Source organism: Citrobacter sp. GW821-FHT07H02 (assembly GCF_059418505.1).
This window is the reverse complement of sequence record NZ_JBWKPZ010000004.1, coordinates 1-57,671: the sequence shown is the minus strand read 5'-3', so window position 1 is coordinate 57,671 and position 57,671 is coordinate 1. Positions and strand designations below refer to the sequence as shown.

53 protein-coding genes, 2 pseudogenes and 1 other annotated feature (1 of these 56 running past the window's edge) are annotated in these 57,671 nt (G+C 53.2%); of the genes and pseudogenes, 13 read left to right on the top strand and 42 right to left on the bottom strand.

Annotated features, from left to right (window positions below; translation table 11 throughout):
* From rihC to AC07NP_RS07240, 7 genes and pseudogenes are all read right to left on the bottom strand, one after another.
* Positions 1-332: the beginning of a ribonucleoside hydrolase RihC gene (rihC, locus tag AC07NP_RS07270; protein ID WP_494660014.1), read on the bottom strand. Its footprint begins 583 nt before the window's first position; 332 of the gene's 915 nt are visible here — the first part of the coding sequence; it begins with the start codon at positions 330-332; its stop codon lies off the left edge, out of view.
* Positions 333-398: 66 nt separating this feature from the next.
* Entirely contained in the window at positions 399-1,349 is a 951-nt protein-coding gene (gene ispH / locus AC07NP_RS07265) for a 4-hydroxy-3-methylbut-2-enyl diphosphate reductase (RefSeq protein WP_494660013.1), read from the bottom strand.
* Position 1,350: 1 nt separating this feature from the next.
* Positions 1,351-1,800, bottom strand: coding sequence for an FKBP-type peptidyl-prolyl cis-trans isomerase (gene fkpB, locus AC07NP_RS07260; RefSeq protein ID WP_203358975.1), 450 nt, complete (start codon positions 1,798-1,800; stop codon positions 1,351-1,353).
* 183 nt (positions 1,801-1,983) lie between these two features.
* Positions 1,984-2,481, bottom strand: a complete 498-nt coding sequence (gene lspA / locus AC07NP_RS07255) for a signal peptidase II (RefSeq protein WP_192611018.1) — start codon at positions 2,479-2,481, stop codon at positions 1,984-1,986.
* The gene (gene ileS / locus AC07NP_RS07250) at positions 2,481-5,297 is read right to left on the bottom strand and encodes an isoleucine--tRNA ligase (RefSeq protein WP_494660012.1); all 2,817 of its coding nucleotides are present in this window, start codon (positions 5,295-5,297) and stop codon (positions 2,481-2,483) included. Before ileS ends, lspA begins: the two co-directional genes overlap by 1 nt.
* Before the next feature lie 32 nt (positions 5,298-5,329).
* A complete protein-coding gene (ribF, locus tag AC07NP_RS07245) occupies positions 5,330-6,268 on the bottom strand; it encodes a bifunctional riboflavin kinase/FAD synthetase (protein ID WP_494660011.1) in 939 nt (312 codons plus the stop codon).
* A 7-nt stretch (positions 6,269-6,275) separates the two neighbouring features.
* Positions 6,276-6,490: pseudogene (locus tag AC07NP_RS07240) on the bottom strand (DUF2575 domain-containing protein).
* Positions 6,491-6,595: 105 nt separating this feature from the next.
* On the opposite strand from AC07NP_RS07240, the gene rpsT reads away from it, so the two are divergent.
* Complete coding sequence (gene rpsT, locus AC07NP_RS07235) at positions 6,596-6,859, top strand: 30S ribosomal protein S20 (RefSeq protein ID WP_003018940.1); 264 nt, start codon at positions 6,596-6,598, stop codon at positions 6,857-6,859.
* Positions 6,860-6,932: 73 nt separating this feature from the next.
* Here rpsT and nhaR read toward each other — a convergent pair whose 3' ends face one another.
* The 4 genes from nhaR to dnaK all read right to left on the bottom strand — a co-directional run bounded on the left by nhaR (position 6,933) and on the right by dnaK (position 12,409).
* Positions 6,933-7,832, bottom strand: coding sequence for a transcriptional activator NhaR (nhaR, locus tag AC07NP_RS07230; RefSeq protein ID WP_494660092.1), 900 nt, complete (start codon positions 7,830-7,832; stop codon positions 6,933-6,935).
* Between the two features lie 68 nt (positions 7,833-7,900).
* Positions 7,901-9,067, bottom strand: coding sequence for a Na+/H+ antiporter NhaA (gene nhaA, locus AC07NP_RS07225; protein WP_494660010.1), 1,167 nt, complete (start codon positions 9,065-9,067; stop codon positions 7,901-7,903).
* Positions 9,068-9,272: 205 nt separating this feature from the next.
* A complete protein-coding gene (dnaJ, locus tag AC07NP_RS07220; protein WP_203358980.1) occupies positions 9,273-10,406 on the bottom strand; it encodes a molecular chaperone DnaJ in 1,134 nt (377 codons plus the stop codon).
* An 86-nt stretch (positions 10,407-10,492) separates the two neighbouring features.
* Positions 10,493-12,409, bottom strand: a complete 1,917-nt coding sequence (dnaK, locus tag AC07NP_RS07215) for a molecular chaperone DnaK (RefSeq protein ID WP_494660009.1) — start codon at positions 12,407-12,409, stop codon at positions 10,493-10,495.
* Positions 12,410-12,941: 532 nt separating this feature from the next.
* Between dnaK and satP the strand changes: the two genes are divergently transcribed.
* Positions 12,942-13,508: an acetate uptake transporter gene (satP, locus tag AC07NP_RS07210; protein WP_203358981.1), complete on the top strand. Its 567-nt coding sequence runs from the start codon at positions 12,942-12,944 to the stop codon at positions 13,506-13,508.
* A gap of 35 nt (positions 13,509-13,543) precedes the next feature.
* Here satP and AC07NP_RS07205 read toward each other — a convergent pair whose 3' ends face one another.
* From AC07NP_RS07205 to tal, 3 genes are all read right to left on the bottom strand, one after another.
* The gene (locus AC07NP_RS07205; RefSeq protein ID WP_494660008.1) at positions 13,544-14,851 is read right to left on the bottom strand and encodes an MFS transporter; all 1,308 of its coding nucleotides are present in this window, start codon (positions 14,849-14,851) and stop codon (positions 13,544-13,546) included.
* 123 nt (positions 14,852-14,974) lie between these two features.
* On the bottom strand, positions 14,975-15,562 hold the full coding sequence (mog, locus tag AC07NP_RS07200) for a molybdopterin adenylyltransferase (protein ID WP_203358983.1): 588 nt from the start codon (positions 15,560-15,562) through the stop codon (positions 14,975-14,977).
* A 111-nt stretch (positions 15,563-15,673) separates the two neighbouring features.
* On the bottom strand, positions 15,674-16,627 hold the full coding sequence (gene tal / locus AC07NP_RS07195) for a transaldolase (protein ID WP_192611005.1): 954 nt from the start codon (positions 16,625-16,627) through the stop codon (positions 15,674-15,676).
* 272 nt (positions 16,628-16,899) lie between these two features.
* Here tal and AC07NP_RS07190 point away from each other — a divergent pair, with 272 nt between their 5' ends.
* Both AC07NP_RS07190 and yaaA read left to right on the top strand, forming a co-directional pair.
* Positions 16,900-18,345, top strand: a complete 1,446-nt coding sequence (locus tag AC07NP_RS07190; RefSeq protein ID WP_494660007.1) for an alanine/glycine:cation symporter family protein — start codon at positions 16,900-16,902, stop codon at positions 18,343-18,345.
* Between the two features lie 69 nt (positions 18,346-18,414).
* Entirely contained in the window at positions 18,415-19,188 is a 774-nt protein-coding gene (yaaA, locus tag AC07NP_RS07185) for a peroxide stress protein YaaA (protein WP_494660006.1), read from the top strand.
* Between the two features lie 109 nt (positions 19,189-19,297).
* On the opposite strand, the gene thrC is transcribed toward yaaA, so the two are convergent.
* The 6 genes and pseudogenes from thrC to yjjY form a co-directional block, all read right to left on the bottom strand.
* Positions 19,298-20,584, bottom strand: a complete 1,287-nt coding sequence (gene thrC / locus AC07NP_RS07180; RefSeq protein ID WP_192611002.1) for a threonine synthase — start codon at positions 20,582-20,584, stop codon at positions 19,298-19,300.
* Positions 20,585-20,587: 3 nt separating this feature from the next.
* Positions 20,588-21,517: a homoserine kinase gene (gene thrB / locus AC07NP_RS07175; RefSeq protein WP_494660005.1), complete on the bottom strand. Its 930-nt coding sequence runs from the start codon at positions 21,515-21,517 to the stop codon at positions 20,588-20,590.
* A 1-nt stretch (position 21,518) separates the two neighbouring features.
* Positions 21,519-23,981 carry a bifunctional aspartate kinase/homoserine dehydrogenase I gene (gene thrA / locus AC07NP_RS07170; protein WP_494660004.1) on the bottom strand — a complete coding sequence of 821 codons (2,463 nt, stop codon included), beginning with the start codon at positions 23,979-23,981 and terminating at the stop codon, positions 21,519-21,521.
* A gap of 25 nt (positions 23,982-24,006) precedes the next feature.
* Positions 24,007-24,127 (bottom strand) — a sequence feature (Thr leader region).
* Positions 24,063-24,128 (bottom strand): thr operon leader peptide, encoded by a 66-nt coding sequence (gene thrL, locus AC07NP_RS07165; protein WP_192614291.1) that lies wholly within the window; start codon positions 24,126-24,128, stop codon positions 24,063-24,065. (Overlaps the previous feature by 65 nt.)
* Positions 24,129-24,340: 212 nt before the next feature.
* Positions 24,341-25,027: a tRNA/rRNA methyltransferase gene (locus tag AC07NP_RS07160; RefSeq protein ID WP_494660003.1), complete on the bottom strand. Its 687-nt coding sequence runs from the start codon at positions 25,025-25,027 to the stop codon at positions 24,341-24,343.
* 400 nt (positions 25,028-25,427) lie between these two features.
* Positions 25,428-25,567, bottom strand: a pseudogene (gene yjjY, locus AC07NP_RS07155) (YjjY family protein).
* A gap of 95 nt (positions 25,568-25,662) precedes the next feature.
* Between yjjY and arcA the strand changes: the two are divergent.
* A complete protein-coding gene (gene arcA / locus AC07NP_RS07150) occupies positions 25,663-26,379 on the top strand; it encodes a two-component system response regulator ArcA (RefSeq protein ID WP_001194359.1) in 717 nt (238 codons plus the stop codon).
* 61 nt (positions 26,380-26,440) lie between these two features.
* Here the strand turns inward: arcA and creD are convergent, their stop codons facing one another.
* The 4 genes from creD to creA are packed head-to-tail and all read right to left on the bottom strand — an operon-like array spanning position 26,441 to position 30,456.
* On the bottom strand, positions 26,441-27,799 hold the full coding sequence (gene creD, locus AC07NP_RS07145; protein WP_494660002.1) for a cell envelope integrity protein CreD: 1,359 nt from the start codon (positions 27,797-27,799) through the stop codon (positions 26,441-26,443).
* 58 nt (positions 27,800-27,857) lie between these two features.
* Positions 27,858-29,282 carry a two-component system sensor histidine kinase CreC gene (gene creC / locus AC07NP_RS07140; RefSeq protein WP_494660001.1) on the bottom strand — a complete coding sequence of 475 codons (1,425 nt, stop codon included), beginning with the start codon at positions 29,280-29,282 and terminating at the stop codon, positions 27,858-27,860.
* Positions 29,282-29,971 carry a two-component system response regulator CreB gene (creB, locus tag AC07NP_RS07135; protein WP_203358992.1) on the bottom strand — a complete coding sequence of 230 codons (690 nt, stop codon included), beginning with the start codon at positions 29,969-29,971 and terminating at the stop codon, positions 29,282-29,284. The genes creC and creB overlap by 1 nt, the downstream gene beginning before the upstream one ends.
* Before the next feature lie 11 nt (positions 29,972-29,982).
* Positions 29,983-30,456: a protein CreA gene (gene creA, locus AC07NP_RS07130; RefSeq protein ID WP_203358993.1), complete on the bottom strand. Its 474-nt coding sequence runs from the start codon at positions 30,454-30,456 to the stop codon at positions 29,983-29,985.
* 211 nt (positions 30,457-30,667) lie between these two features.
* On the opposite strand from creA, the gene robA reads away from it, so the two are divergent.
* Complete coding sequence (robA, locus tag AC07NP_RS07125) at positions 30,668-31,537, top strand: MDR efflux pump AcrAB transcriptional activator RobA (RefSeq protein ID WP_192610994.1); 870 nt, start codon at positions 30,668-30,670, stop codon at positions 31,535-31,537.
* Here the strand turns inward: robA and gpmB are convergent.
* On the bottom strand, positions 31,534-32,181 hold the full coding sequence (gpmB, locus tag AC07NP_RS07120) for a 2,3-diphosphoglycerate-dependent phosphoglycerate mutase GpmB (RefSeq protein WP_203358994.1): 648 nt from the start codon (positions 32,179-32,181) through the stop codon (positions 31,534-31,536). The genes robA and gpmB overlap by 4 nt on opposite strands.
* A 51-nt stretch (positions 32,182-32,232) precedes the next feature.
* Here gpmB and yjjX point away from each other — a divergent pair, with 51 nt between their 5' ends.
* On the top strand, positions 32,233-32,748 hold the full coding sequence (yjjX, locus tag AC07NP_RS07115; RefSeq protein WP_494660000.1) for an inosine/xanthosine triphosphatase: 516 nt from the start codon (positions 32,233-32,235) through the stop codon (positions 32,746-32,748).
* Positions 32,749-32,828: 80 nt separating this feature from the next.
* Here the strand turns inward: yjjX and trpR are convergent, their stop codons facing one another.
* Both trpR and sltY read right to left on the bottom strand, forming a co-directional pair.
* Positions 32,829-33,155, bottom strand: a complete 327-nt coding sequence (gene trpR, locus AC07NP_RS07110) for a trp operon repressor (RefSeq protein WP_192610991.1) — start codon at positions 33,153-33,155, stop codon at positions 32,829-32,831.
* A gap of 89 nt (positions 33,156-33,244) precedes the next feature.
* Entirely contained in the window at positions 33,245-35,182 is a 1,938-nt protein-coding gene (gene sltY / locus AC07NP_RS07105; RefSeq protein ID WP_494659999.1) for a murein transglycosylase, read from the bottom strand.
* 212 nt (positions 35,183-35,394) lie between these two features.
* Here sltY and ettA point away from each other — a divergent pair, with 212 nt between their 5' ends.
* Entirely contained in the window at positions 35,395-37,062 is a 1,668-nt protein-coding gene (ettA, locus tag AC07NP_RS07100) for an energy-dependent translational throttle protein EttA (RefSeq protein WP_203358996.1), read from the top strand.
* Between the two features lie 31 nt (positions 37,063-37,093).
* Here ettA and nadR read toward each other — a convergent pair whose 3' ends face one another.
* The 3 genes from nadR to serB all read right to left on the bottom strand — a co-directional run bounded on the left by nadR (position 37,094) and on the right by serB (position 40,812).
* Positions 37,094-38,326 (bottom strand): multifunctional transcriptional regulator/nicotinamide-nucleotide adenylyltransferase/ribosylnicotinamide kinase NadR, encoded by a 1,233-nt coding sequence (gene nadR, locus AC07NP_RS07095; protein ID WP_494659998.1) that lies wholly within the window; start codon positions 38,324-38,326, stop codon positions 37,094-37,096.
* Positions 38,327-38,449: 123 nt separating this feature from the next.
* On the bottom strand, positions 38,450-39,832 hold the full coding sequence (gene radA / locus AC07NP_RS07090) for a DNA repair protein RadA (RefSeq protein ID WP_494659997.1): 1,383 nt from the start codon (positions 39,830-39,832) through the stop codon (positions 38,450-38,452).
* A gap of 11 nt (positions 39,833-39,843) precedes the next feature.
* Positions 39,844-40,812 (bottom strand): phosphoserine phosphatase, encoded by a 969-nt coding sequence (gene serB, locus AC07NP_RS07085; RefSeq protein WP_192610986.1) that lies wholly within the window; start codon positions 40,810-40,812, stop codon positions 39,844-39,846.
* Positions 40,813-40,929: 117 nt separating this feature from the next.
* Here serB and AC07NP_RS07080 point away from each other — a divergent pair, with 117 nt between their 5' ends.
* Together AC07NP_RS07080 and lplA are read left to right on the top strand one after the other, a co-directional pair.
* On the top strand, positions 40,930-41,577 hold the full coding sequence (locus AC07NP_RS07080) for a YtjB family periplasmic protein (RefSeq protein ID WP_276292901.1): 648 nt from the start codon (positions 40,930-40,932) through the stop codon (positions 41,575-41,577).
* 67 nt (positions 41,578-41,644) lie between these two features.
* On the top strand, positions 41,645-42,661 hold the full coding sequence (gene lplA / locus AC07NP_RS07075; RefSeq protein WP_494659996.1) for a lipoate--protein ligase: 1,017 nt from the start codon (positions 41,645-41,647) through the stop codon (positions 42,659-42,661).
* Between the two features lie 100 nt (positions 42,662-42,761).
* Here lplA and deoD read toward each other — a convergent pair whose 3' ends face one another.
* The 4 genes from deoD to deoC all read right to left on the bottom strand — a co-directional run bounded on the left by deoD (position 42,762) and on the right by deoC (position 47,079).
* Entirely contained in the window at positions 42,762-43,481 is a 720-nt protein-coding gene (gene deoD / locus AC07NP_RS07070; RefSeq protein ID WP_203359000.1) for a purine-nucleoside phosphorylase, read from the bottom strand.
* 97 nt (positions 43,482-43,578) lie between these two features.
* Positions 43,579-44,802 carry a phosphopentomutase gene (gene deoB, locus AC07NP_RS07065; protein WP_494659995.1) on the bottom strand — a complete coding sequence of 408 codons (1,224 nt, stop codon included), beginning with the start codon at positions 44,800-44,802 and terminating at the stop codon, positions 43,579-43,581.
* A 52-nt stretch (positions 44,803-44,854) separates the two neighbouring features.
* Entirely contained in the window at positions 44,855-46,177 is a 1,323-nt protein-coding gene (gene deoA, locus AC07NP_RS07060; protein ID WP_203359002.1) for a thymidine phosphorylase, read from the bottom strand.
* A gap of 122 nt (positions 46,178-46,299) precedes the next feature.
* Positions 46,300-47,079: a deoxyribose-phosphate aldolase gene (gene deoC, locus AC07NP_RS07055; RefSeq protein WP_494659994.1), complete on the bottom strand. Its 780-nt coding sequence runs from the start codon at positions 47,077-47,079 to the stop codon at positions 46,300-46,302.
* Between the two features lie 261 nt (positions 47,080-47,340).
* Here deoC and AC07NP_RS07050 point away from each other — a divergent pair, with 261 nt between their 5' ends.
* Together AC07NP_RS07050 and AC07NP_RS07045 are read left to right on the top strand one after the other, a co-directional pair.
* Positions 47,341-48,891, top strand: a complete 1,551-nt coding sequence (locus AC07NP_RS07050; protein ID WP_494659993.1) for a YjjI family glycine radical enzyme — start codon at positions 47,341-47,343, stop codon at positions 48,889-48,891.
* Positions 48,863-49,726 (top strand): YjjW family glycine radical enzyme activase, encoded by an 864-nt coding sequence (locus AC07NP_RS07045; RefSeq protein WP_494659992.1) that lies wholly within the window; start codon positions 48,863-48,865, stop codon positions 49,724-49,726. The genes AC07NP_RS07050 and AC07NP_RS07045 overlap by 29 nt, the downstream gene beginning before the upstream one ends.
* 73 nt (positions 49,727-49,799) lie before the next feature.
* Here AC07NP_RS07045 and AC07NP_RS07040 read toward each other — a convergent pair whose 3' ends face one another.
* From AC07NP_RS07040 to AC07NP_RS07005, 8 genes are all read right to left on the bottom strand, one after another.
* Positions 49,800-50,576, bottom strand: coding sequence for a metal-dependent hydrolase (locus AC07NP_RS07040; RefSeq protein WP_494659991.1), 777 nt, complete (start codon positions 50,574-50,576; stop codon positions 49,800-49,802).
* Entirely contained in the window at positions 50,573-51,646 is a 1,074-nt protein-coding gene (locus tag AC07NP_RS07035; protein WP_494659990.1) for a patatin-like phospholipase family protein, read from the bottom strand. Before AC07NP_RS07035 ends, AC07NP_RS07040 begins: the two co-directional genes overlap by 4 nt.
* Positions 51,647-51,769: 123 nt before the next feature.
* Positions 51,770-51,931 carry a DUF1328 domain-containing protein gene (locus AC07NP_RS07030; RefSeq protein WP_162380798.1) on the bottom strand — a complete coding sequence of 54 codons (162 nt, stop codon included), beginning with the start codon at positions 51,929-51,931 and terminating at the stop codon, positions 51,770-51,772.
* 127 nt (positions 51,932-52,058) lie between these two features.
* Positions 52,059-52,676, bottom strand: coding sequence for a molecular chaperone OsmY (gene osmY, locus AC07NP_RS07025; RefSeq protein ID WP_192610976.1), 618 nt, complete (start codon positions 52,674-52,676; stop codon positions 52,059-52,061).
* Positions 52,677-53,080: 404 nt separating this feature from the next.
* A complete protein-coding gene (gene prfC, locus AC07NP_RS07020; RefSeq protein ID WP_203359008.1) occupies positions 53,081-54,670 on the bottom strand; it encodes a peptide chain release factor 3 in 1,590 nt (529 codons plus the stop codon).
* A gap of 90 nt (positions 54,671-54,760) precedes the next feature.
* Complete coding sequence (yjjG, locus tag AC07NP_RS07015) at positions 54,761-55,438, bottom strand: pyrimidine 5'-nucleotidase (RefSeq protein WP_494660091.1); 678 nt, start codon at positions 55,436-55,438, stop codon at positions 54,761-54,763.
* A gap of 20 nt (positions 55,439-55,458) precedes the next feature.
* Complete coding sequence (gene rimI / locus AC07NP_RS07010; RefSeq protein WP_192610974.1) at positions 55,459-55,905, bottom strand: ribosomal protein S18-alanine N-acetyltransferase; 447 nt, start codon at positions 55,903-55,905, stop codon at positions 55,459-55,461.
* Positions 55,874-56,287 carry a DNA polymerase III subunit psi gene (locus tag AC07NP_RS07005; RefSeq protein WP_494659989.1) on the bottom strand — a complete coding sequence of 138 codons (414 nt, stop codon included), beginning with the start codon at positions 56,285-56,287 and terminating at the stop codon, positions 55,874-55,876. The genes rimI and AC07NP_RS07005 overlap by 32 nt, the downstream gene beginning before the upstream one ends.
* 103 nt (positions 56,288-56,390) lie before the next feature.
* Here AC07NP_RS07005 and rsmC point away from each other — a divergent pair, with 103 nt between their 5' ends.
* Positions 56,391-57,422: a 16S rRNA (guanine(1207)-N(2))-methyltransferase RsmC gene (gene rsmC / locus AC07NP_RS07000; protein WP_494659988.1), complete on the top strand. Its 1,032-nt coding sequence runs from the start codon at positions 56,391-56,393 to the stop codon at positions 57,420-57,422.
* Positions 57,423-57,671: the final 249 nt, after the last annotated feature.

The window sequence follows — 57,671 nt, the reverse complement described above, 5'->3', positions numbered from 1 at the left end:
AGCGCGTCACGAATGGCGATAAAGGCCGGTTTCGCCAGCGGCTGTCGGTCATGGCCGACAAAATCATAGCCTTCCATACCGGATTCGCCATGAACATCAGCGGCGTCGCGTAACGAACGCAGCAGCGGCTTGGCAGCCCCCTGCGCCAGAGGAACATCGGTATTCCAGAAATGCAGCAGTTGCAGGGCGTTACGGGTGGTTTTCTCCACCGAGACGTTACCGGCGACCGTGGTCATCAGCCGCAGATCAAGCTGAGGGGCAAACAGCGCAGCGGCAATCGCCGCGGCATCATCAATGCCGGGATCGGTGTCGAGAATAATGGGTAGGCGCATATTTTCTCCATAAAAAAATGCCAGACATCAAGTCTGGCATCTTCTCATAATCATCACGTGCAAGATTTACTCTACTTCACGAACATCCACTCGTAACTCTTTCGGCACTTCAAAAACGATGTTCTCTTCACGGCCTTCCAGCGGAATCGCTTCGCCGCCGCCAAGCTCTTGCAGACGCGAAATGACATTCTGTACCAGAATATCCGGTGCGGATGCCCCGGCAGTGACGCCAACGCAGGCCGCATTCTTGACCCACGTTTCCTGAATATCGGTCGCATCGTCGATAAGAAATGCCGTTTTCCCCATTCGCTGCGCCAGTTCAGCCAGACGGTTGGAGTTTGAGGAATTCTTTGAGCCGACCACTAACACCACATCGGCCTGTTCAGCCAGCGCCCGCACCGCTTCCTGACGGTTGGTCGTCGCATAACAGATATCGTCTTTACGCGGCCCGACGATTTTCGGGAATCGCTTACGCAGCGCATCAATAACGTCTGAGGTGTCATCCACGGAAAGCGTGGTTTGCGTCATAAAGGAGAGTTTGCCCTCATTTTTGACATTCAGCTTCCAGACATCCTCTGGGGACTCGACCAGGTACATCCCCCCTTCCGGGTTGCTGTACTGACCCATTGTACCTTCGACTTCCGGGTGCCCCGCATGACCAATCAGGATCGACTCTTCGCCGCGACGGCTGGCGCGCGCCACTTCCATATGCACTTTCGTTACCAGCGGACAGGTCGCGTCAAAAACCGTGAGATCGCGGCTTTTCGCTTCGTTGCGTACCGCCTGAGACACGCCATGGGCAGAGAAAATCAGGATCGCGCCGTCCGGTACTTCACTGATTTGCTCAATAAAAATCGCCCCACGCTCGCGCAGGGTGTCCACCACATAACGGTTATGTACCACTTCGTGACGAACATAAATTGGTGCGCCATAAATCGCCAGCGCGTTTTCCACAATGCTGATAGCGCGGTCTACACCTGCGCAAAATCCGCGCGGGTTGGCCAACAGGATCTGCATTTTACGCCTCCAGTGCCGGATCGACTTCCAGCACTTCAATATCAAAATGAACGATACGCCCTGCCAGCGGATGGTTGAAATCAACGGTGATGGAGTCGCCATTAATTTCGCGGATCACGCCAGGCATTTCACTGCCGTCCATTGCGGTAAAGAGCATAATTGCCCCGATTTCGGGTTCGCCTGCGTCCATAAATTCCCGGCGCGAGAAATACTGAATCAAATCCGGGCTCGGTACGCCAAAGGCGGCATCCGGCTCCAGAGAAAACGTGGTCTTTTCGCCATTTTTCAGGCCAAGAAGATGCTGCTCCAGTCCTTCAGACAGAGAACCATCACCCAGGCGGAATAGCGCAGGTTTACCATTATTGCGGGTCGACTCTGCGGTGGAGCCATCGTCTAGCTTTAAGGTGAAGTGCACCAGCACCGCACTGTTACTCTGTACTGATTTAGACATGCAGGTTGCTCTTTAAAATTGCTGCCGCCTGTTTGCCCGGTGGCGCTACGCTTACCGGGCCTACAAGGATTGCGATTATTGTAGGCCGGATAAGGCGTTTACGCCGCCATCCGGCACAGGTTTGCCTGATGGCGCTACGCTTATCAGGCCTACAGCACCTGATAAGCGCCATCCGGCCATTTTTTATGCGGCTTTTTTCTCTTTCGAAGGCAAAAAGCCTTCCAGCACAATCATTGCCGCGCCGACACAAATTGCCGTATCCGCGAGGTTAAACGTAGCGAAGTGCCAGTTGCCGACGTAGAAGTCGATCATATCGACCACGAAGCCATGCCACAAACGATCGAATAAATTGCCCAGCGCGCCACCGATAATCAACGCATAAGCAATGTTATTCAGCTTTTGCGAAGCTTTTCCACGATACATCATCACCATCAGGATCACGCAGATACCAATGGCAATACCGGCGAAGAACCAACGCTGCCAGCCACCACTATCGGCAAGGAAACTGAACGCCGCGCCGTAGTTACGCGCATAATGCAGATTAAGCGATGGGAACAGCGACACCGTATCCCCCAGAGCAAAATTCTGGAGGATCAGGTACTTGCTGCCCAAATCGATAATCAGCACGACTACCACCAGCCACAGCCAGCGCAGTCCTGTTGAACAGATAGGCTTACTCATCAGGCAAACTTACGTTGTTCGCCATCACCGGCGATATTGCTGACACAGCGTCCGCAGATGTCTGCGTGTTCCGCCACCTGGCCGACATCCGTCGTGTAATGCCAGCAACGCGGGCACTTATCACCCTCAGCTTTGCTCAGGGCAACTTTCAGCCCTTTCAGCAGTTCGCTCTGCTGTGCATCAGCAGGCGCACTTGCATACTCGGCAACAACAGCACCGGAGGTCAACAGGACGAATCGTAATTCGTTGCCCAGTGCGGTCAGTTTGGCAGCCAGTTCAGGTTCCGCATACAGCGTCACCGCCGCTTCCAGAGAACCACCCACTTTCTTGTCCGCACGTGCCTGTTCGATGACTTTGTTCACTTCGCCACGGACTTTCAGCAGCTCGTCCCAGAAGGCGTCGTTCATGGCTTCGGCATCGGCCAGGCCAAACAGGCCGGTGTACCACTCGCCGGTGAAAACGTATTTCTCGCGGGAGCCCGGCAGGTAGCCCCAGATTTCGTCCGCCGTGAAGGACATGATCGGCGCCATCCAGCGTACCAGCGCTTCTGCAATGTGATACAGGGCAGTCTGGCAGCTACGACGCGCCACGCTGTCTGATTTCGCGGTGTACTGACGATCTTTGATGATGTCGAGGTAGAACGAGCCCATTTCAACGGAGCAGAAACGCATCAGGCGTTGTACCACTTCGTGGAAGTCGTAGGCTTCATATGCTTTCAGGATGTCTTCCTGTGCGGCTTGCGCACAGCCAACCGCCCACCTGTCCAACACGACCATCTCTTCCGGTTTCACCATGTCTTTCACCGGATCGAACCCGTTCAGGTTCGCCAGCAGGAAGCGCGCGGTGTTACGGATACGACGATAGCTGTCGGCAGCACGCTTCAGGATTTCGTCAGAAACGGCCATCTCACCGGTATAATCGGTAGATGCCACCCACAAACGCAGGATATCCGCGCCCAGTTTGTTCATCACATCCTGAGGAGAAACGGTATTACCGATAGATTTGGACATCTTGCGACCCTGACCATCCACGGTAAATCCGTGGGTCAGTACCTGGCGGTATGGCGCTTTGCCTTTCATCGCGGTGGAGATCATCAGAGAAGACATGAACCAGCCGCGATGCTGGTCAGAACCTTCCAGATACATATCCGCAGCATGGCCGGAGAATTCAGGGCGCACATCTACCACGGAAGAGTGGGTGGAGCCAGAGTCAAACCAGACGTCCAGCGTATCCGGCACTTTCACATACTGGTCAGCGTCATCGCCCAGAATCTCTTTCGGGTCGAGATCCCACCATGCCTGAATGCCGTCAACTTCAACGCGCTTCGCCACTTCTTCCATCAGTTCAATGGCGCGAGGATGCAGCTCTTCGGTGTCTTTGTGAACAAACAGAGACATCGGCACACCCCAGGTACGCTGACGGGAGATACACCAGTCAGGACGGTTCGCGACCATAGATTCGATACGTGCCTGACCCCAGTCCGGGATCCACTGTACGCCTTTAATCTCTTTCAGCGACTGCGCGCGCAGGCCTTGCTGATCCATGCTGACAAACCACTGCGGCGTCGCGCGGAAGATGATCGGCGACTTGTGACGCCAGCAGCACGGATAGCTGTGCTGCATTTTTTCTACGTGCAGCAGTGCGCCTTTCTCACGCAGCATCTCAACGATTTTGTCGTTGGCTTTGAATACGTTAACGCCATCCAGACCGGGGTAAGTTCCGGCCAGGTAAGCGCCGTCCGGCCCTACCGGGTTGGCGATTTCCAGACCGTATTTCTGGCTGATGGTGTAGTCGTCAGGACCGTGGCCACCGGCGGTATGAACAGCCCCGGTACCGGCATCCAGCGTCACGTGATCGCCAAGGATAGCCGGGACGTCGAAGCCCATAAACGGATGGGTAAAGCGCAACAGTTCCAGTTCCGCACCTTTTACAGTGCCGAGGATGCTGTAGTTTGCGGCGCCAATACGCTGCATCACGCCTTCAACCAGATCTTTCGCCAGAATCAGCGCCTGATCGTCAATCTGTACCAGCGCATAGTCGAAATCAGCCGCCAGAGAAATCGCACGGTTAGCAGGCAGCGTCCACGGGGTGGTAGTCCAGATAACCAGAGAGATTGGGCCGTTCACGGAAGTGACGCCGAATTTAGCTTTCACGGCATCCTGAGAGGCGGCGTGGAAAGCCACATCGATGGATGGGGAGGTTTTGTCGTAATACTCAACTTCTGCTTCCGCCAGTGCGGAACGGCAGTCTACGCACCAGTGCACCGGCTTCGCGCCTTTGTGCAGGTGGCCGTTACCGATGATTTTACCCAGCGCACGAATGATGTTGGCTTCGGTTTTGAAGTCCATGGTCAGATACGGATGCGACCAGTCACCCAGCACGCCCAGGCGGATAAAGTCATTACGCTGACCGTCGACCTGCGTCGCCGCATATTCACGGCACTTCGCGCGGAACTCCGCCGCGGTGAATTTCTCGCCCGGTTTACCGTATTCCTGTTCAACTTTCAGTTCGATCGGCAGACCATGACAGTCCCAGCCAGGAACATAAGGTGAGTCAAATCCCGTAAGTCCTTTGGACTTCACGATAATGTCTTTCAGAATCTTGTTAACTGAGTGACCAATATGAATACTGCCATTCGCATAAGGAGGGCCATCATGCAAAATGAAGGTTTTTTTGCCTTTTTTGGCCGCACGAATGATGCCGTACAGGTCATCATCAGTCCAACGCGCCAGCATTCCCGGTTCGCGTTTGGCGAGATCGCCACGCATTGGGAACCCTGTTTCCGGCAAATTCAGGGTTGATTTATAGTCACTCATCAGATTCTCGTTTCCGTATTTTTCACGTAGGCTTACGCCGGGTTTGATAGCCCAAAAAATTCGCGGGCCGTTAACTCATCACGCGCGATCTGCGCTTTCAACTCATCAAGAGAAGCGAACCGCTGCTCATTGCGTATCTTTTTACGCAGTATTACATCTATATGGCGACCGTAGAGGTCCATTGCAACGTCCAGCAGATGCACTTCCAACTGTTGACGCACGCCCGCCACCGTTGGGCGAGTACCAATGTTAGCGACGCCGGGTAACGGCGTGTCGCCAAGGCCCATCACTTCAACCGCATAGACCCCTTTAACCGGGGAAACCTGACGACGTAGCGGTAAATTCGCCGTAGGAAAACCGATGGTGCGCCCTAACTCATCGCCATGGACAACACGCCCGGAGATGGTAAAGGGGCGTCCCAGTAAACTTTCAGCGAGCGACAGGTTGTCTTCTGCCAACGCCTGGCGCACCGCTGTACTGCTGATTCGCACACCACCTTCACAGAACGTCTGGGTGCTGGTGATGTCAAAACCATACTCAGCGCCCGCTTTCTGTAATAACAAGAAATCGCCTTCGCGACCAGCACCAAAGCGGAAATCATCGCCAATGGCAAGAAATTGTACGCCGAGACGCTTAACCAGCAGGTCACTGATAAACATTTGCGCCGTGAGCGCGGCAAACCGTCGGTCGAAACGCACGCACAGCACGTATTCGACGCCACACTCTGCCAGGTAGCGTAGTTTTTCCCGTAGACGGGTCAGACGCGCAGGCGCCTTTTCAGTCGCAAACAGCTCCAGCGGCTGCGGCTCGAATATCATGACCATTACCGGTAAACCACGCTTGCGCCCTTCTTCCTGCAAGCCCTGCAGCAATGCACGATGGCCACGGTGCACACCGTCGAAATTACCAATAGTCAGCACACACCCATGTGGGGCCTGACTGAGATTATGTATGCCGCGTATCAGCTTCATGTCTGGCTCAAAACAGTGAAAATCGCCAAAGTATACCTTGTACAGCGGTCAAGGTTAACCGGCGATTGATGCAGCGAAACATAAAGAGGTTTGTTTTCATTGTTATGGCCAAATCAATACAAAAAACTGGCCGCCCTGTTCAATTTTTATCGCGGAAAAGCTGTATTCACAGTCCGCAAGCTGGTAGAATCCTGCGCCATCACTACGCAACGAGTGCTGCAATATTAACGGCGCTTATTTGCACAAATCCATTGACAAAAGAAGGCTAAGAGGGCATATTCCTCGGCCTTTGAATTGTCCATATAGAACACATTTGGGAGTTGGACCTTGGCTAATATCAAATCAGCTAAGAAGCGCGCCGTTCAGTCTGAAAAGGCTCGTAAGCACAACGCAAGCCGTCGCTCTATGATGCGTACTTTCATCAAGAAAGTATACGCAGCTATCGAAGCTGGCGACAAAGCTACTGCACTGAAAGCATTTAACGAAATGCAACCAATCGTGGACCGTCAGGCTGCTAAAGGTCTGATCCACAAAAACAAAGCTGCACGTCATAAAGCTAACCTGACTGCACAAATCAACAAACTGGCTTAATCGCCTGATTGTTGAAGCTTTGTAAAAGAACCCGCGCAAGCGGGTTTTTTTATGTCTGTCCGGCACACTCGCCTTACTTGCTCGCAGGAGCAAAAAGCGTGCTGTAGTCCGCATGACAAATTCGTTGTACCGCAGGATGTTGAATCATCCTCTCCGCAAAAATGGCATGGTACTCTTCCATGACATTCTCTACGCGCCCGATTTCAACAATCGAATCGTCTGCATAAAAATCATTCGCATAGAGCGTTGGCGCCACAAAGATCGCATTGTGAGTCGCGCCAAATGCCTTCATCAACGCCGCATCATCAAACTCACCCAGAATCTCAACGTTTAGCCCCTGGGAGTTAATCCAGTTCAGCAATTTGCGTCCCAGCATTGAACGACGCCCTGGAATCAACACCCGGCGTTCCTCCAGACAGGCAGGAAACGGTTTTTCAGGGAGCGGATGAGTACACCAGAAGCTGACGCTGCATTCGCCAATCCTCACAGAGAAGAGTCCTTCCTGCTGCGTGGAGTCTATCGGGCAATCAGAGATGATCATATCCAGCTTATGCTGACTCAGTTGTTCAAGTAACATCTCGTGCGTAGATTCAAAGCACCGCAGGTGGATCTGTTCTCCCTCCGCCACAGCGGCATCCAGCACGCTGCTGACCAGACGTTTGGAAAGCGCATCCGCAACGCCAACATCAAACAGCAGGTTTGACTCTTTGCGGTAATTCACGATATCCAGCATTTCCTGGCTCAGCGTGAACATTTTATCCGCATAGCGAAAAACCAATTCCCCTAACTCGCTGGGCTCCAGACCACGCCCCTTCCGCTTGAACAATTTTCCCTGTAAACGCTCTTCAAGGGCTTTAATCTGGCCGGTAATAGTTTGTGGGGTCAGATACAGCGCCTCTGCTGCACCAACAACAGAACCTTCTTTATAGACATGCCAGAAGTAATAAAGATGGTTGTAATTAATATGGGGCATGCTCATTTCTCTCCCTGAACAATGTCGCAAAGGGAGCCACATTCGGCTCCCTTGTGATTCCACACCCGTTAAACAGGCGTATTTAAGCGGGCACGAAGCCAACTATAACCCACAATCGCCGACAACAACGATCCGATCAGAATTCCCAGTTTTGCCCAGTTAATCAGCTCAGGATCGACATTTCCAAATGCCAGACTGGCGATGAAAATCGACATGGTAAATCCGATACCGCACAAGATCCCGACGGCCATAATCTGCTGGAAGTTCGTCCCTTCCGGTAATTGCGCCAGTTTGAGACGCAGAGCCAGCCAGCAGAACACGCTGATACCCAGCGGTTTACCGATTAACAGACCTGCAATAATCCCCAGCGGAAGCATGGAGGTCAGTCCGTCCATCGTCACACCCTGTAACGAGACCCCAGCATTGGCAAAAGCGAACAGTGGCAGGATCAGATACGCCACCCACGGATGCAAAACGTGCTCCAGACGTTTGGCCGGAGAGCGACCGTGCTTCTCTTTGAGCGGAATGAAGAAGCCGACAATCACGCCAGCAAGCGTTGCGTGCACTCCAGACTTCAGCACTGCTGTCCATAACACCATGCCCACCAGAATATAAATACCGGTACGCCTTACCCCGCACATATTCAGGACGGCCAGCACCAGAATCGCAAACGCGGCAACGCCTAACGACATCACGGAAAGGTCACTGGTGTAGAACAGCGCGATAATCACAATAGCGCCCAGATCGTCGATAATCGCCAGCGCCATCAGGAATATTTTCAGCGCCAGAGGTACACGGCTCCCCAACAGCGCCAGCACACCCAGAGCAAACGCGATATCGGTTGCGGCTGGAATGGCCCACCCTTCACGCGTTATGGGATCCGCATAGTTAAACGCAAGATAGAGCAAGGCCGGGACAATCATCCCTCCAATGGCGGCAATGATCGGGAAAGCCGCCTGACGCAAACTGGCCAGCGACCCCTGCATAAGTTCACGTTTGACCTCAAGCCCTACCAACAGGAAAAACACCGCCATCAGTGCATCGTTGATCCACAACAGCATGTTTTTATTGATTTCTAACGCGCCGACCCGCAGTTGTACTGGTGTTTCCAGAAATGCGTGATACCAGCCACTGGTCCACCCCAGGTTCGCCATCAACATAGCCAGCGCAGCGGCGATGATAAGAATGATGCCCCCAGAGGCATCGCTGCTAAAGAAACGGTGCAGATGTTTCACTTTTTATTCTCTCAATCAGGTGAATACTTCGTAATTACTATATTAACCTGCATGATCGATCGTTAAAATTAGATTATTTATGATAAACAATTCGGTTTTTACGATGAAATGAAGTCTTACGCCTTGCCGAATTATATGAATACGCTTAATAAAAAAGGCCTGAGATTTCTCAACCTCAGGCCCTTGTCCGATCTCATGCAAGCAATTAGCGGGTCAAATCATCAAAGAATTTTTTCACGCCGTCGAAAAAGCTTTTTGAACGCGGGCTGTTTTTCTCGCCCGTTGGGCCACCAAAGCTGTCCTGAAGATCTTTCAACAGTTGCTTCTGCTTGTCATTCAGGCCAACCGGCGTTTCGACGACAACACGGCAGAGTAAATCGCCCTGTGCGCCACCGCGTACGGACTTCACGCCTTTACCGCGCATGCGGAACAATTTGCCGGTCTGTGTTTCGCCAGGCACCTTCAGCTTCACGCGGCCATCCAGCGTTGGGACTTCAATCTCACCGCCAAGCGCCGCCATTGCGAAGTTGATTGGCACTTCACAGTACAGGTTGTTACCTTCGCGTTCGAAAATAGGGTGCTGTTTTACCTGTACCTGAACGTACAGATCGCCTGCTGGCGCGCCATGTTCACCGGCTTCACCTTCACCAGAAAGACGAATGCGATCGCCCGTATCCACGCCTGCCGGGATTTTAACGGACAGCGTTTTGCTTTTCTCAACGCGACCGTGACCGTGGCATTTGTTGCACGGATCTTTGATCAGCGTACCGCGGCCCTGACAATGCGGACAGGTCTGCTGTACAGCGAAAAAGCCCTGACGCATCTGTACCTGGCCTGAACCGTGACAGGTTGGACAGGTCTGCGGCTTGGTACCTGATTTCGCGCCGCTGCCGTGGCAAATATCACACTCTTCCAGCGTCGGGATGCGGATCTCTTTGGTGACGCCACGCACGGCTTCTTCCAGAGTGAGATCCATGTTGTAACGTAAATCAGCACCACGTGAAGCGCGCTGACGGCCACGACCGCCGCCAAAGATATCGCCAAACACGTCACCAAAGATATCGCTGAAGTCAGCCCCGCCGCCAAAACCGCCGCCGCCGCCCATACCGCCTTGCTCAAACGCAGCATGGCCGTACTGATCGTAAGCCGCACGTTTTTGTGCATCGGTCAGGATCTCGTAGGCTTCTTTGATCTCTTTGAATTTGGCTTCGGCCTCTTTATCACCCTGGTTACGGTCCGGGTGAAATTTCATGGCCAGGCGCTTGTAGGCCTTTTTGATTTCACGCTCTTCCGCTGTTTTGGAAACGCCTAAAATCTCGTAATAGTCTTGCTTAGCCATCTCTTTTTATCTGCCCTTAACATGCATAAACGGGCGGAGAGGAAAACCTCTTCGCCCGTGTCAGTAATTACCCAATCAAAGGGCGATTATTTTTTGTCTTTCACTTCTTCAAACTCAGCGTCGACAACATCGTCATCTTTCGCGTTGTTTGCAGAAGCATCAGCTGAACCAGCCTGCTGCTGTGCATGCTGCTGCTGGGCGATTTCCATCAGTTTCTGGGAAACCTGAGCCAGTGCCTGCATTTTCGCTTCGATGTCTGCTTTGTCTTCACCTTTCAAAGATGCTTCCAGCGCAGTCAGAGCAGACTCGATGGCAGTTTTGTCGTCAGCCGGCAGTTTATCGCCTGCTTCTTCAACCTGCTTACGGGTGCTGTGCAGCAGATGGTCACCCTGGTTGCGGGTCTGAACCAGCTCTTCAAACTTACGGTCAGATTCTGCGTTCGCTTCTGCTTCGCGAACCATTTTCTGAATTTCTTCTTCGTTCAGACCAGAAGAAGCCTTGATGGTGATCTTCTGCTCTTTACCGCTGTTTTTGTCTTTCGCGGAAACGTGCAGGATACCATCGGCATCAATATCGAAGGTCACTTCGATCTGCGGCATACCGCGCGGTGCTGGGCTGATGCCATCCAGGTTAAACTGACCCAGATCTTTGTTATCAGCGGCACGTTTACGTTCACCCTGCAGCACATGGATGGTTACCGCAGACTGGTTGTCTTCAGCGGTAGAGAACACCTGGCTGTGCTTGGTCGGGATGGTGGTGTTTTTGCTGATCAGCGCCGTCATCACGCCGCCCATGGTTTCGATACCCAGAGACAGCGGGGTAACGTCCAGCAGCAGTACGTCTTTCACATCACCAGTCAGTACACCACCCTGAACAGCTGCACCGATTGCAACAGCTTCGTCCGGGTTAACATCTTTACGCGGTTCTTTACCGAAGAACTCAGCAACTTTCTTCTGCACCATCGGCATACGCGTCTGACCACCGACCAGGATAACATCCTGAACGTCAGAAACAGACAGACCAGCATCCTGCAGAGCAACTTTCAGCGGCTCGATGGAACGGTTCACCAGGTCTTCTACCAGGCTTTCCAGTTTCGCACGGGTCACTTTGATGTTCATGTGTTTCGGACCGGTCGCGTCTGCAGTGATGTACGGCAGGTTCACGTCGGTCTGCTGCGCAGAAGACAGTTCGATTTTCGCTTTTTCTGCGGCTTCTTTCAGGCGCTGCATTGCCAGCGGGTCATTACGCAGGTCAATGCCCTGATCTTTCTTAAATTCGTCAACCAGGTAGTTGATCATACGGCTGTCGAAGTCTTCACCACCCAGGTGGGTATCACCGTTGGTTGCCAGAACTTCGAAGGTTTTTTCGCCGTCAACTTCGTCGATTTCGATAATAGAGATATCGAAAGTACCGCCACCGAGGTCATAGACCGCGATAGTACGGTTACCAACTTCTTTATCCAGGCCGTAAGCCAGCGCTGCTGCAGTCGGTTCGTTGATGATACGTTTGACTTCCAGACCTGCGATACGACCGGCATCTTTGGTTGCCTGACGCTGAGCATCGTTGAAGTATGCAGGTACAGTGATAACCGCTTCAGTTACTGGCTCGCCCAGGTAATCTTCCGCCGTTTTCTTCATTTTTTTCAGCACTTCAGCAGAGATCTGCGGCGGTGCCATTTTCTGACCTTTTACATCAATCCATGCATCACCGTTGTCAGCACCGATGATTTTGTACGGCATGATGGCTTCATCACGCTGTACTTCTTCGTCCTGGAAGCGGCGGCCAATCAGGCGTTTAATCGCAAACAGGGTGTTTTGCGGGTTTGTCACTGCCTGACGTTTAGCCGGCTGACCAACCAGAGTTTCACCATCCTGGGTATAAGCAATGATAGAAGGCGTGGTGCGATCGCCCTCGGCATTCTCCAGCACACGTGCAGTAGTGCCATCCATAATCGCTACACAAGAGTTGGTAGTACCCAGGTCGATACCAATAATTTTACCCATCTAAACGTCTCCACTAAAAATTCGGTCATCATGTGGTTGTGAATCTGTAATAAGGGCGAAACGTGCGGTTTCAACTACCCTGAATCGTTTTTTTTCAGACTCACTCACTGCGGTTGACTACAAGATGGGGTCGTAACCCACGTCATCAAGGGGGGCACGAAAATTTTTTTTACCGCGAAGAGAAAATAAACACCAGAAAAGCATAATAGGACGACCGTTCTCCGACCTGAAAAGTGCTTTTATCTCTCTTCTGCCACCTTTATAAGACCGAAATCCAGACAGAACCTTTACGAAAAGCGCAGCGCCACTGTCTCTTGTTGGAGAACCAAAAAGCGCGGCATAAACGGTGTAGACGCTGTGTGATCGGCGTCACTCAAAAGTAAAACGCGCACTTGAGTAAAAAAACTTCATTTTACCCCTGGTAGATCATAGACAGCCCCCATCCCCATGATTATTATGCCGCGCCCCGAACTGATACTGCTTTATCGGGGGAACTATTTCACCATTCAATCAATGATGATTTTGAGGAATTATGGGCAACACTAAGTTGGCTAATCCGGCACCGCTGGGCCTGATGGGTTTCGGCATGACCACCATTCTGCTTAACCTGCATAACGTGGGTTTATTTGCTCTTGACGGTATTATTCTCGCGATGGGGATTTTCTACGGCGGTATCGCGCAGATCTTTGCCGGCCTGCTGGAATACAAGAAAGGCAACACCTTCGGCTTAACCGCATTCACTTCTTACGGCTCCTTCTGGCTGACGCTGGTCGCGATCCTGTTAATGCCGAAAATGGGTCTGACAGATGCACCCAATACGCAGTTCCTGGGCGTGTATTTGGGACTGTGGGGCGTGTTCACACTGTTCATGTTCATCGGTACGCTGAAGGCTAACCGTGCACTGCAGTTTGTCTTCCTGAGTCTGACAGTGCTGTTTGCCCTGCTGGCTGTCGGCAACATCGGCGGTAATGCAGCAGTGATCCACTTTGCAGGCTGGGTGGGCTTAGTTTGCGGCTCCAGCGCCATCTATCTGGCCATGGGCGAAGTGCTGAACGAGCAGTTTGGGCGCACCATTCTGCCTATCGGCGAAGCGCACTAATTTGTTGATATCCCCCCGACTGGGGGGATATTTTTTTACTCTTGCTGCAGTTTTGCCTCATCATGGATGTCACGGTAATAAATATCCTGACGCAGCCACATTCCTAATCCCAACCCTATCAGTGATAACGCCAGCACATACCAGGCAGGCGCCATCGGCGAAATGCCCATCAGCACGGTAACGAAAATCGGCGTCAGTCCCCCAAAAATCGCATACGAGACATTGTAAGAAAACGAAATGCCGGTGAAGCGAACCTCCGCCGGAAAAGCTCTGACCATGACATAGGGCACCGCCCCTACCACGCCGACACACAGTCCTACAACGCCGTAAAGAAAGAATAGCTGCTCCGGATGCGCGCCTGATAAGTGATAAAAGAACCAGCTTGAGCAGGCCAGCAGCAGGCTCCCCACAATGAAAGTCTTACTGGCACCATAACGATCGGCGGCCAGTCCCGCCAGTAAACATCCCACACACAGCATGATGGTTGCGATGCTGTTTGCCTGTAGGGTCAGCGCTGGCGCAAAACCGTATTGTTTTTGCAGCCAGACTGGCGACATCAAAATCACCACCACAATACCTGCCGACAAAAGCCAGGTCAGCAGCATCGAGACAACCACCGCTTTTCGGTGATTAACCACAACAGATTTTACCGGAAGTTCCTGCGCCAACGCTTTACGCTGCTGCATCTCGAGGAAGATGGGCGTTTCCTGCAACCAGCGGCGTAAATACATCGCCACAAAGCCGAAAACGCCCCCGAGCACGAAAGGGATACGCCAGCCATAATCGTGTACTGCCTGTTGAGTCATGCTGGTGTTAATCAGCGTAGCAACGACAGAGCCGAGCAGGATCCCCACCGTTAATCCCGCAGTCAGCGTACCGCAGGCGATCCCTATCCGACGTTCAGGAACATGTTCCGCCACAAACACCCACGCGCCGGGGACTTCACCACCAATGGCCGCACCCTGCAAAATGCGCATCAGTAACAGCAGCAACGGTGCCAGAATCCCCAGGGAGGAAAAGGTGGGTAACAGACCTATCGCCAGCGTCGGCACGGCCATCAACAAAATGCTCAGGGTGAACATTTTTTTTCGCCCCACCATGTCGCCAAAGTGCGCCATGATGATGCCTCCCAGTGGACGTGCCAGATAACCGGCAGCAAAGATGCCGAAGGTCTGCACCTGGCGGAGCCATTCTGGAATGTCTGAAGGGAAAAACAGTTCGCCAACGACAGCCGCGAAGAAGACAAAAATAATGAAGTCATAAAACTCAAGCGCGCCACCGAGAGCGGCCAGCGTAAGGGTTTTATAATCCTGACGATTCAGAGGTCGTGTGTGTTGTGACATAGCAAACCATGAGTAAAGTGGAGTTATTGATTGGGTTAAGCGATATGTAAATTAAAAATTACTATATCGTAAACAATTCAATACTCCACTCACTTCACCGCTTATGTCACGAAACGGTTAACTTCAGGCGTTTGTATCGCGGATGGCGCTTTTCGGGCGAAATGATGCTACCACGTCGGGTGCGGTTTCCACATACGGGCCATCCAGCAGCTGTATACAATACGGTACACTGGCAAAAATCCCCGCCACCAGCGCTTTGCCGTCCGCATCTTTCACCCCTTCCAACGTTTCTTTGATGGATTTAGGTTGTCCCGGCAAATTGAGGATCAGCGCCTGTTTGCGAATGACGCCCACCTGGCGAGAGAGAATTGCTGTTGGCACAAAGTGCAGGCTGATCTGGCGCATCTGTTCGCCAAAGCCGGGCATTTCCCGGTCAGCGACGGCCAGCGTCGCATCCGGCGTAACGTCGCGGCGCGCAGGCCCGGTTCCGCCGGTCGTCAGTACCAGGTGACAACTCATCTCATCGACCAGTTCACACAGCGTTTGTTCAATAATCGCCTGTTCATCCGGTATCAGTCGGGTTTCTACTTCAAAAGGGGTCGTCAGGGCGGCAGCCAGCCACTCTTCCAGAGCCGGGATACCTTTGTCCTGATAAACACCGCTGGAGGCGCGGTCTGAGATGGAAACTAAGCCAATACGTAAGGTGTTCATGATTATTCCGTTTAAACAGTCTCGTTAAACAGAATGATACACTGCGAAGGGACAGACAGACAGGTTTCAGAGGGGTTAGCGTGACCCGTATCAGGGCCACGCTAAAAATGATTACAGCAGATCGCCGATCATTTTTTCCAGTTTACCCTGGTCTACAGCAAACTTACGGATACCGTCCGCCAGTTTGTCTACAGCCATCGGATCCTGGTTGTGCTGCCACAGGAACTCAGACTCAGTGATGCGTTCCGGACGTGCTTTCACTTCGCCAGAGAAGGACAGTTTACGCTCAACAGCGCCTTCGCTTTCAGCCAGCTCTTTCAGCAATGCAGGCGCGATAGTCAGACGATCGCAACCCGCCAGCTCCAGAATCTCACCCATGTTGCGGAAGCTTGCGCCCATCACCACTGTTTCGTAGCCGTGCTGTTTGTAGTACTCGTAGATTTCCGTCACGGAAACCACGCCCGGATCTTCAGCCGGCGCATACTCTTTCTTGTCGGTATTGGTTTTATACCAGTCAAGAATACGACCTACGAACGGAGAAATCAGGTACACGCCTGCTTCTGCACATGCACGCGCCTGCGCGAAGGAGAACAGCAGCGTCAGGTTACAGTTGATGCCTTCTTTTTCCAGCTGCTCAGCAGCACGAATGCCCTGCCAGGTGGAAGCCAGTTTGATCAGAATACGATCGTTGCTGATACCCGCATCGTTGTAGAGTTTGATCAGACGTTTCGCTTTCGCGATAGACGCTTCGGTGTCGTAAGACAGACGCGCGTCAACTTCGGTAGAGATACGGCCAGGGACCAGTTTCAGGATCTCCAGACCAATGTTCACCGCCAGCTTGTCAGTTGCATCAACCACTTGCTGTGCGCGATCGTTACTCTGCTGTTTAGCCCAGGCAACAGCGTCGTCAATCAGTTTACGGTATTCCGGGATCTGCGCTGCATTCAGAATGAGAGAAGGGTTAGTTGTGGCATCCTGCGGCTGGTACAGCTTCATTGCCGCGATGTCTCCGGTGTCAGCCACCACGGTAGTGAACTGACGAAGGGAGGTCAATTTGTCCGTCATGATAGTGTTTCTCTTTAAACAGCTTGTTAGGGGGATGTAACCGGTCTGCCCTGATGATAACACGACGTACTGACATCGCAACCGAAGACAATGCGGTTATCCGCCCGATGCGGTTTTTAACGCGACATTGACCCTGCACGGCATTACTGACCACGCTCTTGTGTATTATACGATTCTGTTATGAATCATCTTGCAGGGTATATACTGCATATGAATTGGTAACGCTTACACAGGAAAACAGAAGCGTACCGGCATCAACAAGAGGGATGTTAATGCCTGATTTTTTATCATTTATTAATGACGTACTTTGGGGATCGGTAATGATCTACCTGCTCTTTGGCGCAGGGTGTTGGTTCACTTACCGTACCGGATTCGTTCAATTTCGCTATATTCGCCAGTTTGGCAAAAGTCTGAAAAATAGCCTTACCCCACAACCCGGCGGCTTAACGTCATTTCAGGCACTCTGCACCAGCCTTGCCGCCCGTGTTGGCAGCGGCAATTTAGCGGGCGTCGCCGTCGCGATCACCGCAGGCGGCCCCGGTGCGGTATTCTGGATGTGGATGTCAGCGCTGATAGGTATGGCAACATCCTTTGCTGAGTGCTCGCTCGCCCAACTCTATAAAGAACGCGACAGCAAAGGCCAGTTTCGCGGCGGTCCGGCCTGGTATATGGCGCGAGGGCTCGGCATGCGTTGGATGGGCGTTATCTTTGCCGTCTTCTTACTCATTGCTTACGGTATTATTTTTAACAGCGTCCAGGCGAACTCTGTCGCGCGGGCACTGAATTTTGCCTTTGATATACCTCCCCTCTATTCCGGTCTGGCGCTGGCGTCTCTGGCATTGCTGGTGATCGTTCGCGGGATCAAAGGTGTCGCACGGATCATGCAGTGGTTTGTCCCCGTGATGGCCTTGCTGTGGCTGACCGCCAGTGTGGCGATCTGTGTCTGGCATATCGACCAACTCCCCGGCATCATTATCGCCATCGTGAAAAGTGCCTTCGGCTGGCAGGAAGCGACGGCAGGCGTCGCTGGCTATACGCTCAGTCAGGCCATCACCAGTGGATTTCAACGGGGCATGTTCTCGAATGAAGCCGGTATGGGGTCCACGCCTAACGCCGCAGCGGCGGCAGCATCATGGCCTCCCCATCCTGCCGCGCAGGGCATTGTGCAAATGATCGGTGTGTTTACCGACACGGTGATTATTTGTACGGCCAGCGCCATGATCATTTTACTGGCCGACCACGGCACCGCCTATATGCCGACCGAAGGTATTCAGCTTGTTCAGCGGGCGATGACCTCATTGACCGGAGAATGGGGAGCAGGATTCGTCGCGTTGATTGTGGTGCTGTTTGCCTTCAGCTCGATCGTCGCCAACTATATTTACGCCGAAAACAACCTGATTTTTCTTCAGTTGGACAACGGCCGAAATGTCTGGATATTGCGTATAACCACCGTCTGTATGGTTGTCCTGGGAACGCTACTGAGTCTGCCGGTTGTCTGGCAACTGGCAGACATTATTATGGCCTGCATGGCGATCACCAACCTGACGGCAATACTGTTACTTTCTCCGGTGGTGTATACCCTGGCGGGAGATTACCTGCGCCAGCGTAAACTCGGCGTACGGCCCGTCTTTGATCCGCTTCGTTATCCTGATATCGGCCAACAGCTGGCGCCAGGAACCTGGGAGGACGCGCCGGGCGAGCGGGATGACACAAGGTAATCGCAGCCATCGATCAATTCTGTCGTTTTTTTTGCTAAAGTCGCAGTAAATTTCCCGCAAGGACTGGATATGCTGATTCTCATTTCACCTGCAAAAACGCTCGATTATCAGAGCCCGCTGGCGACTACGCGTCATACCCTGCCCGAGCTGCTGGATCACTCCCAGCAGCTTATCCACGAGGCGCGTAAACTCTCTGCACCGCAGATTGGTAAACTGATGGGAGTAAGCGACAAGCTGGCCGACCTCAATGCCACCCGCTTTCACGACTGGCAACCCAACTTTTCCCCCGAGAATGCACGTCAGGCTATTCTTGCGTTCAAGGGCGATGTCTACACCGGACTGCGCGCAGAAACCTTCAGCGATGCGGATTTTGACTTCGCCCAACAACATTTACGCATGCTGTCTGGTTTGTATGGCGTCTTACGCCCGCTGGATTTAATGCAACCTTATCGTCTGGAGATGGGGATTCGCCTTGAAAACGCGAAAGGGAAAGACCTCTACCAATTCTGGGGCGATACGATAACTGAAAAGCTCAATGAAGCCCTGAAAGCACAGGGAGATCAGGTTGTCATCAACCTGGCGTCAGACGAATACTTTAAATCCGTGAAGCCGAAGAAACTGAATGCCGAGCTTATCAAACCGGTTTTCCTTGATGAGAAAAACGGCAAGTTCAAGGTCATCAGCTTCTACGCCAAAAAAGCGCGCGGTCTGATGAGTCGCTACATTATTGAAAATCGCCTGACGACGCCGGAGCAACTCACCGGCTTTAACAGCGAAGGCTATTTCTTTGATGAAGAAGCATCAGGAAAGGGTGAACTGGTGTTTAAGCGTCATGAGCAGTAATTGAAGCGTGCCGGATGGCGGCTATGCCTTATCCGGCCTACAAAACATAACGACTGTTCCGCAGGCCGGAGAAGACGCTTTCGCGTCGCCATCCGGCACAGTAAAGTAACTAGCTGCGCGTCATCATCAGCTGACGTAGCGCCGCGAAATCTGCCGGCAGATGATGAGAAAGCAGCGGCAGATCGGCGCGGTCCGCCAACTCTTTTGGCAGATCCAGCGTTTCGCCGAGAATAGCTTCCACGCTCTCTTTAAATTTTGCCGGGTGCGCGGTCCCCAGGAACAGACCATACTCGCCAGGGTGCAATTGATCGCGCAACGCACGGTAGGCAACTGCAGCATGCGGTTCTGAGGTGTAACCCACCGCTTTTAACTCACGCATCGTCTCTTGCGTCGTCGCGTCGTCCACCGCCGCGTAACCCAGTTCATTCAGACGCCAGATCTTACGGCGGAACAACTCCTCCACACGCGGCCAGTTATTTGGCTGACTGACATCCATGGCATTCGACAGGGTCGCCTGCGTTGTCTTAGGTGCCCACTGCCCGTCATGCAGGAAGCGCGGTACGGTGTCATTCACGTTGGTCGCGGCGATAAAACGCTTCACCGGCAGACCAAGCGATTTCGCCAGCAGGCCAGCGGTCAGATCGCCGAAGTTACCGCTCGGAACAGAAACCACCAGCTGATTACGTGCCTCTTGCGGCAACTGCGCAACCGCTTCGAAGTAGTAACAAATCTGCGCTAACAGACGGCTAATGTTAATAGAGTTGGCCGAGTTCAGTCCCAGTGCCTGTTTCAGCGCTTCATCATCAAACGCCTGCTTCACCAGAGCCTGGCAGGCATCAAAATCACCGTCGATCGCCACGGTTTCAATATTGCCGCCAAGCGTACAAAACAGTTTTTCCTGTAATGGACTTATCTTACCGCGCGGGTAGAGGATAACGACACGCACATTTTTCAGGCCATAGAAAGCGTGAGCCACTGCTGCACCGGTATCGCCGGAGGTCGCCGTCAGGATGGTGACCGGTTTATCGCCGCTGATATGTGTCAGCATCTGCGCCATAAAACGCCCGCCGAAATCTTTAAATGCCAGCGTGGGTCCATGAAACAACTCCAGACAGCCGACATCGCTTTCTACCTGCGCCACCGGCGCCGGGAACGCAAATGCGGAGCGTACACGCTCTTCAAGGATCTCCTGCGGGATCTCATCCCCAATGAATGCAGAGAGGATCTTAGCGCTGCGGACAACGAAGTCCTGGTTCAGCATCTCATCGATCTCGGTCAGGCTAAATTCCGGGAGTTCGTGTGGAAAGAATAATCCCTGATTTTTGCCTAGTCCCTGCGTGACGGCCTGTGCAAAGCTGACCTGCTCATTGTGATCTTTTAAATTGTAGAGTTTCATTGATTATCCCAGTACTCGTGCGCCCGCCGTATCCAGACGGCAAATATGAACAAAGCCTTCCTGATTTTGCAGGTAATGTTTAGTCAGCCAATCCGCTACGCGTTGAGCGGTATCCGGTTTATCGCACAGCGCGAACAGCGTCGGTCCGGACCCGGAAATACCGCTGGTCAGCGCGCCTATCTCCGCCACCGCCTGACGCGCCTGGCTAAAACCAGGCAGCAGACGCGCGCGATAAGGCTCAGCAATCACATCTTTCATCAGCTTTGCAGCAAGCTGCGGCTGACGGGAATAGCAGGCATGAATAAATCCGGCCAAGTGCCGCCCGTGGGCAATGCAATCCTGACGACGGTACTGCGCGGGTAAGATCGCGCGGGCTTCCGCCGTGGACACTTTGATCCCCGGATAGGCAAGTACCCATAGCCACTCATCAAAGCCTGGCACCTGTTGGCTGATGATGCCGTTTTCTTCAATCATCAACTGCATGCCGCCCAGAAAACACGGCGCGACATTATCGTAATGAATGCTGCCGGAGATACGTCCTTCCAGCTCCCCCATAATGGCCAGCAGTCGCGTATCGTTCAGCGGTTTACCGCAGTGTTCGTTCATCGCCACCAGCGCAGCAACAACGGAACAGGCGCTGGAACCTAACCCGGAACCTATCGGCATGTTCTTTTCCAGCGTCATCGCCACCGGGATTTGCTTGCCAAGCTCCTGGCAAAAACGCTCCCAACACTGGTAGACAATATTTTCTCGCGGCTCTGGCGGCAGCTTGTCAGCAAAATGCCCCCGATTAATTAGACGAAAGCTGTCCGACGCCTCAACGGTGACCACATCACCCAGCAGCGAACCATCAATGGGCGTCACTGCCGCCCCCAGGACATCAAACCCGACGCTCATATTGGCGCTGGAAGCCGGAGCATAAACTTTCACCATCTTAGACTCCTAACTTCCATGAGAGGGTACGCAGCAGATCGGCAAAGACGCCCGCCGCCGTCACGTCGTTGCCTGCACCATAACCGCGCAACACCAGCGGCAACGGTTGATAATAGTGGCTGTAGAACGCCAGCGCGTTTTCGCCGTTTTTCACTTTGAACAGCGGATCGTTGCCATCGACCTCGGCAATCTTCACGCGGCAAACGCCGTCCTCTTCAATGTTGCCCACATAGCGCAACACTTTACCCTCATCACGGGCTTTCGCCACGCGTGCCGCAAACGCGTCATCAAGCTGCGGCAGATTCGTCATAAACGCTGCCACATCGCCAGAATCATCAAACCCTTCTGGTAACACCGGTTCGATCACGATATCGGAAAGCTCCAGTGCCCGACCCGTTTCACGGGCGAGGATCAGCAGTTTGCGTGCAACATCCATCCCGGAGAGATCGTCTCGCGGATCAGGTTCGGTGTAGCCCATCTCGCGGGCCAGCGTGGTGGCCTGTGAGAGGCTCATCCCTTCATCCAGTTTACCGAAAATAAAAGAGAGCGAGCCGGAGAGAATACCGGAGAATTGTTGCAGCTCGTCCCCCGCGTTGAGCAGGTTTTGCAGGTTTTCAATCACCGGCAGGCCCGCGCCAACGTTCGTGTCATATAAAAATTTGCGCCGCGATTTTTCCGCTGCAAAACGCAGCTGATGGTAGTAATCCATCGACGAGGTGTTCGCCTTCTTGTTTGGCGTCACCACATGGAAACCTTCGCGCAGGAAGTCCGCATACTGATCCGCAACGGCCTGGCTGGAGGTGCAATCCACAATGACAGGGTTAAGCAGGTGATATTCCTTCACCAGACGAATTAAACGGCCTAAGTTGAAAGGCTCTTTCGCTTCCGCCAGTTCCGCTTGCCAGTTTTCCAGATTCAAGCCATGCACATTGGTCAGCAGCGCCTTTGAGTTCGCCACACCGCACACGCGCAGATCGATATGTTTATTCTTCAGCCAGGTCTGCTGGCGCTTGAGTTGCTCCAGCAATGCGCCACCGACGCCCCCCACACCGATGACAAACACTTCAATGACCTGATCGGTATTGAACAGCATCTGGTGTGTGACGCGGACACCGGTTGTTGCATCGTCATTGTTGACCACGACAGAAATAGAACGCTCGGACGAGCCTTGCGCAATAGCAACAATATTGATGTTGGCGCGGGCCAGCGCCGCGAAGAATTTTGCTGAAATGCCACGCAGCGTTCGCATACCATCGCCCACCACAGAGATGATGGCCAGGTAGTCAGTCACCGCCAGCGGCTCCAGCAAACCTTCTTTCAGCTCCAGATAGAACTCATCCTGCATCGCGCGCTGGGCACGTGCGCTGTCGCCCTGCGGCACACAGAAACTGATGCTGTACTCTGAAGAGGATTGCGTGATCAGCACCACCGAAATACCGGCGCGTGACATGGCGGCAAACACACGCGCCGCCATTCCCACCATCCCTTTCATACCGGGACCGGAAACACTGAACATTGCCATGTTGTTAAGATTCGAGATCCCTTTCACCGGCAGATTGTCATCATCGCAACTGGCGCCAATCAGGGTACCGGGCGCTTGCGGGTTTCCGGTATTTTTAATCAGGCATGGGATCTGGAACTGAGCAATAGGGGTAATCGTGCGAGGATGGAGAACTTTGGCGCCGAAGTAGGAAAGCTCCATCGCTTCCTGATAAGACATCGATTTCAGTAATCTGGCATCCGGCACCTGGCGAGGATCGCAGGTGTACACGCCATCAACGTCAGTCCAGATCTCACAACAATCCGCGCGTAAACAAGCTGCCAGGACAGCAGCCGAATAGTCAGAGCCGTTACGCCCCAGCACGACCAGTTCGCCTTTATCATTCCCGGCGGTAAAACCAGCCATCAGCACCATATGGTCTGCTGGGATACGCCCGGCAGCAATACGACGCGTGGATTCAGCGATATCGACGGTGGACTCGAGGTAATGCCCAACCGCCAGTAATTTCTCAACCGGGTCGATGACCGTTACGCCGTGGCCGCGTGCTTCCAGCAAGCCCGCCATAATGGCGATCGACATTTTTTCACCACGGCAGATAAGCGCGGCATTGATGCTGTCCGGGCACTGACCCAGCAGGCTGATGCCGTGCAGCACATGTTTGATCTGCGCAAATTCTTGTTCGACAAAGGCTTTTAATTGCGCCAACGGAAAGTCCGGCTGCGCGGCAGCGAGTCCCGTCAGAAGTTCGGAAAAGATGCGTTCGGCATCGCTGATATTGGGTAAAGCATCCTGACCACCGATGGTTTTTTCAATCATCGCCACCAGATGGTTAGTAATTTTCGCAGGGGCAGAAAGCACGGTTGCGACCTGCCCCTGCCTGGCATTGCTTTCCAGAATATCGGCAACCCGCAGAAAGCGTTCTGCATTTGCCACTGATGTACCACCGAACTTCAACACTCGCATTGTTGTTACCTCGTTACCTTTGGTCGAAAAAAAAGCCCGCACTGTTTAGGTGCGGGCTTTTTTCTGTGTTTCCTGTACGCGTCAGCCCGCACCGTTACCTGTGGTAATGGTGATGGTTGTAATCATGGTGGTGCTGATGCGTTTCATGGATGTTGTGTTCTCTGTAATTATTATCTGTCTGTGCTGTTGCCTATATTGGTTAAAGTATCTGATGACTTAAGTCAATAAATTTTTAATTTGATCACACTCCGAAACTTGTTCACGAGCTGCTGCTTGCGTCTTTACTTTCAACCAATACAGAGTGAAAACCCCACTTGAAACCAGAACAAAAAACCACACAACCATACTTAGTTGAGATTTTATTTTTCTATATTTTTCTCAATATCATGCAGCAAACGGTGCAACATTGCGGTGTCCCGCTGCCCTAACAGGCCAATGCGTTGCTGTAACCAATCTGCCAGTTTGATGTCGTCAGCCACATCCAGAGAACCCAGTAACCTTACAATCCGTGCGCGTAATGCCTGCAACTGAAACTCATCAGATGTTTCAGTCTCTTTTATGGATTGTTGCATTAAACCTGCTAATTGATAGCAGTAGACCATCACCGCCTGGCCTAAATTGAGCGAAGGGTAATCAGCGACCATCGGAACCCCCGTCAGCACATCCGCCAACGCCAATTCTTCATTTGTTAGCCCTGAATCTTCGCGTCCAAACACCAATGCGGCGTGACGCATCCAGCCGGACTTTTCCTGCAACAAGGGCAACAGTTCTGCTGGCGTTGCATAGTAATGAAATTTCGCGCGGCTACGGGCTGTCGTCGCGACGGTAAATTCAACGTCGTGCAGAGCCTCCGCCAGAGTATTGAAAACACTAATATTATCAATTATATCACCTGAACCATGCGCGACCCAACGCGTGGCGGGTTCAAGGTGGGCCTGACTGTCGACGATACGCAAATCGGTAAAACCCATCGTCTTCATAGCGCGTGCCGCAGCGCCAATGTTTTCCGCTCTGGCCGGGGCGACCAGGATGATTGTTAAACGCATTTATGAGACTCTTTTTGACTGGCCCGCGGGGAATAATGTGATGCATATCATCATATTACGCGGCGCGAATTTACAAATTTTTAACGAAAATCACTGAATCAGCATTTCACATTCAGTAAAAGACGCTAAACTGTTTCCTGTGTTTACAAACGATTATTATGTTAATAAAAGTTGCATATCTTTCTGTTTATTTAGGATAATTTAATTTAAACTGAATCTCATCCATTGGATTCATTACATTTATTAGTTAGGTCGCGCAACTAGTTGGATTGCTGCAATTTTGTGATGAAAGCTAGCATTTAGATACGATGATTTCATCAAACTGTTAACGTGCTACAATTGAACTTGATATATGTCAACGAAGCGTAGTTTTATTGGGTGTCCGGTATCACTTAGCCTGTTATGTTGCTGTTAAAATGGTTAGGATGACAGCCGTTTTTGACACTGTCGGGTCCAGAGGGAAAGTACCCAGACCAAGCTAATGATGTTGTTGACGTTGATGGAAAGTGCATCAAGAACGCAATTACGTACTTTAGTCATGTTACGCCGATCATGTTAATTTGCGACATGCCTCAGGCAGGTCAGGGACTTTTGTACTTCCTGTTTCGATTTAGTTGGCAATTTAGGTAGCAAACATGCAGACCCCGCACATTCTTATCGTTGAAGACGAGTTGGTAACACGCAACACGTTAAAAAGTATTTTCGAAGCGGAAGGCTATGATGTATTCGAAGCGACAGATGGCGCGGAAATGCATCAGATCCTCTCTGAATATGACATCAACCTGGTGATTATGGATATCAATTTGCCAGGGAAAAACGGTCTTCTGTTAGCGCGTGAACTGCGTGAACAGGCTAACGTTGCGTTGATGTTCCTGACGGGCCGCGATAACGAAGTCGATAAAATCCTCGGCCTCGAAATCGGTGCGGATGACTACATCACCAAACCGTTTAACCCACGTGAACTGACTATCCGTGCGCGCAACCTGCTGTCTCGTACCATGAACCTGGGGACTGTCAGCGAAGAACGTCGTAGCGTTGAAAGCTACAAGTTCAATGGTTGGGAACTCGATATCAACAGCCGTTCTTTGATTGGTCCAGATGGCGAGCAGTATAAACTGCCCCGCAGCGAATTCCGTGCCATGCTTCACTTCTGTGAGAACCCGGGTAAGATCCAGTCTCGCGCAGAACTGCTGAAGAAAATGACCGGTCGCGAGCTGAAGCCGCATGACCGTACTGTTGACGTGACCATTCGTCGTATTCGTAAACATTTCGAATCAACGCCGGATACGCCGGAAATTATCGCCACCATCCACGGCGAAGGCTACCGTTTCTGCGGCGACCTGCAGGATTAATCCTGACCCCTCCGGTATTAAAAACGGCGCTCCTGGCGCCGTTTTCCATTTTTCACCTTCGCTACTTCCAGATACGCAGTTCATCATCGCTCGCGGGTTTCAATTCTTTCGCCTTTGGGCGGGAAAGCGAATACCAGTCAAAATGACGCGTCAGGAACATCACCCCGCTCAACGCCAACAGGAGTACGCCGGTTCCCAGCAACAACGCGCTGTCAGCAGAGTTCAACAGTACCCACATCACCCCATCCAGCGCCAATAACGCCAGGGTAAACACCACGCTGTTACGCCACCCTTTTAGCACCGCCTGTAAATAAACACCGTTCATCAATGCGCCCACCAGACTTGCAGCGCCCCATGCCGCCGTAAAACCAATGTGTTCAGACAGTGCCAGTAATAACAGGTAAAACATGACCAGTGACATCCCAACCAGCAGGTATTGGATGGGATGAAGGCGTTGCGCCGTCAGGGTCTCAAAGACAAAAAAGGCCATGAACGTCAGCGCAATCAGCAAAATGGCATACTTTGTCGCCCTGTCGGTTAATTGATACTGATCGGCGGGCGTGGTGACGGCGACTCTGAACGACGGTAGGCTGTACCAGCCCATTTTTTCGGTCTCTCCGGCCTCGGGAAACTGCTCTCCAAGATTATTGGCAAACCAGCTACTCTGCCATTTTGCGTGAAAACCCGACTCGCTCAGCTCACGGCTGGTCGGTAAGAAATCGCCCAGGAATCTGGGATGGGGCCAGTTGCTGACCAGCGTCATTTCGCTATTTCGCCCCACCGGCACCACGGAGAAACTCCCGGTTCCACTCAGATTCAGCGAAAACGCCAGACTCAGATTGGTCTTTACCCATTGCGCATCCGGCAGTGGAATATGGAGACCTTGTACCCCTCCGGCAAGTCCGGTGCCGGGTTCAACGGTCAGTGCGGTCCCATTCACCTGCGGCGCATTAACCACACCTATCCCCCGGGCATCGCCTACGCCCACCACGATAAACGGTTTCCCGAGGGTGATATTCGGTCTTTCTAATTCACTCAGGCGAGTGGCATCAAACTCCGCCTTCACTGACAAATCGCTGTGCCAGACCTGAGCGTCATAAATACCGATGTTGCGGGACTCGACGTTCTGATTTCCCTCCACCATCAGGGATTCTGGCAGCCAGAAATGAATGTAGCTGCGCTTATGCTGAACCTCTTTCTCATTTTCCAGAACGGTATACAGCTCTGTCACGGGAACGGCGATCAGCGGGCCAACCATTTTTTGCGATCCACTGGTGCTTTGACGGATAGCATCCTCGACGGTGCTGCGGTAATCCGCTCGCTCCACGATTACCTGTCTGACCATCATCAACGGAATCAACAGCAGTAATATCGCGCCACTTAGCGTGACCATTTTCCAGAACAGGGGGGATTTAAACATAGCCTTTCTCCTTTGCAATGACAGCAGAGTAGAGAGGCTATGTGGGGAGAATTTGAAGTTATGTGAAGTGACGGTGAAGTGTCAGCGATGCCTGAACGCCGCCTTCCGGGCGGTTCTTCAATGCGACCTCTCCTTTGAGCAAACGGGCCACTTCGCTCACGAACGCCAGTCCCAGACCGCTGCTCTTGTGCCCATTCTCACGCGGCAACGAGTAGAAACGTTCAAAAATACGCGGCAGCGCAAAATCGGGAATTCCGCTGCCGGTATCGCAAATCAGGAGTGTGACATATTCCGCATCGGCTTCCGCTTTCAGGAAAATCTCCCCCTGCAAAGGGGTAAAATCGATCGCGTTATCAAGCAGATTCCCCAGCGCCTGCTCCAGCAGCGCCGGATCGGCTAAAACCACAAATGGCGAAGGGCTGATATGCAGCGAAATATTTTTCGCCGCCAGCTGGATGCTGCGGGCCTCGCCCACCTGGGCCAATAGCGGGTCGACAGACACCGGCGTCAACGCAATATCCTGCCGATTTTCAAGTCGCGCCTGCCGCAGCAGGGTTTCGACCAACGCCTGCATGCGGGCGTTTTGCGTCAGTATATTCCCGGTAAACCTCGCGACCACATCGGGAGGCGGCCCTTCGCGCAAGATCTCCGCTGCGCCGCGAATCGCCGCCAGCGGGCTTTTCAATTCATGGGTTAAGGCATACACATACTGCTCAATGTAGTTTTTACCTTCCAGCTTCAGACGCATACTTTCCAGCGCCTGCGCCAGTTTACGCAGCTCGCTGCTGCCCAGTTCAGGTAAGGCGACGGGTTGATTCTCGGTTACCGAATCGGCATAGCGCGCCAGTCTGGCTATGGAGCGGTTGATCCACCAGACCATCCCAACGCCAATCACTAATGCGATGCCCAACAATATGGCGCTCGCCCACAATATTCGGCGCTCACTACGCTTAATGACCGGAGCCATCGCCGCATTGGGTTTACCCACGCTGAGTACGCCGATGATAGTGTTACCTTCGGTAATCGGCGCGGCGACATACATCACGGTGCTTTCCGGGTCATCCGGATTTTGCAGCGTGCTGCGCGCACCATACTGCCCGCGAAGCGTGAGCCACACATCATTCCAGCGGGAGTAGTCTTCGCCCACCGCTTTGTTTGCGGAATCAAACAGTACCTTGCCCTGGGTATCAGTCATGTAGACATGGTATTCATTGCGCACTTTGTTAATACCGCTGATATTGGCGCGAAAAGGACGGTTCTGTAGATGGTTAAACGCCTGCGCCAGTCGGCCATGTGCAGGATCGCCAGAGAGCATATCATCCCGCGCCAGCGCCGCCAGCAGCGTCGCCGTATCGATCAGCGTCCCTTCCGTTGCCCTGCGCACACCGGGCTTTATCTCCTGTACAAAGATCGACAGCACAAACCAGGCGGCGACGGCCACAATCAGAAAGTAACCGAGCAGCAATCGCATCCCAATGCGCATCAGGCGCTCCTCAGGCTGTATCCCATACCGCGATGAGTGTTAATGGGAGAGACTTCCGGATTGATTGCCCTAAGCTTCGCCCGCAACGTTTTGATATGCGTATCGACTGTCCTGTCAAAGGTATCCTGCGCATCGGCCCAGACCAGATCCATCAGTTGCTGACGAGAGTAAACGCGCCCTGGCGACACCAGCAGCGTTTTCAGTAGCAGAAATTCATAGCGTGTAAGGTTGAGCGGCATACCGTACCAGGCAATTTGCGCCGCAGGTTCATTCAGCTCAAATTGCCCAATACGCAGAACAGGTGAAGGGGTCGAAAACTTCTTCACGCGCCTGAGCAGTGTGCGCACTCTGGCGCACACTTCCCGTGGAGAAAACGGTTTCGCGACATAGTCATCCGCGCCAATCTCCAGCCCGAGAAGCCGATCCACTTCGTCGCTACGTGCGGTCAAAAAGAGGATCGGTAATGCCGGGTGGCGTTCCAGCAATTTTCTACACAACTCAAAACCACTGATATCGGGTAACCCTACATCCAGAATGACGACATCGGGCAGTCTGGAGCGCGCTTGTTCCAGTACGGGGAACCCGCGTTCAAACGCCTCGACGGTAAATCCTTCCTGTTGCAGCATGTAGATAAGCGTATCGGCAATACCTTGCTCATCTTCAACCAACCATACCCGTTCCTGTTGCATAGACTTCCTTGTTATTCCCGCCACGGCATAATGGGTACCGCGCTAATGGCATTTTTAGGCGACCCGTCGACAACCTTGTCAGAGTATGCCAGATAGGCCAGCGTGTTGCGTTTCGCATCATAGAAACGGACGACCTGTAATGACTTAAACACCAGCGAAGTCCGCTTCTTAAAGACGACTTCACCTTCCGCCTTACCGTTCTTAATTCTTTCGCTCAGTTCAACCGGTCCAACCTGCTGACACGAAATCGCGGCATCAGAGGTGTCTTCAGCGAGTCCCAGTCCCCCTTTAATGCCCCCGGTTTTTGCACGGCTCACGTAGCAGGTGACGTTTTTGACATCGGGATCATCAAACGCTTCCACGACAATTTTGTGATCCGGTCCCAGTACTTTGAAGACGGTATCGACCGAACCAATCTGCTCTGCATGGGCAACATGTGTCAGCATGAGCAGAATTGAGGATATTACTAAGCTCTTATATTTCATATTGTTACCATTTTTAAATGTTTCGCTGTGCAATTATTAAACATTCTAAGATAAAATGTTTACAGATCACAGGATTACAATAATCACGCTTTCGACTGACCAAAAAAAGCATTTATGCGCAAAAAAAACACTGAATGCTAAAACAGCAAAAAATGCTATTATCCGAATACCTGATGTCAGGTACTCGTTGTTGAAAGGATGAGGATATTTTATGGATCAGGCTGGCATTATTCGCGACCTATTAATCTGGCTGGAAGGTCATCTGGATCAGCCCCTGTCGCTTGACAATGTGGCGGCAAAAGCGGGTTATTCCAAGTGGCATCTGCAGAGAATGTTCAAGGACGTGACGGGCCATGCTATCGGCGCTTATATCCGCGCCCGTCGATTATCGAAATCCGCTGTGGCGTTGCGCCTGACGGCGCGTCCTATTCTGGACATTGCTCTGCAATACCGCTTCGATTCTCAACAAACTTTTACACGCGCTTTTAAGAAGCAGTTCTCCCAAACGCCAGCGTTATATCGCCGCTCTCCAGAGTGGAGTTCCTTCGGGATCCGCCCTCCTCTGCGTTTGGGCGAATTTACCCTGCCTGAACATCAGTTTGTCACGCTGGAAGACACCAGTCTGCTCGGCATTACACAGAGCTATTCCTGTTCGCTGGAACAAATTTCCGATTTCCGCCACGAGATGCGCGTTCAGTTCTGGCGAGATTTCCTAAGCCATGCCCCGACGATCCCTCCGGTGCTGTACGGGCTTAACGAGTCGCGCCCAAGCCTTGAGAAAGATGACGAGCAGGAAGTGTTTTACACCACCGCCTTACCGCGAGAGCAAGCCGACGGTTATGTGCAGGCCGGACACCCTGTCCTGCTGCAAGGTGGTGAATACGTGATGTTCACTTATGAAGGGTTGGGCACCGGCGTTCAGGACTTTATCCTGACGGTCTACGGTACATGCATGCCAACGCTGAATCTGACCCGCCGTAAAGGGCAGGATATAGAGCGATACTTCCCGGCAGATGATGCCAAAGCCGGCGATCGCCCTATTAACCTGCGCTGCGAATTCCTGATTCCGATTCGTCGTTAACGCTGCAACTCATCCAACGCAGGGGCGTCCAGATGTGAGATGTCCCCTGCGGTTTCAACAACCCAGCCAGACGCCAGCCACAAACTTTCCTGATAATCGACGCGGGAAATAGAACAGTTACGCAGACGTAACCGACGTTCCGCCCAGGCTGGCAGCCCCAGAATCGTACTCACCAGACAGCCCAGCGCAATACCGTGACTGACCAGCAGAGGTCGGCTGCCTTGCGGGAGTTCCAGGCAAGACATCAGTGCCGCGTTTACGCGCTCACTCAATTCCTGCATTGATTCGCCATCCGGAATACGGCCATCGACCGTGCCATCAACCAGCTGGCGGCGCCAGTTCTCTTCTTCTTCATTGAGTGAATCGATGTGCCGTTTTTCCAGCACCCCCATATTCAGCTCACGCAGACGAGAATCGAAGGTGATATCACAACCACACGCCTGGGCGATTATCTCTGCCGTGCGACGCGTGCGACCTAAATCACTGCTCACGATATGAGTGATGCCAAGCTCTTTGGCGCGCACGCCCACCTGCACGGCTTGTTGCTCACCTTTAGCGGTCAGCGGGCTGTCAGACTGGCCTTGAATACGTCGCTCGGCGTTCCACTGCGTCTCACCGTGGCGAACAAGGTATACCTGTAACATGCTTTTTATCCGTTATACTGCGATGACATTCTTTTCTGAGTAAATCTGATTATGCACCATGTTGTCTCAGCAACCACCAATCCCGCCAAAATTCAGGCAATTCTGCAGGCATTTAACGAGATCTTCGGCGAAGGATCCTGCCATATTGAATCCGTCTCCGTCGAGAGCGGGGTACCAGAACAGCCCTTTGGAAGTCCGGAAACGCGTGCTGGCGCACGAAATCGCGTAGAAAACGCGCGCGCCCTACGCCCGCAAGCTGACTTTTGGGTCGCCATTGAAGCGGGTATTGATGAGGGCAGTACATTCAGTTGGGTCGTTATCGAAAACCGAGAACAGCGCGGGGAATCACGCTCAGCCACTCTGCCGTTACCTACTGTCATTCTGGAGAAAGTTCAGGCAGGAGACGCGCTCGGTCCGGTGATGTCTCACTATACCGGCATTGATGAGATTGGGCGTAAAGAGGGGGCGATTGGCGTGTTTACCGCCGGGACGTTAACGCGCGCCAGCGTCTATCATCAGGCGGTGATTCTGGCGTTAAGTCCGTTCCATAATGCGGTGTATCAATAGCATTTTGCCTGGTGGCGCACAGCGTTAAGGCCTACAAAATGGCCATAATTCGCCACAGGCCGCCATCCGGCAATCAACCGTCAGCCGTTTTTCAGCAGTACCTGCTCCAGCCACTGGCGCAGTTCAACCGGCGCAGACTTAAGGCTGTTCGAACCGCGCGTGATCGTCGCGATCCCCGCCCCCAGTTCGTTTTTCAGCTCACGCTGGCTCATCTCGCCGCGCAACAGCTCTTCAACGATACGCACGCGCGTTCCCAGCGCTTCACGCTCGTCCGGCGTCATCATCAAACTCAGTAGTGGAAGATGTAGATCTTGCTCATAGGCGCGTTTTAACAGCTCAACAAAACGTAACCATTCCTGGTGACGTTGCTCTGCCATCGCAGCTGAATAGGGAGATTGCTGGGTCATAAAATATCGCCATATTGCTGGGGGAAACGAACTCGCTTCCCCTGATTGTACTCTTTAACGAGTACGATAGCATAACACAACCGAAGCGATCAGTAACGGCGCTGCCATTCTGTGTCACTCATCAACGTCGGCTTACCGCCCATGAAGTAGCGATAGTAAGCATCATAAGCGAGGACATTCTTCACATAGCCACGCGTTTCAGAAAAGGGAATGCTTTCCACAAACGCAACGGCATCAATGCGCCCGGCGCTATTACCAAGCCAGGTACGTACGCGACCCGGCCCGGCGTTATAAGCCGCAGAGGAGAAGATGCGGTTATTGCCAAACTGCTGGTACACATACTGTAAGTAGCTGGTGCCAATATTGATATTGGTTTCCGGGTCTAACAGTTGGTTCGGACTGCTGTACCCCGGAATGGAGAACATTTTCACCGTATGCGTTGCCGTGCCCGGCATGATTTGCATCAAACCGCTGGCCCCCACCGGGGATTTCACCTTCGGATTCCACGCGCTTTCCTGACGCGCAATGGCCATCGCGTAGCTCTGCGGAACATCTTTGCTGCTGGTATAGCGTGTGAAGAGATCTTTATAGGCCAGCGGGAAACGCTCTTCCAGATGATCCCACAACTTACCGGCGATCGTCGCCTGCACGCTGAGATCCCACCAGTGGTTGTTGAATGCATAACGTGCCAGCTGTGCCTGTTCGGATTTGGTTTTGCTGCTCACCAGATTCGCCCATTCGCTACGCGCGGTGTTGTCCATATTCCAGTACATCAGTTCCCTGACCCGCGCCATTTCTGGCCCCTGCGTCAGCGCCGAATCAACATTATCAGGCGCTTTATCGATTTTCAGGACGTACTCTTCATCTAAACGCTGTGCTGCCACCATTGGGTAGAAACCACGTTGCTGCATCAGCGCATGCAGGATCTCTTTCGCCTCCGCATCGCGGCCCCGCTCCAGCAACAGGTCGGCCTGCCAGTAACGCCACTCGTCTTTTTCCTTGGCTTCCATGGGCAGACGCGCCAGCCAGGTGTTCAGCCCCCGGCGATCGCCATTTCCTAACGCCATACGGACACGACGCTCGACTAACGTCGTCGACTGCGATCGCATAATGGCGTCATCACGCCATTTCGCCTGTTCATCGGTGACATCATTGCCCATCAGTCGCCACGCGACGATGTCACGCAACTCCTGAGTTTGATCCTCATTCAGCTGTTGCGCCTGCACCAGAGAAGGGATCATCAGTCGGGCATTCTCAACATCCTGACGCGCCACGCTGGCAAAGGCGACCGCCGCCATTTGACGGGTAAAATCGGTCGCATCGGTGGTGCGTGCAAATGTCATCACGCTGTTGGGATCATTCGCCAGAGAGATAATGGCAGAGGCAATCGTCTGGTATTCTGCGGGCATCTGTCCGGCCAGCACCGTCACCAGCCCCGTGTTGCCCGCCTTCATCGCCAGCCGGATACGCTCTAAATAGGCCAACGGATCCTGCGTGCCGGAAGCCCGCCATACGCTAAATAATTTGTCACAGGCATTCGGCTGGCTTTTCCCCGTCAACCAGAGTTCTTTTGCTCCACTCCATGCTTCTTCGGGTTGTCCGGTATTCCATTTTGCGTAGTAATAATTGCATTGCGCTTCTGTGGTGCCGGGTTTCTCCGGGCTGAATGCCAGAAGCCCTCGCCAGTCTTCACGTCGCGCCAGCTCATTCACAAAACGTGATTGCAACGTGCGGGCCGGAGGCAGCGTCGGATTCGCGCGGACAAAGTTGGTGACCGTCACGGCGGGTTGATTCATCAAGTCGTCAGTGATCTGACGGTATTCAAGGTAGGGGTACAGCGGGTAATTCTTCAGTCCTGGTATCATCTGATCAACGACATCCATCTGTCGGTTATCCCAGGCCTGTTTAATTTGCGCATAGCGGTTACGCTGTTCGTCCAGTGAATCAGCCCTTGCCACGCTACTCACCGTCAGCAGGCATACGCTGGTCGCCAGAAGACGCCAGGTAAATTGTTTGGCTTTGTCCACAAGCTCTTCCTCTAATCAATGTGCGTCAATGCGGCTTCATGCCACGTAATAAATTTATGCTAACCAGTCATTAGCATTTGCGCCACGTTGAGGACACTTTTTTACTTTTACTGCGAGTGAGATCTGCTAGCTGGGATTGGAAAGTGAAAACAGCTACACTTCGCCTTTGAAAACTCTTATTCATCACGATAAACATAGAGGCGAAGTCCAACGTGGCTCAATTCGTTTATACCATGCATCGTGTCGGCAAAGTGGTTCCGCCGAAACGTCACATTCTGAAAAACATTTCTCTGAGCTTCTTCCCTGGCGCTAAGATCGGCGTACTGGGCCTGAACGGTGCCGGTAAGTCAACCCTGTTGCGCATTATGGCTGGCATCGATACCGATATCGAAGGCGAAGCGCGCCCACAGCCTGGCACTAAAATTGGCTATCTGCCGCAGGAACCGAAGCTGAACCCGGAACACACCGTTCGCGAGTCTATCGAAGAAGCGGTTGCCGAAGTGGTTAACGCACTGAAAGGTCTGGATGAGGTGTACGCGAAGTACGCTGAACCGGACGCTGATTTTGACAAGCTGGCTGCGCAACAGGGTAAATTTGAAGAAATTATCCAGGCGCATGATGGCCACAACCTGAACGTACAGCTGGAACGCGCTGCTGATGCACTGCGTCTGCCAGACTGGGATGCGAAAGTGGCTACCCTTTCCGGTGGTGAACGTCGCCGTGTAGCGCTCTGCCGTCTGCTGCTGGAAAAACCAGACATGCTGCTGCTCGACGAACCGACCAACCACCTGGATGCCGAATCCGTGGCCTGGCTGGAACGCTTCCTGCACGACTTCGAAGGCACTGTCGTGGCGATTACCCACGACCGTTACTTCCTCGATAACGTTGCCGGTTGGATCCTCGAACTGGACCGCGGCGAAGGTATCCCGTGGGAAGGCAACTACTCTTCCTGGCTGGAGCAGAAAGACCAGCGTCTGGCGCAGGAAGCCTCTCAGGAAGCGGCTCGCCGTAAATCCATTGAGAAAGAGCTGGAGTGGGTGCGTCAGGGCGCGAAAGGCCGCCAGTCCAAAGGCAAAGCTCGTCTGGCACGCTTTGAAGAGCTGAACAGCGCCGAATACCAGAAACGTAACGAAACCAACGAACTGTTTATTCCACCTGGACCGCGTCTGGGCGATAAGGTCGTTGAAGTCAGTAACCTGCGTAAGTCTTACGGCGATCGCGTACTGATCGACGATCTGAGTTTCTCCGTACCGAAAGGGGCGATTGTCGGCATCATCGGTCCGAACGGCGCGGGTAAATCCACGCTGTTCCGTATGATGTCCGGTCAGGAGCAGCCAGATAGCGGCACTATCACGCTGGGCGAAACCGTGAAGCTGGCCTCTGTTGACCAGTTCCGTGATGCGATGGATAACAGCAAAACCGTATGGGAAGAAGTTTCCGGCGGGCTGGATATCATGAAGATCGGCAACACCGAGATGCCAAGCCGCGCCTACGTTGGCCGCTTTAACTTTAAAGGTGTTGATCAGGGCAAACGCGTCGGCGAACTCTCCGGCGGTGAGCGCGGTCGTCTGCACCTGGCGAAGCTGCTGCAGGTTGGCGGCAACATGCTGCTGCTCGATGAACCGACCAACGACCTGGATATCGAAACCCTGCGCGCACTGGAAAACGCCTTACTGGAATTCCCGGGTTGCGCCATGGTTATCTCGCACGACCGTTGGTTCCTCGACCGTATCGCTACCCACATTCTGGATTATCAGGATGAAGGTAAGATCGAATTCTTCGAAGGTAACTTCACCGAATACGAAGAGTATAAGAAACGCACGCTGGGCGCAGACGCGCTGGAGCCGAAGCGTATCAAGTACAAGCGTATCGCGAAGTAATCTGAATGGCCCTCTTCGGAGGGCCATTTTTTTATCCCCGCTCGCCCATCAGCTCTTTGACCAGTTCCACACAACGCAGGAACCGCGAGTCATAGTCCGCTTCTTCGACGTGCACAAACTCAATATTGTTCTTCTCAAGCATCGATACCAGTAGCGTCTGAAACTCTTTGCGATCGACCGAACTCCCCAGGCTACGCAAACCGTCAGCCACCCACGGCGTGTTGTTTTCCAGCAGGATCACCAAATCGAAACGGTATTCATCAATCAATGCCTGTACGAAAGGATGTTCGCGTCCCTCATACTTTTTGCAGAACGCCTGGGTCGTGACAAAGTCCGTATCGACAAATGCCACTTTATTAGCGTATTTGACAGCAAAATCAATGTATTGCGCGTGACCAAGGGCAATTTTGTCATAATCGGAATATTGCAATGCCATCTCATCGCCGCCGAGGTGAGAAAAGACGTAATCACGCCCATATTCCCATGCACTGGTGGTATTGAAGATGTTGGCAAGTTTATTCACCAGCGTCGATTTACCACTCGACTCTCCCCCCAGTACCGCCACGGTGCGCACAAAAAACGGTTTCACTTCGGTGGGAATGTATTCCCAGTAGCGGAACGGGTTTTCACGAATTTGCGCCCCGCTGATGCTCATAAAGGTCCGTTTCGGATCCACCAGTACGGTTTCAATACCCAGATGCTCAAGAAACCGCGGGGCGTCGTTCTCTTCGGAAGTGTATATCCAGTTTGGCTGAATACCTTTTTCTTCCATGAACGTCTTAATGCCGTTGCTCCAGACATCCCAGCCATGCGGATACGGTTCCATGCCCGCCTCATCAAAAGCATGGATACGGATGTTCTTTTGATACTTAAAGGTCTGTAATAACCAACGCAGACGATCGGAAACCGTCGGCTGCTGGGACATCGCGCTATCTTCGAACAAGGCGCGGTCACGCGCGTCGTCATAGCCCATGATGATATGAAGTTCGTCCACCTGGCTACAGGCGCGCTGAATCAAATAGATATGCCCGGTGTGCAAGGGGTAAAATTTACCAAACACCACACCGATATTTTTCTGCATACGGGGGAATTCCAGCCCCAGAAAACGATGCAATGCCTCCAGCTTTTGCGCGCTGGGACTTTTAATCTTGGCATTCAGCAACTGACTTAAATACCCCTTGGTCATTCCGCTGGAATCGGCCACCTGCTGCAATGTGCAGCCTTTTTTCTTAATGGCGGTTTTTAAGTAGTCGAATGCTGACAAAGGTGCCTCCTGCTGAAAAAAATCGTAGGCCGGATAAGGCATCGCTGCCATCCGGCGCTTTCACCACCCCATCCCTGATGGCGCTACGCTTTTCAGGCCCGGGAGGTGAGTACATATAGGCAATTATAAGTCGTCAAACACGCTTAACGCATCTGAGAGTTTTTTGACACCGAAGAGTTGCATCCCTTCCGGCACTTTTTTCGGGACATTGGCCGCCGGGACGATGGCGCGGCGGAAACCGTGTTTCGCCGCCTCGGAAATACGTTCCTGGCCGCTCGGCACGGGGCGAATTTCCCCCGCCAGACCGACTTCGCCAAACACCACCAGATCCTGTGGCAATGGCCTGTCGCGCAGGCTGGACACCATCGCCAGCAGCAACGCCAGGTCCGCGCTGGTTTCCGTCACTTTGACACCGCCCACCACGTTAACGAATACATCCTGGTCGGCCATCTGCAGACCGCCATGACGATGCAGGACCGCCAGCAAAATGGCCAGGCGATTCTGTTCCAGTCCAACGGCTACGCGACGCGGGTTTGCCATCATTGAGTGATCGACCAGCGCCTGAATCTCCACCAGCAGAGGACGCGTGCCTTCCCAGACCACCATCACCGAACTGCCAGAGGTCACTTCATCACCGCGGCTTAAGAAAATCGCGGAAGGGTTACTGACTTCCCGCAGCCCCTGCTCGGTCATCGCAAAAACGCCCAGTTCGTTGACGGCGCCAAAACGGTTCTTATGGCTGCGCAACGTCCGAAAACGGGAGTCGGCATCGCCATCGAGCAACACGGAACAGTCGATACAGTGTTCCAGTACCTTTGGCCCTGCCAGTGAACCGTCTTTCGTCACGTGGCCGACCATCACGATAGCGACACCGCGTGTTTTGGCAAACCGTGTCAGATAAGCCGCCGTTTCACGAACCTGCGCAACGCTGCCCGGCGAAGACTGAATATCCGCCATGTGCATCACCTGAATGGAGTCGATGACCATCAGTTTTGGTTGTTCTTCTTCGGCAATCAGGCAGATCTGTTCAATACTGGTCTCCGACAGCATATTCAGATTCGCTGTCGGCAGGCCGAGCCGATGGGCACGCATCGCCACCTGCTGCAAAGACTCTTCCCCGGTGACGTACAGGGTTTTCATCTGTTCCGCCAGCTTGCACAGCGTTTGCAGCAGCAGCGTAGATTTCCCCGCGCCGGGGTTCCCCCCAATCAGAATGGCGCTGCCGGGCACGACACCACCGCCCAGCACACGGTCAAACTCTTTAAAACCAGTCGAAAAACGTGGCAGTTCTTCAAGACTGATATCCGCCAGCTTCTGCACTTTTGCCACGCCAGCATTACCGGCATAGCCGCTGAGCCGCTCGTTACGCGCCACCGTCGGTGATGCCGCAAGGCGTACCTCAGTGATGGTGTTCCAGGCGTTGCAAGCGCTACATTGCCCCTGCCAGCGCGGATAATCGGCCCCGCATTCATTACAAACAAAGGCGCGTTTTGGAGCTTTTGCCACGGTTTACCTCGTTATTTCTGATTCATGCTGCCAGAGAGAATGCAGAACACCCCCATCAGATCGGCATGACGGATAGTCACTTCCGTCTTTTCATTCACTTTCGGCTTGGCGTGGTACGCAATACCCAGCCCTGCCGCTTTGATCATCGGCAGATCGTTGGCACCATCGCCGATCGCCACGGTCTGCGCTGGCGGGATCTCATACTCCTGCGCAAGGCGTGCCAGCGTATTGGCTTTGTACTGCGCATCAACGATATCGCCAATCACATTCCCCGTGAATTTTCCGTCCATGATCTCCAGCTCGTTCGCCACCACCGCCGACAAGCGTAATTTGTCGCGCAGATATTCCGCGAAGAAAGTGAACCCGCCAGAGGCGATAGCCACTTTCCAGCCCAGCGTTTCCAGCTTCAGCACCAGCTGTGTCAGACCCGGCATCAGAGGCAGGTTTTCACGAACCTGGCGTAGAATATCGGCATCCGCGCCTTTCAGCGTCGCCACGCGGCTACGCAGGCTGGCGGTAAAATCCAGTTCCCCACGCATCGCCCGTTCGGTCACTTCCGCCACCATCTCACCCGTACCGGCCAGCTTCGCGATTTCGTCAATGCATTCAATCTGGATCGCGGTGGAATCCATGTCCATCACCAGCAGACCAGGCTTACGCAGGTGCGGGATCTTGCCCAGCGGGGCGACATCCAGTTTTGCATCGTGCGCCAGTTTTGTGGCGCGCGGCGTTAATGAACCCGCCAGACGAATAACCTGATAATCCTCGACGCACCAGGCGGCGACAATTACCATCGCCGCCCCCAGCTTGCTCTGGTATTGCGTCAGGCGCTGCTTGTCCAGCCCGCGACCATACAGCAGCCAGCCACTACGGCCTGCGTGGTAATCGAGTGGCATCACCTCGTCACCACTTAATGAGAGGGGCAAACCTGGCCACAGAGAGACATCTTCAGGCAGGTCGCACCAGGTAATGTTAGGCATTAAAGCTCCTGTAAAATCGTACGGGTCGGGAAACATCCAGGGGAAAATAACGCATGAGGCTACCCTGTAACCATCGCTTCTGGCAACATTAAGCCTCAAATTTTCAGCAGGTGGAATATGGCTCGCGCAAAACTCAAATTCCGGCTTCATCGTGCAGTGATTGTCTTGTTCTGTCTCGCACTGCTTGTCGCGCTGATGCAGGGTGCGTCCTGGTTCAGTCAAAACCATCAGCGACAACGAAATCCGCAACTGGAAGAACTGGCTCGTACGCTGGCACATCAGGTGACACTCAACATCGCACCGTTAATGCGCACCGAAACGCCAGATGAAAAACGTATCGCCATTGTACTCCGCCAGCTCACTGAAGAGAGCCGAATTCTGGATGCCGGAGTTTACGATGAGCAAGGCGATCTCATTACCCGTGCAGGCGAAAGCGTTAATGTGCGCGACAGGCTGGCGCTGGACGGTAAAAAAGCCGGCGGCTATTTTAACCAGCAGATAGTCGAACCTATTCAGGGGAAGAATGGTCCACTGGGTTATCTGCGTCTGACGCTCGACACGCACACCTTAGCCACCGAAGCGAAGCAGGTCGATAACACCACCAATATTCTACGCCTGATGCTGCTCTTGTCACTGGCTATTGGCGTGGTATTAACCCGAACGCTTCTGCAGGGCAAACGCACGCGCTGGCAACAATCCCCCTTCCTGCTTACCGCCAGTAAGTCCGTACCCGAAGAGGATGAGAACGAGAAAAAGGATCCGTAAGTCGCGAAAGTGCAGCGCCAGTACGTTAGCATTAATATAGACGTCAGTTATAGAAAGGAAATCTGCCATGTCGACACTACGCTTACTTATCTCAGACTCTTACGATCCCTGGTTCAACCTCGCGGTCGAAGAGTGTATTTTCCGCCAGATGCCTGCCACTCAGCGCGTTTTGTTCCTGTGGCGTAACGCGGATACGGTGGTTATTGGCCGGGCGCAAAATCCGTGGAAGGAGTGCAATACCCGGCGCATGGAGGAAGACAACGTCCGTCTGGCGCGCCGTAGCAGCGGCGGTGGCGCGGTATTCCACGATCTCGGCAATACCTGTTTTACCTTTATGGCGGGGAAGCCGGAATACGACAAAACCATTTCAACGGCCATTGTGCTTCAGGCATTAAATTCACTCGGCGTTACCGCTGATGCATCCGGGCGCAATGACCTGATCGTTAAAACCCCCGATGGGGAGCGCAAAGTGTCCGGCTCCGCCTATCGTGAAACAAAAGATCGTGGTTTTCATCATGGCACATTGTTGCTCAACGCCGACCTGAGTCGCCTGGCGAACTATCTGAATCCGGATAAGAAGAAGCTTGAAGCCAAAGGGATTACCTCCGTGCGTGCGCGCGTCGCAAATCTGGTCGAGCTGTTGCCGGGCATTACCCACGCTCAGGTGTGCGAGGCGATAACCGACGCCTTTTTCGCCCACTATGGTGAGCGTGTGGAAGCGGAAATTATTTCACCGGATAAAGCGCCAGACCTACCAAACTTTGCCGAAACCTTTGCCCGTCAAAGCAGTTGGGAATGGAACTTTGGCCAGGCGCCGGCGTTTTCGCATCTGCTGGATGAACGCTTTAGCTGGGGTGGCGTGGAGTTGCACTTTGATGTTGAGAGAGGCCACATCACCCGTGCTCAGATCTTTACCGATAGTCTGAACCCGGCGCCACTGGAAGCGTTGGCGACTCGTTTGCAAGGCTGTCTGTATCGTTCAGATGTACTGCAACAGGCGTGTGATGCGCTGTTAGTGGATTTCCCGGAGCAGGAAAAATCGTTGCGGGAACTGTCGGCGTGGATTGCGAAGGCTGTTCGATAATATCAATGCGGTTTTGTAGGCCGGGTAAGGCGAAGCCGCCACCCGGCTTTTTTGCCCGGTGGCGCTACGCTTACCGGGCCTACACTGCCCTGAACGAAAATTACTCTTTATCGCCCAGCAGTACAGATTCCAGCGCAATCTTAATCATATCGTTGAAGGTCGTCTGACGCTCAGCTGCAGTGGTCTGCTCGTGGGTACGGATATGGTCGGATACGGTGCAGATGGTCAGCGCTTTCGCACCAAACTCGGCTGCCACGCCGTAAATGCCCGCCGCTTCCATTTCCACACCCAGAATGCCGTATTTTTCCATCACGTCGAACATTTCGCCGTCCGGAGAGTAGAACAGGTCTGCAGAGAACAGGTTGCCAACGCGAGCGTCAACGCCCAGGGCTTTTGCTGCGTCAACCGCGTTGCGCACCATGCCGAAATCGGCAATCGCGGCAAAATCATGATCTTTGAAACGGATACGGTTAACTTTGGAATCGGTGCAGGCCCCCATACCGATCACTACATCACGCAGTTTGACATCAGTACGTACTGCGCCGCAGGAACCGACACGAATGATTTTCTTCACGCCGAAATCGGTGATCAGCTCTTTGGTATAGATTGAGCAGGACGGGATACCCATACCGTGACCCATGACGGAGATCTTACGACCTTTATACGTCCCGGTGAAACCCAGCATGCCGCGAACGTTATTTACTTCACGAACATCTTCGAGGAAAGTTTCAGCAATGTGCTTCGCACGCAGCGGGTCGCCCGGCATCAAAACTACGTCTGCGAAATCGCCCATTTCTGCATTAATGTGTGGGGTAGCCATCGTTATATCCTTCTAAATTGTTTATGCCTGATGGCGGCCACGCCTAATCAGGCCTACAAAAATAAGGCCCGGTGAGCAAATGCGACCGGGCGTTCAATTACAGCATATTTTTGCCGTAGTCCATTGCAGACGTGCCGAAATAGCTTGCCAGCGTTTGGCCAATATCCGCGAACGTTTCACGGTGGCCAAGCGAACCTGGTTTCACTTTCGGACCATAAACCAGTACCGGAATGTGCTCACGAGTATGGTCGGTGCCCTGCCAGCTTGGATCACAACCGTGGTCAGCGGTCAGGATCAGAAGGTCATCTTCCCCTACCAGCTCCATCAGTTCCGGCAAGCGGCGGTCAAACAGTTCCAGACCCGCAGCATACCCTGCGATATCGCGACGGTGGCCCCAGGAAGAGTCAAAATCAACAAAGTTGGTAAAGACGATAGTCTTGTCACCCGCCTCTTTCATCTCTTTCAGGGTCGCGTCAAACAACGCATCCAGTCCTGTGGCTTTCACTTTTTTGGTGATACCGCAGTTGGCATAGATATCCGCGATTTTACCCACGGAAACCACATGACCGTCTTTCTCCTCGACCAGTTTTTGCAACACGGTCGGCGCTGGCGGTTCAACAGCCAGATCGTGACGGTTACCGGTACGCTGGAAGTTGCCGGCTTTGTCGCCGATAAACGGACGCGCGATAACACGGCCAATGTTGTAGCCACCTTCGGTCAGCTCTTCACGGGCGATTTCGCACAGTTCGTACAGACGATCCAGACCAAAGGTCTCTTCGTGGCAGGCAATCTGGAACACAGAGTCAGCGGAGGTGTAGAAAATCGGCTTGCCGGTTTTCATATGCTCTTCGCCCAACTGGTCCAGAATCACTGTGCCGGAAGAGTGGCAGTTGCCCAGATAGCCCGGCAAATTGCCGCGTTTCACCAGCTTATCCAGCAGTTCCTGCGGGAAGCTGTTGTCGTGGTCGCTGAAGTAACCCCAGTCAAATAAAACCGGCACGCCAGCGATTTCCCAGTGCCCCGACGGGGTATCTTTACCGGAAGAGAGTTCATGCGCCCACGCATAGGCACCAATCACTTCCGCGTTGCCATCCATCCCGGCAGCGATTTTACCCGTAGAGCCTTCGTGCGCTTTCGCCAGACCCAGACGGGTCAGGTTAGGTAAATTCAGTGGGCCTTTACGACCATTATCAGCCTCGCCATTGGCACAGGCTTCAGCAATATGGCCCAGAGTGTCGGAACCTACGTCGCCGAAGCGATCCGCATCTTCAGTTGCACCAATACCAAAGGAGTCCAGCACCATAATAAATGCACGTTTCATCTTGTTCTCCATACATCTTGCGCTGCAAAAAAGCGATCAGATCAGTATATCGCTATTCGGTGATTCGACGATACACTGTCGGTGTAATTTCAGGCGCTTCGTTGTCAAGTCTGATTGCCGCTTTGACCGCTTTCGCCGCCTCTTGCCAACTGGCCTCATCTTTCGCGTGGATCACCGCCAGCGGGCGTTGTCCATCAACACTGTCACCCAGTCGCGCCATGTCGGTAAAACCAACACTGTAATCAATAGTGTCCGATGCCTGACGGCGACCGCCGCCCATCGACACCACCGCCATGCCAAGCGCGCGGGTATCCATTGCGCCAACAAACCCTTCGCTGTCAGCGTATACCGCTTTACTCAGCATCGCAGTCGGCAGGTATTTTGCGTAGTTTTCGACGAAATCAGTCGGCCCTTTCTGCGCCGCAACCATACGACCAAAGATGTCGGCCGCTTTACCGTTATCCAGCACCGCCTGCAGTTTTGCACGCGCGTCTGCATCATCACTGGCCAGCTTGCCAGAGATCAGCATCTCTACGCACAGCGCCATCGTGACGTCAAACAGACGTGGATTGCGATATTCCCCGGTCAGGAACTGCACCGCTTCACGCACTTCTACCGCGTTACCTGCGCTGGAAGCCAGCACCTGGTTCATGTCAGTCAGCAGCGCCGTAGTCCGCACTCCCGCGCCATTGGCCACCCCGACGATCGCTTCTGCCAACGCGGCAGAAAGCTCATAGGTTGGCATAAAGGCGCCGCTACCCACTTTGACATCCATGACCAGCGCATCCAGCCCTTCCGCCAGTTTTTTGGCCAGAATAGACGCGGTAATCAATGGGATGGAGTCCACGGTCGCGGTAATGTCGCGCGTGGCATAAAAACGTTTATCCGCAGGTGCAAGCGAGCTGGTTTGCCCAATTATCGCCACACCCACGTCTTTAATAATTTCACGGAAACGGGCGTCATCCGGGAAGATGTCAAACCCCGGGATCGCTTCCAGTTTGTCGAGCGTACCGCCGGTATGACCGAGGCCACGCCCGGAGATCATTGGAATGTAGCCCCCACAGGCTGCCACCATCGGCCCCAACATCAGGGAGGTCACGTCGCCTACGCCGCCAGTAGAGTGTTTATCAACAATCGGGCCATTCAGATTCAGGCTTTTCCAGTCCAGTACGGTTCCTGAATCCCGCATCGCCATGGTCAGCGAGACGCGTTCTGGCATTGTCATATCGTGGAAGAAAATGGTCATCGCCAGGGCGGCAATCTGCCCTTCAGAGATGGTGTTGTCACGAATCCCGTTAATAAAGAAACGAATTTCTTCATCACTCAGCGCGTGGCCATCACGTTTTTTACGAATAATTTCTTGTGCGAGAAACAAGGTAACCTCCATGAGGAAAAGAGTTTGCAGGCGGTTTTGCCGGATGGCGGCTAACGCCTTATACGGCCTACGGTGATATGTCGTAGGCCTGATAAGCGAAGCGCCATCAGGCACTTAGCACCTTAGTAGCTGCTTGCGCTTTTGCCGTCGCCGTGGCCGAGTGCTTTCAGCAGGCTCGCCAGCAGGCTGGATGCGCCGAAACGGTAGTGACGAGAGTCAGCCCAGTCAGCGCCAAACAGTTCGTCGGCAATCGCCAGGAACTGCTGCGCGTCTTCAGCCGTACGTACGCCACCTGCCGGTTTGAAGCCAACCGTTTTGGCAACGCCCATATCACGAATGACTTCCATCATGATGCGCGCGCTTTCCGGCGTCGCGTTTACCGGCACTTTACCGGTAGAGGTTTTGATGAAATCCGCACCGGCTTTGATGGAGATTTCAGACGCTTTACGGATCAACGCTTCTTCTTTCAGTTCACCGGTTTCGATGATCACTTTCAGCAAAACGTTAGCCGCCGCGCAGGCATCTTTACAGGCTTTAACCAGATCAAAACCGACCTGCTCATTGCCCGCGATCAGCGCGCGGTACGGGAACACCACGTCCACTTCATCCGCACCGTAGGCGATTGCCGCACGAGTTTCCGCCAGCGCGATGTCGATATCGTCGTTACCGTGCGGGAAGTTAGTCACCGTCGCGATACGGATATCCGGCGTGCCCTGCGCATTCAGGGTTTTACGCGCAATAGGAATAAAACGCGGGTAGATGCAGATAGCAGCCGTGTTGCCGACCAGGGTTTTCGCCTGATGACACAGCGCGATCACTTTTTCATTGGTGTCGTCGTCGTTCAGGGTGGTCAGGTCCATCAGTTTCAGCGCGCGAAGGCTGCTTGCTTTTAAATCGGTCATTTGATTCTCCAACGGCATCGCCGTATAAAATTTCACCTTGCGGGTTTGTTAGTATTCTAACATTCAACCGCTATTACACTTCGATATACATCACAGTTAATGAAAACTACGTACAAATTTGCATTACTCTAATGAGATCAACTTCAAATAAATGACCTTTTCAGGCCCCACGAGAATGCGACAGGCGCATCAGGATCAAAAGCCATCGTGGCGTAACTTTCTACAATGGCGCTAAACCTTCGGTACAAAAAGGAAACGAAGATGCCTGTTTCAAGCGAAACCGCCCTGCAACAACGTTGCCAACACATCGTGGCCAGCCCGGTGCTCAGCCCTGAACAAAAACGCCATTTCCTGGCGCTGGAGGCCGAGAACAACTTGCCTTATCCGGCGCTCCCCGCGGATGCCCGCCAGGCGCTGGATGACGGCGTTATTTGCGATATGTTTGAAGGACATGCCCCCTTCAAACCCCGCTATGTATTGCCTGATTATGCGCGTTTTCTGGCTAACGGTTCACAGTGGCTGGAGCTGGAAGGGGCGCAGGATTTAGATGACGCATTATCCTTGCTCACCATTCTGTACCACCATGTGCCCTCGGTAACATCGATGCCGGTCTTCCTTGGTCAGCTTGATACGCTGCTGCAACCATATGTTAGAATTCTAACACAAGAAGAGATCGACATTCGAATAAAACGTTTCTGGCGCTATCTCGACAGAACCCTTCCTGATGCGTTTATGCATGCCAATATTGGCCCTGCTGATACCCCTGTCACGCGTGCGATTTTACGCGCAGACGCAGAGTTAAAGCAGGTAGCACCTAATCTGACGTTTATTTATGATCCGCAAATCACCCCGGATGATTTGCTGCTGGAGGTTGCGAAAAATATTTGTGAATGCAGCAAACCTCATATTTCCAACGGCCCCGAAAATGATAAAATTTTCACAAAAGGCGGTTATGGCGTCGTCAGCTGTTACAACTCTTTACCTCTTGCGGGAGGCGGCAGCACACTGGTCAGGCTTAACCTGAAAGCCGTTGCAGAGCGCAGCACTTCTGTCGATGACTTCTTTACGCGCACGCTACCGCACTACTGCCAGCAACAAATTTCCATCATTGATGCCCGCTGTGACTTCCTCTACGAAAAATCACATTTCTTTGAGAATAGCTTCCTCGTGCAGGAAGGGTTGATCGATCCACAACGTTTTGTGCCCATGTTTGGTATGTATGGTCTGGCGGAAGCCGTCAATCTGCTGTGTGAAAAAGCAGGGTTGAAAGCGCGGTATGGGAAAGATGAGGCCGCGAACGCGCTGGGTTATCGCATCAGTGAGCAACTGGCTGGGTTTGTCGAAAGTACACCGGTGAAACACGGCTGGAAGCAAAGAGCGATGCTGCATGCGCAATCAGGCATCAGTTCAGATATCGGCACCACGCCGGGCGCGCGTCTGCCCTATGGCGACGAACCGGATCCCATCACCCATCTGCAAACCGTCGCGCCGCACCATGCGTGGTATCACTCCGGGATCAGCGACATCCTGACGCTGGATGAAACCATCAAACGTAATCCGCAGGCGCTGGTACAGCTTTGTCTTGGCGCGTTCAAAGCGGGTATGCGTGAATTTACCGCCAACGTCAGCGGCAACGATCTAGTACGCGTCACAGGTTATATGGTGCGTTTGTCAGACCTGGAAAAATACCGCGCCGAAGGCTCCCGTACCAACACCACCTGGCTGGGAGAGGAAGCCGCACGCAATACACGTATTCTGGAACGACAACCTCGCGTAATAAGCCATGAACAGCAGATGCGCTTCGGTAAGTAAGGTTATCCCATTCTCCTGCGTGGACGGGCCAGGCAGTCGTCTGGCCCTGTTTTTACAGGGATGTAATCTGCGCTGTAAAAATTGTCACAATCCGTGGACGATGGGACGCTGTAATGATTGCGCAGAGTGTGTGTCTCACTGTCCGCACCAGGCGCTGAGTCTCGTTGCCGGGAAAGTGGTGTGGCAGGCTGATGTCTGTAAGCAGTGCGACACCTGTTTGCAGATGTGCCCACAACACGCCACGCCGATGGCGCAGACGATGAGTATTGACGAGGTATTACGTCATATCCGCAAAGCATCATTGTTCATCGAGGGCATCACCGTCAGCGGCGGCGAAGCCACAACGCAGTTACCGTTTATTCTGCAACTGTTTGCGGCCGTCAAAGCCGATCCGCACCTGCGTCATCTGAGTTGTCTGGTCGACAGTAACGGTATGTTGAGCGAAACCGGCTGGGAGAAATTACTCCCGCTGTGTGACGGGGTCATGCTTGACCTTAAAGCGTGGGATAACGCGTGTCACCAACGGCTTACAGGGCGGGATAATGCGCGGGTTAAGCGCAGCATTATGCTGCTGGCAGAGCGCGGTAAACTGGCGGAACTGCGCCTGCTGGTCATTCCCGGTCAGGTTGATTATTTGCAACAGATAGACCCGCTGGCGGCATTTATCTCTACTCTGGGAAATGTTCCCATCCGATTAAATGCTTTCCACGCCCACGGAGTGTATGGCGAAGCCAGAAACTGGCCGAGCGCAACGCCGGACGACGTGGAGGCCCTGGCGAGCGCCTTACAGGATCGCGGCGTGAATAACCTGATTTTCCCGGCGCTGTATCTTTAAATTGCCGGATGGCGACGCAGAGCGTCTTATCCGGCCTACAGGTACAGCGCGTTCACAAGCCACTATCCGGCAATCAGAGATGAAAAAGCGCCGTCGTATTACGATACAGCGCATCGGCAATCACCTCTTCAGGCTCCGGGCGCAATTCGCATAACACCTCAAACACTCTGACGGCCTGTTCCGGACGATTCGGCTGTCCCTGAAAACCGTTCAGCGGCATGTCCGGCGCATCCGTTTCCAGCAGTAAAGCGTCCAGCGGCAGCCGTGCCATAACGTCACGCGTTTTGCTGGCGCGAGGATACGTAATGGTGCCTCCCACGCCAATCTTATAGCCCAGTTGAACAAAGCGCTCTGCCTGTTGCAGGCTACCTGAGAAACCGTGTATCACGCCGGTTCGTGGCAAATTCTGGCGCTTAAGATGCATCGCCAGCGTGTCGTGCGTGCGACGAGAGTGGAGGATCACTGGCAGGCAATAGCGTTTCGCCAGTTTCAGTTGCGCCTCCAGCAGGTACTCTTGCCTTGCGAACTGAGGATCGTCCCGGTAAAGATCCAGGCCAATCTCCCCTACCGCCACCACTTTCTGTGGGCGTTTCTCCAGGATCTGTTGGAGCTGATCCAGACAATGGTCAGCGTGATGTTCAATGACAATAGGGTGCAGACCGAGTGCGGCAAACAGCGGCGGGAACTGTTCCGCCAGCGCCAGCACACGTGAGAAGTTCGCCGACTCCGTTGCCGGGACGATGATTTTCCCGACGCCAGCATCTGCAGCGCGCTGAATACTGGCCACTTCATCGCCGCAAAAAGGCGGAAAATCAAAATGACAGTGCGTATCGATAAAACACCGGGTCACGCCAGATCCTCACTGTTGAACGATGTGTCATTGGCCTGCGGCGCACCACTCACGGTTTTCACATGCGCATCGTTAGCCACCGGAGCGGCTGGCACCACCACCCTTCCTGGAACCACAAGCTTCGGCGTATGGCGGATTAACGGCGGGTTTTCCGCCAGCAGTTTCCCCACCGTCGCCAGGAAATATCGCCCGCAAAGACGCCCGGTTTTGTAATCTTCACGCAGTGCCGGAATGCGACTCCCCAGCGCCATGCTTTGTAAAGGCTTTGGCGGGTAGATCTCAAAGATACGTAATTTACCCGGCGGCTTTTCTATAAAGCGCTGAATTGCGCTGTAACTGGCTTCGTGGTGCTTCACCAGATTGACCAGCGGTTGCAAACTACTTTCCCCCAGCCAGCGCTCCATGCGCTTAAACCATTGTGGCGTATAGTACATCTGCGAAGGGACGGTGCGGATCACCACCAGCGTTTTTGCCCCTTGCTTTGCTGCTTCACGAACAGGGATCGCATCGCTGACGCCGCCATCCAGATAGCTGATGCCATCGAGTTCGACGCCCGTTCGGTAGAATCCTGGAATGGCGCTGGAGGCGCGAAGAAGATCGAGCCAGTTTTGTTTCGTTGGCGAAAAATAGACCGGCGAGTAGTCATCGCCGCGACAGGCACACATGTAAAACTTTTTCCCCATTTCAAACAACTGCGACGCGTTATCCAGTGCCAGAGGCATCTGTCCGGCGCTCGACTCCACCAGCCAGTCGAGATCGATGAGATTTCCCCCGCGCACAAAGCGCACCGGATCAAAGAATTCGCGCTTCGTGGTGTAACGCATAATGATTTTGCGCCCATAGCCGGGCTGATTGCAGAGGTAAGCCGAGAGGTTTTGCGCCCCTGCGGAAGTGCCGAAGTAGAGATCAAAGGGGTTGAACTGCGCGCGCATGAACTCATCCAGCACCCCAGCGGTAAAAATCCCCCGCTGCCCCCCACCTTCGCACACCAGCGCCATGCTGCCTGGGCGGAATGTGTTGATTGTTAACGGCGCTATATTGCCGAGCGTGACGGGTATTCGCTGCCCCACCTCTGCCTTCCTGTTCTTTTTGTATTATAGAGCGACAAAGTAACGCAATTTTGCCTGTGCTAAAACCGTAAAAGCCAGTCCGCTAGACTGGCTTAGTATCAACAAAACGTTACGGATTAAGCGCTAGGGTCGTTTACGGCCCATAAACAGGCTGATCAGGAACAGGATAATCCCTACGACGAAGACAATTTTCGCTGCCCCTGCAGCGGTGCCGGCCAGTCCACCAAACCCCAAAGCGGCGGCAATTAACGCGATAACCAGAAATATAATGCCCCAACGAAACATAAGCCTCTCCTTTACCCTAGTTAATGTCGACCGCTTGAGATGAGCGCTCAGGCTGCTCATTTGCGATAGTTTGAGTGTGGTGCACAGTGCGCCTCCCGACAAAGTCAGGAGGGCAAATTACGAAGAATTACTGAGTTTTCAGATCATTTTTGACGCTTTTCACGCCATCAACCGCTTTGGCGATACTTTCAGCACGCTCGATTTGCGCCTGAGAATCGACGGTACCGGAGAGCTGAACCACGCCATCGGTGGTCTCGACTTTCACTTTACGGGAGGGAACGGTGTCATCAGCCAGCAGCTTCGCTTTGATCTCGCTGGTGGTTGCCGTATCGCCTGCGTAGCCTTTCACGGAATCTGATTTGCTGTCACGAACATGAAGTTTGTCGCTGACGGAGCTCACGCCCTCAATGCCTTTTGCAACTTTGACAGCTTCTTCTGCCTGCGCCTGGCTTTCGACAAACCCACTGAGGGTCACCACTTTCTGGTCGGTTTTGACGGAGATATCGGTGCTCTTAATGCTTTCGTGGTCCACCAGTGCGGCTTTCACTTTCGCAGTGATGGTGCTGTCATCCATGAAATTACCGACTTTATTCATAGAGCTATCGATCTTTTGCCCTGCGCTTTCAGCCCCGGATTGCGCCTTATCCATCGTAGAGGTTTCTGCAAATGCAGAGCCTGTCGCGACAGCGGAGGTCAACATAACGGCCAGCAGAGTTTTAGAAATCTTAAGTCTTGTCATAGTCATCGATTTATTCCTGTATGGTTTGCTCATAATTTGAGCTAAGGCAACACGAGGCTGCATTGCTGAATGTGGTGAAAATCACCCAGTTCAGAAGTCAATGGCAGAGATCACAATCAGCAACTCTTATGATGAAGCTCTGCCCTGGTAGCTTCTGAGTCAGTTTTTAATATCGTGATTTAAATTAGTGACAGTTTTAACAACCAACATTGACAAACCAGGCAGTCGTAAAAACCGTCAAAAATGTCATCACTTTGTTAAATATAGATCACAATCGCAAAATCGCTTGCTGAAGCGGTTAAAAAACAGGCAATCATAAGGAAAACAGAGGGATTTAAGAACATTCCGCAACGGGGGAAGAAGAGGGAAAACGTCGCAGAGCGCGGAGATACCGCGCTCTGGAAGGTAGATTAGTGCTCGCGGGTTTTACGGAACCGAACGTCAGGGTAACGTTCCTGCGTCAGGTTCAGGTTGACCATCGTTGGGGCGATATAGGTGAGGTTATCACCACCATCCAGCGCCAGCTGGATTTCGTTTTTACGTTTGAACTCTTCGAATTTCTTCACGTCAGAACATTCGACCCAGCGTGCGGTCGCCACGTTCACCGATTCGTAAATCGCTTCTACGTTGTATTCACTCTTCAGACGCGCAACGACTACGTCAAACTGCAGCACACCGACCGCGCCGACGATCAGATCGTTGTTGGCGATAGGACGGAAAACCTGCACCGCGCCCTCTTCAGAGAGCTGGACCAGACCTTTCAGCAGCTGTTTTTGCTTGAGCGGATCTTTCAGGCGAATACGGCGGAACAGTTCCGGCGCGAAGTTCGGGATACCCGTGAACTTCATCATTTCGCCCTGGGTGAAGGTATCGCCAATCTGGATGGTGCCGTGGTTGTGCAGACCGATGATGTCGCCAGGGTAGGCTTCTTCAACGTGCGAACGGTCACCCGCCATAAAGGTCAGCGCATCGGAGATCACCACGTCTTTTCCAATACGCACCTGGCGCAGCTTCATGCCCTTTTCGTATTTACCTGAAACGACACGCATAAAGGCAACGCGGTCACGGTGTTTCGGGTCCATGTTGGCCTGAATTTTAAAGACGAAACCGGTGAATTTCTCTTCTGAGGCTTCCACCAGACGGGAGTCAGTTTTGCGCGGCATCGGTTGTGGCGCCCATTCCACCAGACCGTCCAGCATGTGATCCACGCCGAAGTTCCCCAGTGCGGTACCGAAGAACACCGGCGTGATTTCGCCCGCCAGGAACAGCTCATGATCGAATTCGTGAGATGCGCCTTTGACCAGCTCCAGCTCATCGCGCAGTTGTTGCGCCAGCTCTTCACCGACTGCGGTATCCAGATCCGGGTTATCCAGACCTTTCACGATGCGCACTTCCTGGATGGTGTGACCTTTACCGGTCTGGTACAGATAGGTTTCGTCTTTATAGAGGTGGTAAACGCCCTTGAACAGCTTACCGCAGCCAATCGGCCAGGTAATTGGCGCACAGGCGATTTTCAGCTCGCGCTCCACTTCATCCATCACTTCCATCGGATCACGGATGTCACGGTCGAGTTTGTTCATAAAGGTGAGGATCGGCGTATCACGCAGACGGGTCACTTCCATCAGCTTACGGGTACGGTCTTCTACACCTTTCGCGGCGTCGATCACCATCAGGCAGCAGTCAACCGCCGTCAGCGTACGATACGTATCTTCCGAGAAGTCTTCGTGCCCTGGGGTGTCCAGCAGGTTTACCAGACAATCATGATACGGAAACTGCATCACAGAGGTGGTAATAGAGATACCACGCTGCTTTTCCATCTCCATCCAGTCTGATTTCGCATGCTGACTGGAGCCACGACCTTTTACAGTACCGGCGGTCTGGATAGCCTGTCCGAACAACAACACCTTTTCGGTGATAGTAGTTTTACCAGCATCCGGGTGAGAAATAATGGCAAAAGTGCGGCGTTTGGCCACCTCTTGCAGATAAGGAGACAACGTCATAGTCAAATCTTCTTAGGTAAGCACGGCTAAGGCCGCGCATGTTGAATACGAAAAATGCGGCTATTTTACCCATCAACAGGGGGGAGGCAATCAGTGTTTACACAGGAGCTGCTCCAGTTCGCTTAATGACGTCACCGTCCAGGTCGGTTCAATGCCTGCAGGCTGGTCACGATGATGTGCGTTCAACCAGCAGGTGGATAGCCCGGAATTGATACCACCAAGAATATCGGACTCTGCGGTATCGCCTACCATCAGCACGCGAGAACGGTCAGGATTGTCCGCCTGCTCCAGCGCATAATCAAAAATACGCGGGTCAGGTTTCGCCACGCCAACCTGTTCAGAGATGACCAACAGATCAAAATAGTCGCGCAGTCCGGTACGCTCAAGGCGAATTTGCTGCAACGCGGTAAATCCATTGGTAATAATGCCAATTTTCGTTTTACCGCGAATGGCGTTGAGCAGCGAGACAGCCCCCGGTAACGGCGAACAAATTTCCGCCATCGCATTAATAAATGCGTCATTAAGCTGGCCCGACGGCACATTCAAACGTTCAGCCCAGTCCAGGAAACGCGCGTGTTGCAACTGTAATGAGGTAATCGCACCGTTTTGATAATCCACCCACAGAGGTTTATTGACGGCCTGGTAGTCCTGAAAATCTTCAGCGGTAAAGGTCACGCTATAGTCGAGAAACATCCGCTGTAAGCCGGTGAAGGAATCGAACGTAAACAGCGTTTCATCGGCATCAAAGAAAATCCAGTCCCACTTCATCATTACACCTTGCCTCTTTTTTACATACTTATAGGAAGTGCCATTATGACGGCGTCCTCACGCCCGTCCGCCGTCGGATAATAGTTGCGGCGGATCGTTGCCTCGTTAAAGCCTAAGCTTTCATACAGCGCGATGGCGGCAACGTTAGAGGCGCGGACTTCCAGCCATAGCGTCAGAATGCCGCGTTTTTCCAGTTCATCGATAAGATGTTCCAGCAGCGCCCGTCCCAGTCCCCGACGTTGAAAATCCGGGTCGACGGCAATATTAAACAACGTCGCTTCATCCAGTACGACCTGCGTAATGGCAAAAGCCGCCAGCCTCCCGTCTACCGTCAATTGATAGTTGAGGTAGCGTTCGCCCTGATTACTGGCAAAAGTGTGTTCGCTCCACGGAAACGCATGGGCGCGTTTTTCAATCTGAAAGGCTGCGGGGAGATCAGTCGGATTGAGGGTAGAAATCGTGTTCATATGCGCAGATTTGTTGCCATAGTGCGGCGCGTGCCGTTGGGTTTACCCGAATTTCATTAAACGCAGGAGTTGAGACCTGTGCGCCTTCCAGTAACAGCGGTTCTTCAGTCCCCAGTCGCCAGCTGTTGCAGCGACTCCCCTGCGGTAGCATCGTGACGCGGTCAGGCGTCAGTTGCAGTACCTGGTCCGGGCTGAGAGTCAACGCGCGTAAAATATCGCTCATCAGCGGGTCATTCAGCGCCGGTAAGTCCGCGCCAACCATGACCAGACGAACGTGCGCAGGAATTGAAATCGCGATCTCGCCCTGCAGCGCACCAGGGCGGCGCAGCGACCACTGCGTAATGCCCAGTTGCTGTAACTGCCAGTCTCGTCGGGATGTCATAGCGAAACGCTCCTGTCTGTCAGGGGCGCAAATATAGCAAATTCGTCGAAACTGCGCCAACAAACAACTATAATCGCCGCCTGGAACAATAGAGGAATTTTTCATGTCTGCTTTTACCCCGGCAAGTGAAGTCTTGCTACGTCACAGTGATGATTTCGAACAAAGCCGTATTCTGTTTGCCGGAGATTTGCAGGATGACCTGCCTGCCCGCTTCGAAAGTGCCGCCAGCCGCGTGCATACTCAACAGTTTCACCACTGGCAGGTGTTGAGCCGCCAGATGGGTGACAACGCGCGTTTTAGCCTGGTGGCGGAAGCCAGCGATGTCGCCGACTGCGACACATTCATCTACTACTGGCCGAAGAACAAACCGGAAGCGCAGTTTCAGCTGATGAACATATTGTCACTGCTGCCTGTCGGCACGGACATTTTCGTGGTGGGTGAAAACCGTAGCGGTGTTCGCAGCGCAGAGCAGATGCTGGCCGAATACGCGCCGTTGAATAAAGTCGATAGCGCGCGCCGCTGCGGCCTGTACCACGGTCGTCTGGAAAAACAGCCGGTCTTTAATGCCGATGCATTCTGGGGTGAATATACTTGCGAAGGGCTTACCATTAAAACCCTGCCTGGCGTGTTTAGCCGTGACGGTCTGGATGTCGGCAGCCAGCTTTTGCTCTCAACGTTGACGCCACACACCAAAGGCAAAGTTCTGGATGTTGGCTGTGGCGCAGGCGTGCTGTCTGTCGCATTAGCAAGCCACTCTCCGAAAGTGCGTCTGACCCTGTGTGATGTTTCCGCGCCTGCGGTTGAAGCCAGCCGTGCAACGCTTGCAGCGAACGGCATTGAAGGTGACGTATTTGCCAGCAATGTGTTCTCGGAAGTGACGGGTCGTTTTGACATGATCATCTCCAACCCGCCTTTCCATGATGGTGTACAGACCAGTCTTGACGCTGCACAAACGTTAATTCGCGGCGCCGTTCGCCATTTGAACAGCGGCGGAGAGTTGCGGATTGTCGCCAATGCCTTCCTGCCGTATCCAAAAGTGCTGGATGAGACGTTTGGCTTCCACGAAGTCATCGCACAAACCGGCCGCTTTAAGGTATACCGCACGGTGATGACCCGTCAGGCGAAGAAGGCCTGATTTACTAAATGTGAAGACCGGACCTGATGCTTGCATCTGTCATCCGGTCGCCACAGGCCAGGCCATTTTTACAGCAATCAATTCGTCCCACGTAATTAACTATTGACGAACAGCTGAAAACCACTAGAATGCGCCTCCGTGGTAGTGATTCTTTTTTTAAGAATCGATGGTATGCGAAGGTGGCGGAATTGGTAGACGCGCTAGCTTCAGGTGTTAGTGTCCTTACGGACGTGGGGGTTCAAGTCCCCC

What these genes read in the sequence shown, in the direction of transcription:
- ispH (WP_494660013.1), bottom strand. Translation starts at nt 1,349, where the DNA reads ATGCAGATCCTGTTGGCCAACCCGCGCGGATTTTGCGCAGGTGTAGAC.
- fkpB (WP_203358975.1), bottom strand. Translation starts at nt 1,800, where the DNA reads ATGTCTAAATCAGTACAGAGTAACAGTGCGGTGCTGGTGCACTTCACC.
- lspA (WP_192611018.1), bottom strand. Translation starts at nt 2,481, where the DNA reads ATGAGTAAGCCTATCTGTTCAACAGGACTGCGCTGGCTGTGGCTGGTG.
- ileS (WP_494660012.1), bottom strand. Translation starts at nt 5,297, where the DNA reads ATGAGTGACTATAAATCAACCCTGAATTTGCCGGAAACAGGGTTCCCA.
- ribF (WP_494660011.1), bottom strand. Translation starts at nt 6,268, where the DNA reads ATGAAGCTGATACGCGGCATACATAATCTCAGTCAGGCCCCACATGGG.
- nhaR (WP_494660092.1), bottom strand. Translation starts at nt 7,832, where the DNA reads ATGCCCCATATTAATTACAACCATCTTTATTACTTCTGGCATGTCTAT.
- dnaJ (WP_203358980.1), bottom strand. Translation starts at nt 10,406, where the DNA reads ATGGCTAAGCAAGACTATTACGAGATTTTAGGCGTTTCCAAAACAGCG.
- dnaK (WP_494660009.1), bottom strand. Translation starts at nt 12,409, where the DNA reads ATGGGTAAAATTATTGGTATCGACCTGGGTACTACCAACTCTTGTGTA.
- satP (WP_203358981.1), top strand. Translation starts at nt 12,942, where the DNA reads ATGGGCAACACTAAGTTGGCTAATCCGGCACCGCTGGGCCTGATGGGT.
- AC07NP_RS07205 (WP_494660008.1), bottom strand. Translation starts at nt 14,851, where the DNA reads ATGTCACAACACACACGACCTCTGAATCGTCAGGATTATAAAACCCTT.
- mog (WP_203358983.1), bottom strand. Translation starts at nt 15,562, where the DNA reads ATGAACACCTTACGTATTGGCTTAGTTTCCATCTCAGACCGCGCCTCC.
- tal (WP_192611005.1), bottom strand. Translation starts at nt 16,627, where the DNA reads ATGACGGACAAATTGACCTCCCTTCGTCAGTTCACTACCGTGGTGGCT.
- AC07NP_RS07190 (WP_494660007.1), top strand. Translation starts at nt 16,900, where the DNA reads ATGCCTGATTTTTTATCATTTATTAATGACGTACTTTGGGGATCGGTA.
- yaaA (WP_494660006.1), top strand. Translation starts at nt 18,415, where the DNA reads ATGCTGATTCTCATTTCACCTGCAAAAACGCTCGATTATCAGAGCCCG.
- thrC (WP_192611002.1), bottom strand. Translation starts at nt 20,584, where the DNA reads ATGAAACTCTACAATTTAAAAGATCACAATGAGCAGGTCAGCTTTGCA.
- thrB (WP_494660005.1), bottom strand. Translation starts at nt 21,517, where the DNA reads ATGGTGAAAGTTTATGCTCCGGCTTCCAGCGCCAATATGAGCGTCGGG.
- thrA (WP_494660004.1), bottom strand. Translation starts at nt 23,981, where the DNA reads ATGCGAGTGTTGAAGTTCGGTGGTACATCAGTGGCAAATGCAGAACGC.
- AC07NP_RS07160 (WP_494660003.1), bottom strand. Translation starts at nt 25,027, where the DNA reads ATGCGTTTAACAATCATCCTGGTCGCCCCGGCCAGAGCGGAAAACATT.
- arcA (WP_001194359.1), top strand. Translation starts at nt 25,663, where the DNA reads ATGCAGACCCCGCACATTCTTATCGTTGAAGACGAGTTGGTAACACGC.
- creD (WP_494660002.1), bottom strand. Translation starts at nt 27,799, where the DNA reads ATGTTTAAATCCCCCCTGTTCTGGAAAATGGTCACGCTAAGTGGCGCG.
- creC (WP_494660001.1), bottom strand. Translation starts at nt 29,282, where the DNA reads ATGCGCATTGGGATGCGATTGCTGCTCGGTTACTTTCTGATTGTGGCC.
- creB (WP_203358992.1), bottom strand. Translation starts at nt 29,971, where the DNA reads ATGCAACAGGAACGGGTATGGTTGGTTGAAGATGAGCAAGGTATTGCC.
- creA (WP_203358993.1), bottom strand. Translation starts at nt 30,456, where the DNA reads ATGAAATATAAGAGCTTAGTAATATCCTCAATTCTGCTCATGCTGACA.
- robA (WP_192610994.1), top strand. Translation starts at nt 30,668, where the DNA reads ATGGATCAGGCTGGCATTATTCGCGACCTATTAATCTGGCTGGAAGGT.
- gpmB (WP_203358994.1), bottom strand. Translation starts at nt 32,181, where the DNA reads ATGTTACAGGTATACCTTGTTCGCCACGGTGAGACGCAGTGGAACGCC.
- yjjX (WP_494660000.1), top strand. Translation starts at nt 32,233, where the DNA reads ATGCACCATGTTGTCTCAGCAACCACCAATCCCGCCAAAATTCAGGCA.
- trpR (WP_192610991.1), bottom strand. Translation starts at nt 33,155, where the DNA reads ATGACCCAGCAATCTCCCTATTCAGCTGCGATGGCAGAGCAACGTCAC.
- serB (WP_192610986.1), bottom strand. Translation starts at nt 40,812, where the DNA reads ATGCCTAACATTACCTGGTGCGACCTGCCTGAAGATGTCTCTCTGTGG.
- AC07NP_RS07080 (WP_276292901.1), top strand. Translation starts at nt 40,930, where the DNA reads ATGGCTCGCGCAAAACTCAAATTCCGGCTTCATCGTGCAGTGATTGTC.
- lplA (WP_494659996.1), top strand. Translation starts at nt 41,645, where the DNA reads ATGTCGACACTACGCTTACTTATCTCAGACTCTTACGATCCCTGGTTC.
- deoD (WP_203359000.1), bottom strand. Translation starts at nt 43,481, where the DNA reads ATGGCTACCCCACACATTAATGCAGAAATGGGCGATTTCGCAGACGTA.
- deoB (WP_494659995.1), bottom strand. Translation starts at nt 44,802, where the DNA reads ATGAAACGTGCATTTATTATGGTGCTGGACTCCTTTGGTATTGGTGCA.
- deoC (WP_494659994.1), bottom strand. Translation starts at nt 47,079, where the DNA reads ATGACCGATTTAAAAGCAAGCAGCCTTCGCGCGCTGAAACTGATGGAC.
- AC07NP_RS07050 (WP_494659993.1), top strand. Translation starts at nt 47,341, where the DNA reads ATGCCTGTTTCAAGCGAAACCGCCCTGCAACAACGTTGCCAACACATC.
- AC07NP_RS07045 (WP_494659992.1), top strand. Translation starts at nt 48,863, where the DNA reads ATGAACAGCAGATGCGCTTCGGTAAGTAAGGTTATCCCATTCTCCTGC.
- AC07NP_RS07030 (WP_162380798.1), bottom strand. Translation starts at nt 51,931, where the DNA reads ATGTTTCGTTGGGGCATTATATTTCTGGTTATCGCGTTAATTGCCGCC.
- osmY (WP_192610976.1), bottom strand. Translation starts at nt 52,676, where the DNA reads ATGACTATGACAAGACTTAAGATTTCTAAAACTCTGCTGGCCGTTATG.
- prfC (WP_203359008.1), bottom strand. Translation starts at nt 54,670, where the DNA reads ATGACGTTGTCTCCTTATCTGCAAGAGGTGGCCAAACGCCGCACTTTT.
- yjjG (WP_494660091.1), bottom strand. Translation starts at nt 55,438, where the DNA reads ATGAAGTGGGACTGGATTTTCTTTGATGCCGATGAAACGCTGTTTACG.
- rimI (WP_192610974.1), bottom strand. Translation starts at nt 55,905, where the DNA reads ATGAACACGATTTCTACCCTCAATCCGACTGATCTCCCCGCAGCCTTT.
- AC07NP_RS07005 (WP_494659989.1), bottom strand. Translation starts at nt 56,287, where the DNA reads ATGACATCCCGACGAGACTGGCAGTTACAGCAACTGGGCATTACGCAG.
- rsmC (WP_494659988.1), top strand. Translation starts at nt 56,391, where the DNA reads ATGTCTGCTTTTACCCCGGCAAGTGAAGTCTTGCTACGTCACAGTGAT.